The following is a 56061-nucleotide window of genomic DNA, read 5'->3' as shown; positions in this document are numbered from 1 at the left end:
GGCCTCCAGCTGCTCGGTCAAGCGGCCCTTGCTGCCCGGCAGACGCCGGGCGCTCGCCGCGCGCGCCTTTTCATGCAATTCCACGCTCGGCCACCAGAACGAGCCGGACTGGCTGAGCACGCAGCCGAAACGGTCCGGCCAGTTGAGCCCGGCGAACATCGCCGCCAGGCCGCCATAGCTCTGCCCGGCCACCACGGTGCAATCGGCCCGGCCGCTGAACGGCGCGATCAGCGCCGCCTGGGGCAGCAGTTCCTTTTGCAAGGCCCGCCAGAATTCGGCGTTGCAGGGCAGGTCTTCCTCGCGGTGCTTGCCGTCGATGCTGTCCACCAGCAAGTACACCGCGGGCGGCAAACGGCCGCGGCGGGTGTCCTCGTCCAGCGCGGCGAACACCGGCAGGCGCTGCGCCCAATGCTGGCCGTCCAGCAGGATCGCCAGCGGCCTCTCGGCCCATTGTCCGACAGAAACCGCGCCAGTGTGGTAGATCCAGACCCGTCGCGCCTTGCCGAGCATGGCGCTGTCCCAGCGGATCTCCGTCAGGCGGCCCGGGTCGGCCCCCTTCCCGGTTTTGTCCCAGGCAGTCCAGGCGGACTGGTCCGGCGCGTCGGGCAGATGCAGCGGCGACAAGCTGGCGCCCCAGCTGCTGCGGTAGCCGGCGGCGGGGTTGAGCGGATCGGCGATGGCCTGGGCCATGATGCTCAGCCACCATTCGCGGTGCCGCAGCCGGCTTTCGCGGGCATCGTCGCCGGGAACGGGAGGCGTCTGTCCGGCCGCTGCCGGGATATAGGCGTAACTGCCGCGCCAATCAGCCGGCAACACCGCCTGCCACCACCAGACATCGGTATCGCCCAGGCGGGACAACGATTGCGGCTGCGGGCTGTGGTGGTCGGTGACAGAGTTGACGTCGGCGTACACGCGGACGATGGACGAGGCTGCAGGACCGCCGGCCGGATCTCGCCACAAGAAAGTCACGCATACGCGCCCGTCCGGCAGCCGCTCGCGCAGCGGCGCGCCCGCGGAGGCCTGCCGGTCCCACCATTGCGGTTCGCCCGCTTCCGGATGTTGCAGCCAAGCCGCGCTTTCCACTGCCACTTGATTCAATTCCACAACGCTCTCCACCGATCCAGGCCGCGCAATGAATGCGGCCGCTGCCGGCCAATTCAATTCGCGTTAAGTTATTGCATATTGTTAATGATAAATATTATCATTCGTATCTGTTGATCGCAACGATCTCAACGGGTCAGCACCGGCCCCACAGTTCCGTCCGCCGCATTAGCCAACGATTCCTCGCCAGCCAGACGACGCCGCAGAACCGCCCCCGGTCAATCTGACAATAACCACAATGAGGAATCTGGAACGATGGAAAAACTCCCGCACCGCAAGCGCGACACCCTGGCCCACGCCACCCTGCTGGCCCTGGCCTGCCTGGGAGGCATGGCGCTGCCCCACTCCGCGCTGGCGGCTCCGGCCGACCAACAAGACGCCGCCCTGCCCACAGTGACCGTCACCGGCGAGAAGATTAACCGTTCGCTGAAAGACACCACCACCGCAGTTACGGTGCTGCACGACGCCGACACTGGCGAGATCAAATCGGTCTATGACGCGGCGGCCGCAACGCCCAACGCCTCGCTCAACGGCGCCGGCATCGTCAATATCCGCGGCGTGGAAGGCACCGGTCCCGGCACCGGCTACAACACGCTGGTCTCCGGCTCCCGCCCGCGCGTCAGCACCACGGTGGACGGCATGTCGGAAAGCTGGAACGGCCAGCGCTACGTCGACGCCAGCCCATGGGACGTGGAGCAGATTGAAGTGCTGCGCGGCCCGCAGTCCACCACCCAAGGCCGCAACACCATGGCCGGCGCCATCGTGGTCAACACCAAGGACCCGACCTTCGACTGGGAGGGCGCGCTGCGCGCCGGTTATGAGAACAGGGATGGAAAAGTGACGCTGGCTGGCATGATCTCCGGCCCGATCACCGACGAACTGGCCTTCCGCCTGACCGCGGAAGGTCTGAACGGACACGGTTTCATCGACTACCCGGGCCAAATGCCTTGGGATGGATCTCAGATCAATCACAGCAGCTACCGCGGCAAATTGCTGTGGAAGCCCAGCGCGCTGCCAGGCCTCACCGCCAAGCTGACCGTGTCCCATCGCAAGGACAGAGGCGAGTACCTGAACTATGTCGATGGCAACTACTTCGACTACCAATACCATCGCTTATCCACCCAGGCACGCTATCAGGATTCGTTCAATAACACTGTTAGCACCGATCTGCAATACCAGTTCAACGATGCCTGGACCGCCCACCTGCTGCTAGGTCATTCGGACAACGTCAGCACATTCAAGGATACCGACACTCCTCCGCTGAACATGCGTTTGGACGAGAAAAGCAATACCGTCGAGGCACGGTTGGCCTATGCGCCGCAGAACGGCTGGCTTAGCGGGATGATGGGTGTCTACTACTACGATCGTGACCAAAACCTGCACACTTTCCGGTTCCCCAACCTATTGGCCAAGGATCGTCTCAAGACAGCGGCGCTCTACGGCGAAACCACCTTGGCACTCAGCGACAAATGGAGTTTAAATCTGGGCGGCCGCATCGAACGTGAAATGCAGCGCCGCAACACCGCGTTTAACCCGGACGTCGGGGGGCAAAGCCAGGCGAACTACAATATGGGCGAAACTTTGTTCCTGCCCAAGGCAGGCTTAAGCTATCGCTACAGTCAGGACACCACGCTGGGGCTGACAGCTCGTAAGGGCTACAACGCCGGAGGCTCTGGTCTTGACGACAACTATGTGTACTACACCTACAACAAGGAAGAGGTCACAGCCTATGAACTGAGCAGCCGCTCGACCTTCTTGGACAACCGGGTCAGCCTCAACGCCAATGCCTTCTTCAACCAATACACTGGCTACCAGGCGATGCAGCAGACGAACGGCAGCTCTCGCTTTACCAATATCCCCAAGGGCGAAAGCTACGGTCTAGAGCTGGAGGGTAAGGCCCGGGTGACATCAATGCTGACGATCAGCGCCGGTCTTGGTTTGCTCAACACCAAGGTGACCGCAACCGATGCAGCCCACCCCGGCATTCTAGGCAACCAGTTCAACTATGCGCCGCACACGACCATCAATCTAGGCTTCAAACAGCGCCTGCCGCATAACTTCTATGTTGGCGGCAGCCTGAACCGCGTCGGGTCCTATTATTCGGAAATCACCAACGATCCTAACCTGAAAGCCGGCGACTACACCGTGGTCAACCTGAACACAGGCTACGAGGATGCCCGCTGGGGGCTGCGCGCCTACGTCAACAACCTGACCAACCGCGGTGTGCTGTATTCCCAGATCGCGTCCCGCAGCAACAATCTGGGCGTAGTCGGTGCCCCGCGCACGGTCGGCGTGACGGTGGACTACCGATTCAACTGATCCCGCCCTGCCTGTCGCAGACGGTGGAACAAAAAAACAAGGCTGCCAAATGGCAGCCTTGTTTTTTTTTACCGCGTCAGACGGGGATCAGAGCTTGGCCGCCAGTTCCTCCATGCCCTGATGTTGGCTGAGCATGGACTTCATCTCCTGCGTGGACGCGATCGCGCTGGTCTTCACGCATGCGATGCTGCCGCGCAGACGCTCGAGGTCGCCGGAGTTGGGCGGGTTGTTGTAGTTCGGCACGCCGACAAAGCAAGACGACGCCACAGCCCCGGCCGAACCAGGTTGCCACAGGCTGACATCCTTGCGCGCGCCGGTGCCCTTGTCCCACCACACCCGGTTTTGCAGCGTCTGCACATCCGCGCACAGGCTTTGATGCACGCAAACATAGTCGGGCAGATTCGGCGGGTTATAGCCGCTGGTGGCCAACATCATCACGTCGCCCAGCGCGCGGTAGCCCTGCGGCGGAATCGCGCGCCAGCACGCGTAGTCCTTGGACTTGCCGGAGCCGGCGTCGTCCCACACCCGCTGCCAACCCACCGGCGCCTTCAGCACGCCCAGATCGAACAGATCCTTGAAAATCGGCGCATGGCCATCCGCCACGCTGGCATGGTTGCGCTGGCCGAACTGGCCAACCATCTTGTAGCCGTTGGAGGTGCTGGGATTGAATACCGCCAGATCTTCCGACGCGCCGGAGCCGCTGTCCTCCCCAGCCTTCACCATCGGCGGCCGCGCATCCATCAGCAGCACCTTGTCCACCTTGGGGATGGACTGCTGCGACTGCTTCATGAATTCAGGGAAGGCATCCTCAAGCTCGACGCGGCGCTCGGGTTTGTCGGCCAGCGCCCAGATCGGTTGCAGGCTTTCGGTGGAGAAATCCATCAGCGTCGCATAGTCGAGCAGCGATTCCGCCCATTGCGAGAACGCCTGCTGCGAATCCGGGCCGTGCAGTATGCGATCGGTCATGCCCGGTTTGCCGCCGGTGGCGGTGAGACGGATGGTGGAGTTGCTGCGGAAGCTGTTGACCTGCTTTTCCATTTCCGAGCCATGCTCGATCTTGATCTCGCCCACCAGCGCCTTGTAGGACATTTCGGCGGTGGTGGACAGCGACTGGCTGCTGTCCATCTTCAAGGTCTTGCTGGCCGCGCTGTAGTCCAGCCGGCCGCCCACTGCCGCTTCCGATATGTAGTAGGGACCATAGCGCTTGAACAGCTCCATGGCCGGCATCTTGGGATTGTTCAGATCGTCGCGGAAGTCGCGGCGCAGCATCGAACGCAGCGTGGCCGCGCCGGGCAGGCTGATGTACCACAGCACATGGGCTTCGCGGGTGGAGCTGTAGGTGATCTCGGTTAGCTGCTGGTCCGTGGTGGTGAAATCCACGCTCAGCGAAGCGCTGAACAGCTTGTAACGGCCGGACACGCCCACATGCTGGCTCATTTTCTCCCGATATTCTTCGATTTCCTTGCTGACATCCTGTTTGAAGTCGGAGTGGAAATAGGTGTGTACATGCATGCAGCGGGGAAAGGTGTAGCTGCGGCCCTCGATTTCGATGGTGTCCAGCTCGCCGCCGAAATCGAACAAGGGTTGGCCAAGCAGGCTTTCCGGGCTGGCGTACAAACCATTCACGTCATAACCCATGCCCATGGAAGTAACGCCGGGGAGGTTGCCAAGCTGACCTGCATTTGCTGCGGATGCCATGGAATTCCTTTCTTAACGTTATAATCGAATGGCATTTTCACAACGCCGCTAGATATATAGCGCGCATCCCCTGGCACCGCCTCTGGACCTCCGGTCAGTAAAAATACGGAACTCATTTGCGTTGGAACAAGACGCCGCAGCCGCCCTCCAGCTGCCATGCCCCGCCGCGCATCCTCCCGCTAAGTGTTTTGCGCAAGCCCGGCCGCCATCCGCGCCAACTCCGGCGCGCAGGCGCCGCAAACGGTTCCGCAGCCCAGTTCGGCCTTCAGCGCCATCAGATCCTGTCCCCGCTCAAGCCTGTCCAGAATGGCGGCCTCGCCCACCTGTTTGCACTGGCACACGATGCGGTCCCGCTTGGCGGCCCCGGTGCGGCCCGGCGAAAACGCGGCGAGCCGCGGCCCCTGCCACAACTCGCCGTCCAACAGCCGCTGCAGCAAGCGCTCGCCTGCGTCGCGGTCCGCCAGCCCGCCGCCGGCGAAAACCAATCCCGCCAGCTTGTCGGCATCCCAAGCCACATGCTTGAGCACGCCTCGCCCGTCGTCACGGTACTCCAGCACATCCGGCCCCGGGCGCAGCGCCAGCGCGTCCAGCAAGCGCGCCAGCCAATCCGGCCTGGCCGCGGAATCGGCTGCGCGCAGCAGCAAGACATTTCCCGCCGCCAGCGAAATCGCCGCATAGCCCATCTCCCCCAGCAACGGCGTCAATTCCGCCTGCAGCGCCGGCAAATCCGGATGGCGCAGCGCAGCCAGCACCCGCCAGGGCAGATCGGCCCTTTCCACCTTCACCGCCGCGTGCTTCAGTTCCGGCTGGAACGATAGCCCGTCGACTGCCGAAGCGGTCGCCTCGTTGCTGCCGCCGCTGTTGAGGAACTGGCGGCTCCAGTGCATGGCGGCGAACACGCAGCCGCGCGTCAGGTCGCCGTCGGTCTGCAGCGGCAACACCCACTGCCCGCGCTTGCTGGCGACGCGCACCAGATCGCCGTCGCGCAGATTCCGCCGCTCAGCGTCTTCCGGATGCATGCGCAGCTCCGGCTCCGGACTATGGGAGAACAGGCCGGGCACGCGCCCGGTGCGGCTCATGCCGTGCCACTGATCGCGCAGACGGCCGGTGATCAATCGAAACGGATAGTGGGCCGATATCTTGTCGGCCGGCGGCCGGTAGTCGATCGCGTGGAAACGCGCCTTGCCGTCGTCGGTGGCGAAGACGCCGTCGACGTAGCGCCTCGCCTGGCCCTCTGCCTGGCCAGCGAACAGCGGCCATTGCTGCGGCCCCCTCGCTTCCAGCAGAGCGTAATCCAGCCCGCCCATGTCCAGATCCCGGCCCACGGTCAGCGCGCGGTGTTCGTCGAACACCTGCCGGGCATCGGCATAGGCGAAATGGTCGGCTTCATACGGATGCAGGCGCGCCGCCAGCCTCCGGCCGAACTCGGCGGCGATCCAGCCGTCCGGCTTCGCCTCGCCCGGCGGCGGCGCGGCTGCCCGCACCCGGCTGACGCGGCGCTCGGAATTGGTGACCGTGCCCTCTTTCTCGCCCCAGCTGGCCGCCGGCAGCAGGATGTCGGCGAAAGCGGTGGTGTCGGTGGCGGCAAAAGCGTCCTGCACCACCACCAGCTCGGCGCGGCTCAGCGCCTGCCGCGCCATCGACAGGTCCGGCAGCGAGTGGGCCGGATTGGTGCAGACTATCCATACCGCCTTGATCTCGCCACGCGCCAGCGCCTCGAACATCGCCACCGCAGGCAAACCGGGGCGCGAAGACAGCCTCGACTCCGGCACGCCCCAGTGCGCGGCCACTTCGCGCCGATGATCGGGGTTGGCGATGTCGCGGTGCGCGGCCAGCATGGTGGCCATGCCGCCCACCTCGCGCCCGCCCATCGCATTGGGCTGGCCGGTCAGCGAGAACGGCCCGGCGCCGGGCCGGCCGATCTGGCCTGTCGCCAGGTGCAGATTGATCAGCGCCAGGTTCTTGGCCGTGCCCTGGCTGGACTGGTTCAGGCCCATGCAGTACAGCGACAGGCTGGCCGGGCTGCGGCCGAACCATTCCGCCGCGGTGACGATGTCCTCGGCCCGCACGCCGCAGATCTCCGCCGCCATCTTCGGCGTGTAGTCGCGGACCATGCGCTTGAGCGCGTCGAAGCCCTCGGTATGGGCGGCGATGTAGCCGGCATCGATCAGCCCCTCCCAGATCAGGTGGTGCAGCATGCCGTGGAACAACGCCACGTCGGTGCCGGGCTGGATTTGCAGGTGCAGGTCGGCCATCGCGGCGGTGTCGGTGCGGCGCGGATCGACCACGATCCAGCGCGCGTCCGGCCAATCCCGCCTGGCGTCTTCCAGCCGGCGGAACAGCACCGGATGAGCGTAGGCCATATTGCTGCCGGCGAACAGCACGCAGCCGGCGGATTCCAGGTCTTCGTAACAGGTGGGCGGGCCGTCCGCGCCGAAGGCCATCTTGTAGGCGGTGACGGCGCTGGACATGCACAGCCGGGAATTGGTGTCGATGTTATTGGTGCCGGCCACGCCCTTGGCCAGTTTGTTGAACAGATAGTAATCCTCGGTCAGCAGCTGGCCGGAAGCGTAAAACGCCACCGCGTCCGGACCGTGGCGGCGGATGATGTCGGCGAATCGGTCCGACGCCGCGTCCAGCGCCTCATCCCACGCCACCCGCCGGCGCGGCTCGCCCCTGTCCTGCCTCATTTCGGGAAACAAGGCGCGGCCGCTGTCGCTGGCTGCGCTGGCCGCCAGGCTCAGGCCCTTGCCGCACAGCCGGCCGAAATTGGCCGGATGCTCCGGATCGCCGCGCACGCCGGTGATGCGGCCATTCTCGCTTTCTATCAACACGCCGCAGCCGACGCCGCAATAGCAGCAGGTGGATCGGGTTTCCGTCTTGTCCATCGCCTCGCCCTCCCCGCTACAGCGCCAGCCACACCGCGCCGCTTTCCAGCCGGGCGGCAAAACGGCGGGCGCAGCCGGCGTCCGGCGCCAGCGCCTCGCCGCTGGCCAGGTCTATGTTCCAGCCGTGCAGCGGACAGGCCACCGCGCGGCCATGCACCATGCCTTGGCTGAGCGGGCCGCCCTTGTGCGGACAACGGTCCAGCAGCGCGAACACCTGGTCGTCGTGGGTGCGGAACAGCGCGATGTCGCCGTCCTCCCGCGCCAGCACGCGGCTGCCTTGCCGCGGGATGTCGTCCAGCGCGCAGACTCTGGTCCAGTTTTCCATGCTCATCTCGATTCTCCTCAGGCCTCGACCGCGATGGGAATGAACTCGCGCGTCTGCGCGCCGGCGACGCGCGCCGCCCAAGGATCGGGCAGGCCCTGCAGGGAAAACAGCAGCCGCTGATGCAGCGCGCGGCGGTTGTCGGCGTCGTCCACCACGCGGGCCTTGATGTAATCCAGGCCGACGCGGGCGATGTAGTGGACGGTGCGATCCAGGTAGTAAGCCTCCTCGCGGTACAACTGCAGGAAGGCGCCGCCGTATTCCTTCACCTCCTCCGCCGTCTTCACCTTGCACAGGAACTGCGCCACCTCGGTCTTGATGCCGCCGTTGCCGCCCACGTACAGCTCCCAGCCGGACTCCACCGCGATCACGCCCACGTCCTTGATGCCGGCCTCGGCGCAGTTGCGCGGGCAGCCGGACACCGCCAGCTTCACCTTGTGCGGGCTCCACATATTGGCCAGCATGGTTTCCAGATCTATGCCCATCTGGGTGCTGTTCTGGGTGCCGAAGCGGCAAAACTCGCTGCCGACGCAGGTTTTCACCGTGCGGATGGATTTGCCGTAGCCGTGGCCGGAATTCATGCCCAGATCGCGCCAGACATCGACCAGGTCTTCCTTCTTGATCCCCAATAGATCGATGCGCTGGCCGCCGGTGACCTTCAGCATCTTCACCCGATATTTGTCGGCGACGTCGGCGATGCGGCGCAGCTCGTCGGCGGTGGTGACGCCGCCCTTCATTTGCGGAATCACCGAGAAGGTGCCGTCCTTCTGGATGTTGGCGTGCGCCCGCTCGTTGATGAAGCGGCTCTGCGGGTCGTCCACCGCCTCGTGTGGCCAGGTGGACAGCAGATAGTAGTTGATCGCCGGCCGGCAGCTGGCGCAGCCGTTTGGCGTCCGCCACTCCAGGAAATGGAACACCTCGGCATGGGTCAGCAGATGGTGCTCCCGTATCGCCTGGCGAAGCTCGGCGTGGCTGTGGCCGGTGCAGCCGCATACCGCCTTGGTCTTGGGCGTTTCCTGGAAGCCGGAGCCGACCACGCTCATCAGCACTTGTTCGACCAGCCCCGAGCAGGAGCCGCAGGAGCTGGCGGCCTTGGTGTGCTTCTTCACCTCGTCCAGCGTGAACAAGCCCTTGTCCTGGATCGCCTTGACGATGGCGCCCTTGCACACGCCGTTGCAGCCGCAGACCTCGTCTTCGTCCTTCATCGCCGCCGCGCGGCTCTGGCCCTGCACGCCGGCATCGCCTATCGCCGTCTCGCCGAACATCAGCGTGTCGCGCAGATCGGCCACGCTGCGGCCCTCGCGCAGCAGCTTGAAATACCAGGCGCCGTCGCTGGTGTCGCCGTACAGGCAGACGCCGGCCAGCTTGTCGCCGCGCAGCACCAGCTTCTTGTAGACGCCGCCGGCCGGGTCGGACAGCACGATCTCCTCGCAGCCGTCGCCGCCCATGAAGTCGCCGGCGGAGAACAGGTCGATTCCCGTCACCTTCAGCTTGGTGGACGGCACCGAGCCGCCATAGCGGGCCACGCCCAGCCGCGCCAAGTGGTTGGCGCACACCTTGGCCTGCTCGAACAGCGGCGCCACCAGCCCATAGGCCACGCCGCGGTGGCTGGCGCACTCGCCGACGGCGTAGATGCGCGGGTCCGAGGTTTGCAAGGTGTCGTCCACCACCACGCCGCGGCTGCAATGCAGGCCAGCGGCCTCGGCCAATGCGGCGTTGGGGCGGATGCCCACCGCCATCACCACCAGCTCGGCCGGAATCTCCTCGCCGTCGCTGAAGCGGACGCCGCGCACCCGGCCCTGGCCATCGTCCAGCAACGCGGCGGTCTGCCGCCCCATCAGGAAACGGATGCCTCGCGCCTCCAGCGCCCGGCGCAGCAGCTCGCCCGCCTGGCGGTCCAGCTGGCGCTCCAGCAGCCAGTCGGCCAGATGGACGACGGCGACGTCCATTCCGCGCAGCCTCAGGCCGTTGGCGGCCTCCAGCCCCAGCAGGCCGCCGCCGATCACCACCGCGCCGCGCCTCTGGCCCGCGGCCTCCATCATGTACTCTGTGTCCGCGATGTCGCGGTAACCGATCACCCCATCCAGCTCGCGCCCCGGAATCGGCAGCATCACCGGCGAGGAGCCGGTGGCCAGCAGCAGCCTGTCGTAGCCGGCGACGGCGCCGTCTTCCGCCATCACCTCGCGCCGAGCCCGGTCGATGGCGCTGACGCGCTTGCCCATATGCAACGCGATGCTCCGCTCCGCGTACCACTCCGGCGGATTCAGCACGATGTCGCCGAACGCCTGCTCTCCCGCCAGCACCGGCGACAACAGGATGCGGTTGTAGTTAGGGTGCGGTTCTGCGCCGAACACCGTGATGTCGTAGAGATCCGGCGCCAGCGCCAGCAGCTCCTCTACCGCGCGGATGCCGGCCATGCCGTTGCCCACCACCACCAGCCGCTGCCGGGCCCGGTCTTTCAGTTCGGCCATGTCCATGTCCGTCTCCTCACACGCGGGCGGCAGCGGCCGCCCAGTTGTCGCGCCAGTGCCGCTGCACCCCGGCCAGGCTGAGCCAGGCCAGCAGGCACAGGCCGGCGAACAGCCACAAGCCGGGCGCGTAGTCGCCGCTGGCCTGCTTGACCGCGCCCAGGCCCGCCGCCAGGGTGAAGCCGCCCACGCCGCCGGCCATGCCCACCAGGCCGGTCATCACGCCCAGTTCCCGGCCGAAACGCTGCGGCACCAGCTGGAACACCGCGCCGTTGCCCGCGCCCAGGCACAGCATGGCCAGCACGAACAGGGCCAGCGCCGCGCCCGCGCCGCCGGCATTGAGCGCGGCCGCGGCCATCAGCAAGGCGCAAGCCAGATAAACCGCCAGCAGCGAGCGGGTGCCGCCCAGCCTGTCAGCCAGCATGCCGCCCAAGGGCCGCATCACCGAGCCTGCAAACACGCAGGCGGCGGTATAGAGGCCGGCGGTTTTGGCGTCGAAACCGAATTGATCGTGGAAATAGCCGGGCAAAGCGCCGGCGAAACCGGAAAAGCCGCCGAAAGTCATCGAGTAGAAGAACATGAACCACCAGGCGTCCTTTTCCTTCAGCACGGCCAGGTAATCAGCCAACCGTTTCGGCGCCGCGACGGCGGGCGCCTCCCTGGCGCACAGGGCGAAAACCACTAGCGTCAGCAACAGCGGCAGACAGGCCAGGCCGAACACGCTCTGCCAGCCGTAAGCCATGGCCAGAGCCGGCGCGAACAAGGCCGCCAGCACGGTGCCGGAATTGCCCGCCCCGGCGATGCCCATCGCTGCCCCCTGATGCTGCGGCGGATACCAGCGCGAGGCCAACGGCAGCGCGGCGGCGAACGAAGCCCCAGCCACGCCCAGCAGCGCGCCCAGCGCCAGCATCGCGCCTAAGCTGGACAGATCGGCGAGCCAGCCGCCGAACAACGCGGCGATCACGACGATCTGGCCAAGCAAGCCGGCGCGCTTGGCGCCGATGCGGTCCGCCAGCGCGCCCATCAGCGGCCGCAACAAGGCGCCGGCCAGGATGGGCGTGGCCACCATCAGGCCGCGTTGCTGGGTGGAAAGCCCGAGCGCGGCGGCGATGGGCACCTGCAACGGCCCCAGCAGATACCAGGCCATGAAGCTCAAGTCGAAGTACAGAAAGGCGCAAGCCAGCGTAGGCCGGTGCCCGGACTGCCAGAAGCTACGGTCCATGATCGCTCCCAGCGCGCGGCCCGCCCTCGCCCCCGGCCGGCTTGCGGCCAGGCCATCGGCAGGAACGGCGGATTCAGTCCGCGCGCAGATAGTCAAAACAAAACGGCGTCCTCTCCGTATCTGAACAGGAGAGGACGCCGTTGTCCCTAGTGGCAATCACCTACGTTGGCGTTTGCCCGAATGTGTCCGGCGGCGCGCCGTTGCGCCGTCCGGGATCAAGAACGCAAATCGCGTGCCAGCCTGAAAACCCCGGCTTTAGCGGATTTCGCCGTTTTTGCTGCACCGCATCAGTGCGTTTCCGCCAAATCCGCACCGGTTTTGGGCGGCGGCCACGCCTGCCCGTCCATCAACAGGGCGGGACGCCGGCCGGATTCTGGCAAGGCGACGCCGCAGCGCTCCGCCGCCTGGCGGTACAGCGCCGTCCCGCAAAGCGCCTGGGCGATATCCCGGTCGCCATCGCCCCGCCACAGCCCCCAGCGACGGTATTGGCGCAGAAACCACAGCGTATCGGCCGGATCGGGGAAGTTGACCCGCCCCTCGTCGAAGAAGCGCAGCGGCGCGGCCTGCAAGGGATGCGCGCGCCAATGCCGCAGGATGGTTTCCGCCGGCACGCCCAGCCAGGCATCCTCCGCCAGCCAGGCCGCCGCCTGCTCCTGATTGTCCGGCTGGTCCAGCCAATGGCAGGCCAGCAGCAGCGTCTCGATCAGCGCCGAAGCCAGCTGGGGCTGCCGGTCGGCCAGCTCGCGGCGGCAGATCAGCGCCTTTTCCGGATGCTCCGGCCAGATGGCCGCGCTGTCGGCCACCAGGCAGGCGCTGCCCTGCTCTTCCGTAACCGCGTGCCAGGGCTGGCCCGCGCAATAGCCGTCCAGCGCGCCCGTCCGCATCGCCGCGCCCATCTGGGCCGGCGGGATGACCACGCAACGCGCGTCGCGCAAGGGATGCACATCCTGGGCCGCCAGCCAGTAATACAGCCACATCGCGTGGGTGCCGGCGGGAAAAGTGTGCGCCAAACGCAAGGGGCGGCCCAACCGGCGGGCGATGTCGGCCAGGCTGGCGCCGTCGCGCCGCTGCGCCGCCAGGCCCGGGCTCAGGCTGATGCCCTGGCCGTTGCGGTTCAGCGTCATCAGCGCCGTCATATCGCATTGCGGTCCGCCCAGGCCCAGCTGCATGCCGCAGGCCAGGCCGTGCAGCGCGTGGGCGGCGTCCAGCTGCCCGGCCAGCAGGCGGTCGCGCAATGCCGCCCAGGATGGCTGCCGCAGCGGCTGCAGCGCCAGGCCGTTCATGCGGTCCAGCCCCAGCCGGCAGGCGACCGCCAGCGGCGCGCAATCGGTCAGCGGCAGGAAGCCGACGCGGACCCGCGCCAGGCTATTGTCTTCGGGATAATCTGCATGCATCGCGGCCTCTCAATCCAGCAGTTCGCTGGCGTGGATCAGTTGAAGAGCCAGGTCGGCCAGGCGCAGACCCGACCTCATCGCCTGGCCGCGCAGCAGCGCGTAAGCCTCTTCTTCGCCAAGCTGCCGCCGGCGCATCAGGATGCCCTTGGCCCGCTCGATCAGCTTGCGCTCCGCCAGCTGCCGCTCCATGTCGGCCAGCTTGCGCTTCAGCGCGGCGTCTTCCTCGAACTTGACCCTAGCCATGTCGATGATGGGCGCCAGCCGCTCGGCGGAGACGTGATCGACGATGTAGGCGGTGACCCCGGCGCGCACCGCGGCCTGGATGGCGGCCATCCCGCCGTGTTCGGCGAACATCACCACCGGGCGCGGCGCGGACCGCTCCATCAGCGCGAGCTGCTCCAGTGTGTCGCGCGTCGGCGATTCGGTATCGACGATGATGATGTCCGGCCGCTCCGACTCCGCCAGCCGCAGCAGCTCGGCCGCGCCGTCGGCCTGGGCGATGACCAGGTAGCCGGCGTCGGCGAAGGCGTCGCGCAGCTGCCGCATCGGCCGGTCGGTATCGTTGACCAGCAACAGCCTCAAGGGAGCGGACGGATCCATGGTCTCATTCAAAGAATGGGTCTGCGGGAAGTAAAAGCAAACCCCATGCCCGATTGCCGGAACGATGCAAAAACGCCCGCGTGAGCGGGCGTCGCGTGAATCAACCGGCTTTGGCCGGTTCCGGCTTGCCGCCTGGCGGCGGGCCGCTCGACTCCTCGTCCAGATTGCTCTCGGCGCGGCGGCCTGCCCAGTAGGCGGCGTTGACGATGCCCAGCTTTTCCGGGTGGAACACCGGGTCCACGCCTTGCGCCTTCTGCGCCTCGTAATCGCGCAGGCAGGCCAGCGCCGGCTTCTGCATCAGGATGATGGCGACAATGTTCAGCCAGGCCATCAGGCCGACGCCGATATCACCCAGGCCCCAGGCCAGATCGGCGGTCTTCACCGTGCCGTAGACGGTGGCCGCCATCAGGCCCACCTTCAGCGCGAACACCAGCCACGGCCGCCGCGCCTTGCGGTTGATGAAGGCGATGTTGGTCTCGGCGATGTAGTAGTAGGCGATGATGGTGGTGAAGGCGAAGAAGAACAGCGCCAGCGCGACAAACACCGAGCCGAAGCCGGGCATGATGCTTTCCATCGCGGTCTGCACATAGCCCGGCCCCGCCGCGACCCCGGCGATGCCGGTGTACAAGGCCTCGCCGTCCGGCCCCTGCACATTGTACTGGCCGGTGATCAGCAGCATGAAAGCCGTGGCGGAGCAGACGAACAGGGTGTCGATGTAAACCGAGAACGCCTGCACCAGGCCCTGCTTGGCCGGATGGCTGACCACCGCGGCGCTGGACGCGTGCGGACCGGTGCCCTGGCCGGCCTCGTTGGAATAGATGCCGCGCTTCACGCCCCACTGGATGGCGAAGCCCAGCACCGCGCCCATGCCGGCCTCCATGCCGAAGGCGCTCTTGAAGATCAGCGCCAGCACGCCCGGCAGCTGCTCGATATTCAGCGCGATCACCACGCAGGCGACGATGATGTAACCCAAGGCCATGAAGGGCACCACCGCGCCGGCGAACACCGCGATGCGCTTGACGCCGCCGAAGATGATGAAGCCCAGCATGATGGCCAGCACGGCGGCTGTCACCGTGGGCGCGACGCCGAAGGCCGACTGCATCGAATTGGCGATGGAATTGGCCTGGATGCCGGGCAGCAGCACGCCGGTGGCCACCACCGTGGTGATGGCGAACAGCCAAGCATACCACTTCATGCCCAGCCCCTTCTCGATGTAGAACGCCGGGCCGCCGCGGTACTGGCCGTCTATCTTCTCCTTGTACACCTGGCCCAGCGTGGACTCGACGAAGGCGGAGCTGGCGCCGAGAAAGGCCACCAGCCACATCCAGAACATCGCGCCCGGCCCGCCGAAGGTGATGGCGGTGGCCACCCCGGCGATATTGCCGGTGCCCACCCGCCCCGCCAGCGTCATCGCCAGCGCCTGGAACGACGACACGCCGGCGCTGCTGCTCTGGCGGTTGAACATCAGGCGCAGCATTTCCTTGAAATGCCTCAATTGCAGAAAACGGGTGCGCAGCGAGAAATACAGGCCCACGCCCAGGCACAGGTAAATCAGCGCCGGGCTCCAGACCACGCCATTGATGGCGTTGACCAACTCCTCCATGGGTTCTCCTTTGTAAGCGAAGGTATGCAATCGGCGTGTTTTTATATTCCTGCTGCCGATTGTCCGACCGGAACCCGCAAGATAATGGTCAAAGCCTGAATGTTTCCAGATGGTTTACTGTAAAAATAAAGTAAATACCCTAAATAAATAACATCACGCCCGCTCAGGCAATCCACCAGCAAGGCTGGCGGCCGCGCGGCGGCCCCAGGCCGGAACGCCATGCCCGCGCATGGTATAGTGTGCCCCCGGTTCTCCCTGTAGAAAGTTTCAAGCCATGCCCACCCTCTTCCGTCTGTCCGCCGCCTGCCTGCTGCTGGCCGCGCTGAGCGGCTGCCAGCCGCCGCAACGCATCCAGGCCAGCTACCACTGCGACGATCAGATTCGGTTCAGCTTCGACCGCCGCACCCAGACGGTGGAAGTGTTCCGCGGCGGCGAGAGCTTCAAGGGTTATATGGACGAGAAAGGCCTGCTGACCTGGCCCAAGCCGCTGGCCGGCAAATCGCTGCCGGACAGTTTCTTCATTTCCCGCAAGACGCCGGACCAGATGAAGCTGTACGGCGGCTTCGCCGGCACCGGCAAGGCCTGCCGGCTGGACCCGGGCTGAGAATGGCAGACGGGCTTCACGCCTGTCCGTAGCGGCCGTACCTATCGGCATGCTGGCGCGGCTCCCGCGCCGGAACGCTCGCAGGAGGCTGCCATGCCGCTCGCTCTGAACAACTGCCCGATCACCAACAACACCGCCGTCACCATTCGCGTCGTCCCCGACGCGCCTGGCCACGCCTTCGACGTGCCGCCCGGCCAGACCGTCAACTCCGGCGTGATCGTCTTCGACACCATACAGGTTCCCGGCGACGTGCTGGACACCGACGCGGACCAGGCCGCTAACCAGCTGAACTGTTATTTCGTCCTGGCGGATGGAGAGTACCGGCTGAACATCCCCGACGACTTCACCGCGGTATTCAGCTAGATCGAGAAGCCGCTGTCGAAGAAGACCTTGTCGCCGAAACGCAGCCGGCCGCCTGAAAAGATCAAGTCCAGGTGATGGCTGCCCAGCTCGCCGCCGCCCAGGCCCAGATGCAGCCCTGGGTGGCGCTCCTCGAAGCCGGCGTTCAAACCATACAGTCCCTTCACACCGCAATTGGTGCCGATGCCGAACTCCGCCACCGCGGCGTTGCCGGCGTTGGCGCTCAGGTACTTGTCGAAATCCGCCGAGAAGCGCGCGTCGCCGCAACTGAAGCCCGCCACCCGGCTATCGCGAATGCGCAGCGTGGCGAAATCGCGGACCACGCCGTATTTCACGGCGAACGGTATCGTGCTGAGGAAGGCGCCGCTGAAGCGCACCTCGCCCTGCAGATCAGCGATGGAAGTGGCGATCTCTCCTGGAACGAGGTCGACATTGCCGTCGCCGTCTATCGAGGTCCAGGCTTGATCGGGCCGGATCGAGCCGCGTAGCCATCCGCCGCCCTCCTGCTCGAACGCCACGGATCCGGCTTGCTCCGCCAGCGCGATCAGGCGGCGGTTGCGCTCGGCCATCCGTTCGCGCGGCTCGGAGAACGCCTCGTAAAAATGCGGCCCGTAGTCCTTGAACAGGATGGATTTCTTCCAATGGGACTGCATCGCTTGCTTGATCGGCAACAGGAAGGCCGGACCGCGCGGATCGACAGACGGCAACGTGGACGAGCGGTACAGGAAAATGAAGACATCGCATTGTTCGATCTCAGAGGCCAGCGCATCCGCGCTCTCGTTCTCCAGCTCCGCCAAACGGATGTCCGCGGCGATGTCCTCGCCTGCGCCCTCGGCGATGCTCGCGGCAACCTCGCCGTGAAATGCGTCGAATCCCAGCAATAAGCGGATGGCCTCTCCCGAAGCCGCCTTGTTCCTGGCCGCCGGATGCAAGGCCAGGCAAGCATACATATTGCGGACGCTACGCGCCTGCTCATCGGTGATGCGCATTCAGCTTTCTCCCAGGAGCCGCCAATAAAACTTCAGGCCAAGGCGCGCCGGCGCAAGCAGTGCCGCTCGCGCGGCCAGGAAGCGCGACGCCAGATCGGGAGTTTTGTTAGCGGCTCTAAAAAACGGGGCGGCCAGGGCCCCGTTGTCAGACACGGATTCGGCTAATACCCTATTAGACCGGCCACAGCGCGGTGCCGAACGGCACGACGGCCTTGTCCTGCATCATTTCCACCGCTTCGGCGAAGGTTTCTTCCTGGAACCAGGCATCCAGCTCGATATCCGCGGCTTGGATTTGATCGTTCATCTGCATCTCCTTTGTCGTTGGGAAACTCGCGATGCTAGAGCAAACGCCCTAACAAAATTACAGACGCATGAAATCCATGTAAGTTCTAATCCCACTTAGTATTAATTATGCTATAGACATTAAAAGCGACGCCGTAAATGGCATTAGCAGCCTGATGGCGCGGACTATAATAAAAATCATTCCTCATCCCACGAGGCCGCCATGCACCCCCCCGGCATTCCCACCAATGAGGCCGAACGCATCCGGGTGCTGCAGGAGTTGCTGATTCTGGATACCGATCCGGAAGAACGCTACGACGCGATCACCGCCTACTGCCGCTCCCGCTTCGCAGTCAAGATCGCGCTGATCAGCTTGGTGGACAGCAATCGCCAGTGGTTCAAGTCGCACAGCGGGCTGGACACCAGCGAAACCTCGCGCGACATCAGTTTTTGCGGGCATGCCATCCTCGGCGACGACATATTGGAGATCCCCAATGCCTGCGACGACTGCCGCTTCGCGGACAATCCGCTGGTTACCGGCGATCCCAACATCCGCTTCTACGCCGGCGCGCCGCTGCAGCTGTCGTCCGGCCACACCATCGGCACGCTATGCCTGATCGACTCCAAACCCAAGCGCCTGGCCGGGGAGGAGAAAAGGCATCTGAAAACGCTGGCCCATACCGTGGTGCTGGAAATAGAAGGCAGCCGCGCCGTCAGCGAGCCCGGCTGACCCGCTCGCCGGCTAATGCTCGGGCCACCTCTGGTAGCCGTTTTCGTCGTAGAAGGTTTCCGTCAGCGCGTCGCCATTCAACTCCAGTCTCACGAAACCGTTCAGCACCCGCTCCGGATACTGGCTGTCGTCGGCTGAACGCGTCTCCGCCCACGCCACCTGCGGTTTGCCGTCCAGCGCCTTGGCCGGCCCGTACGGAATAGCGCCGTGGCCGACGCAGCGGGCCAGCAGCCTGCCCTGCGGCTGGTAACAGATAACGTTGTGCAAATGCCCCCAGTACCAGTAATCCGGATCGCGGCCCAGCGCGGCCGCCACCTCCTGGTACAGCGGCGTTTTGGTCGAGCCATCCATGGCATAACCCTGATGGTGGGACAGCAGCATGATCTTCTTGTCCCATCCGGCGGCGAGCTGCTTCAGCCACGCCGCCTGCAGGTCTCCCAGCGCGCCGTCCATGTACAGATTCATTTTGTCCGAGTGGTAGGCGCTGTCCAGGCCGACAATCAACCAGTTCTGGTTGTGCAGGCTGAAATAGCTGGTGCCCTGCTGCATCGGAAATTTATTCGACAGCTCGCCGAAGTAACCAAGCGCGCCGTTGTACATTTCATGATTGGAATTGAGGGTGAACTGCCCCTTGGCACCGGCGGGCCAGTCGGCAAGATCATTGCTTTCGTCGGAGCCGACGCCGGCGTAATAGACGTCGCCCAAATGAATGGTGTAATCGGCGCCCTGCTTGCCCATCGCAGCAGCCACCTTGGCCGCGATGTAATCGCCAGTTCCCCAGTCGCCGGCGATGACGAAACTGGTCTGGTCCGGAATCGCGATCCGGCTGGGCTGGCCGCCCCATGGCGCGAAGTCCCACAGGTGCGCGATCCACTGCACCAGCGCCTCGCCCCATAGCGGGTCCAGCAGTTCCCACTTGCGGCAGCCCAGCAGGGTGCCGTCGTCCATCACCCGGGTGGGCAGCTCGTCCTCGGTGGTCGGTAATGGCTTGCCGTCCAGCACGTCGTCCAGGATGGACAAGCCCCGCGCCAGCTCCCACGGAATGCCGTTGGCGGAGGTGCTGCCTGAGTCGATCACGTCCCGCACCTGCTGGTGCACCTGCTGCAGCCGATCCATGATCTGCTTCTTCTGCTCAAGCGTCTGCCTGGCGTCGGCCAGACTAGACTCAACTCGGTTCTTCCAATCGCTGAAATCCATCTCGCACCTCCGCTCTGCGGACGGCTGCCGCCGCCTACAGGTTTTTCATGTACTCGATCAAGTCCCACTTTTCGCTGTCGGACAGATTGGTTCCATACTCGTGGCCGGTGTTGTGGTTGCCCGGCAGGCGGGTGTCGAACTTGAAGTAGCCTCCGCCTTTGACCTCCGGCCCGGCGGCGATGAAGCCGACGTTGCGGGTGTCGAACACGCTGGAGCCCCGATAGAACGTCTTGGGCCGCTTGTCGGGCTTCTGCAGCAGATCCCACAGCGTAGGCACCGAGCCGTTGTGCAGATACGGCGCGCGCAGCCAGATGCCATCGGTCGGCGTGTTGCTGTAGCTCTGCGTCTTACGGTAGGCGCCGAAATCGAACGGCGGCTTCTTGAATTCGTGGAACTTGTCCACCAGGCCCACGGTGAAGGAGTTGACGCGATAGGGGTCGGTGCCCAGTTCGTCCAGCCCCACGGTCACCTGGCCGGTATCAGCCTTGCCGAAATCGTGGCAGCTGGCGCAATTCTTCTCCCACAGCGCCTGGCCGCGATGCGCGCGCACCTGGTCCAGTCCGCCGAACGGCCACTTGGGCGGCTGATGCGTCAACAACCAGTCGGTCACGCGCTTGAACTCGGCCGGCAGCACCGACTGCGGGGTCGCGCCCACCGCCATCGCCGCCGCGTAGTTGCGCTCCTTGATGTCGTTGTTGTTGCCGTCCCAGTGCAGGTACAGCGACTCGCGCGGCTTCTGGTTCCAGATCTGCGGCAGGTCTACCGTGCCGATGGTGGAGTCATCCGGGAAACCGAACACCACCACCTTGGTGGGATTGAAGGTGTCGGTGCGCCCCGGCCCCTGCTGCGGCCGCAGCTTCTGCCACGCGTACTGCTGCTTCTGCTTCAGGAAGGCCTGGCGCGTGGCCGGCACGATCAAAAAGCGGTAGAACAGCTTTTCTATCGGCCCCAGCTCGTAATGCTGCTCGATAGCGTTCATCACTTTGGCGTTGAAGTCCGGATCGCCGGCGCAGTCGTACAGGAACCACTGGAACGACTCCAGATCCAGCAGCGCCGCCGGCGCGGTGGGCACCGGCACCGGCACGTCGTCGGCGCTCTTGCGGTACATGCCGGTATGACACAACGCGCAATTGGGCTCCACCGACGGATAGCCAATCTGACGCTTGGCCAAGCCGATCGGCAGATCATGCCCGCCCTCGTAGATGAAGCCGAAGGCTTGCCAGCCAGTGCCAAGCTTGGGCATGCGCTGCGCGCACACCTGAGGCAGCACCGAGAACACGTACAAGGGGATGCGCGCGTCCGGCCCCAGGCCTATCGCCGCGTATTTGAAGTGGTCCACGTCGGACGCCAGCGGCGGCTGCGGCACCTCGCGCAGCAGATTGGCCCAGGCCTCATAGCCGACAAAGGCCAACACCAGCACCACGACGATGGCGATCTTGCGGCGGACGCCGGAAAAGCACTTGGCCAGGCAACGCCACAAGCCGCACAGGCCGGCGCGGATCAATGGCCACGGCCGCTGCTCCGCCGGCAGGCCGACATACAGCAGCGCGCCCAGGATCGCGAACATCGCGGCGTCGGAGTACAGCAAGGGTTTGAAGGCGTCCGGATAGCCGGAGGTCTGGATCAGGTAGATCCAGAACACCACCGCGATCAGCCGGGACAGCACGCACAGCCAGGAATACACCGGATAGCGCGCGGCGTTGACGCCGGCCGGCGCGTAAAACAGGCTGACGCCCACCAGCAGCATGCCGGCGTTCTGCAGCCACGGGTACACCGCCTGGCTGGGCAGGCCGAAGCTGCTGTTCAGGAAGTCCGGCCAGAACAACGCCGGGATGGCGAACACCATATTGATGGCGATGCCGATCCAGATGAAGCGCTGGAACCAGCGCAAGCCACATTCCGCGCAACGAGTCTTGTCCATGGGGAGGTCCTTGTGAAGACGGCGTCGAATGGCCAGGCGCGGCCGGGACCGGACAGCGGCCCCGGCGCTTTCGCCTCAGCCGCCTGCGGTCTTGTCCAGATGGGCGACGATGGCCGGGTAGACGTCGGCCGCCGCGTTCTTGCCGAACATGCAGTCGATGTGCCCGTAGCCCGGCACCACCAGCCGGCTGTAGCGCTCCGGCCCGAAACGCGCCACCAGCTTGTCGAAGGTGCGCTCGGTGCTTTCCGGCAGATAGCACTCGTTCTGGCCGCCGCTGATGAACAGGATGGGCATGTGCAGCCGGTCGAAGTGCGGCATGTAGATGTCGTCGCCGTCGAAGGACACCAGCCGTCCCTCGCGGCACATCCGCGCCAGATGCTCCATGGTGCGCATGTTCGCCACTCCGAACAGCTCGTGCAGATTGTCGTGCAGCGTCTCGTTCAGGGTTTCGTGACGGTACAGCGGCGCGTACATGAAGGTGATGCGGTGGCAGACCGGGTTGTTGCAATAGCCCTGCGCCTCCGCCAGCGCATAACCCTTCAGCGCGGTGTCGTACAGCTTCTCGAACCAGTTGGAATCGGACGCGGTATAGGCAGTCAACGATTGCACGCCCAGCTTGTCCAGCACCGTCGGCAGATGCAGACCTGTCTTCACCTGGGTGGCGGCCGGCACCACGATGTCGGCGGCGATCTGCGAGCACACCACCGACCTCACCCCCTCCAGCCCGGCCAGCATGGACATGAAGAAGGTGGTGGCTCCATAGCAGTGCACCACGCACTGCACGTCGGCCGCGCCGGTGGCTTCGCGTATCGTCCGGATCGCCGCCGGATAGTCGTAGCGCGCCACTTGGTCGCCGTCCCACTGCTGCTGGCTGGCCGGCAGCAGAATGCTGACGCGGAAGTCCAGCAGCCACACGTCGTAGCCGTGCTGGTACAGATACTCCAGCAGATTGGTGGAGATGGTGTCGGTGGAGAAGATGTTCGACCCCACGCCCAGGCCGTGCACCAGCATCACCGGTCCCTTGCCGCCGCCGTTGTAGCGAGTGAGCCGCAGATTGACGCCGTCGTCGGTCGGGAAGAACGCCACCTCGGGCGCGCCGGCATTGAGCGGACGCTTCTTGCGCGGCGGCGCGTCCGGATTGAAGTAGACATTGGGCGCCAGCACCCCGCCGTAGCTCTCCCACAGCACGCCGGCGAAATACTCGCCGAAGCGGGCAAGCTGCTTCAGCCGCTCCGCCTCGCTGGAGACGTTGAGCACCTTCATCGTGGTCATCTGCCGCGCGAAGTCCGCCGGCTCGATGTGCAGCACTCCGCTGCCGGCTACCTCGCCGCCATCGTCCACGCCCTTGTATACCGTCACGTACAAGGTGCTGGTATCGGCCCAAATCTTGAGCGGGCCGTGATCGCTGGGCACCGACTTGAACGCGCTGAAGAAGTACTCAGACCCATCCTCGGCGCTCAAGCGCATCTTGTAATTCATGTGGCGCTCGCCCACCTGCTGCGGATATTCCTCGAACAGGTTGAACACGCCATGGCTGACTGTCAGCGGCAGCGCCGACAAGGCCGGCGCGTTCAGCGTGCCGACGATGGTGGCCGGATGGCTGGGGTCGGAAATCAACCGGTCCAGATCATCCGACGCCACCGTGACGGTGAAACCCATCGTCGAGCCGGCGTCCTTGCCGGCCTGGGCCGCCGCCTGGTAGACCGCCAGATCGGTGCCCGCCGGCTGGCGATGGGCGGTGGAGAAAAAGCCCTTCATCGTCTCGGTGAATTCGATGCCGGGCTTGTCCGACCGAGGCTGCGGCGCACGGCTCGGCGCCGACGGCAGCGTGTAGTCGATCTTCCAGCCGCGGTCCGCGGCCAGCAGGGCCATCGCCCGTTCGCTGACCGCAGAGATGGTGAACAAGGGATTGACCGCCAGCGAGGTGGGAATCACCGAACCGTCAGTCACGTACAAGCCGGGATAGACATCGCGCCCGCTCGTTCCGCAAAACGCCTGGCCCTTGTGATTGACCACGCCCTGGCCGGCGTCCTCGCCCATCACGCAACCGCCCAGCGGATGCACGGTGATCAGGCTGTGCTTGAACAGGTCGGTCCAGATCGGATTGCGCACATAGATGCCGCCCAACGCCCGAGTGGCCTCCTGCAGCCTGTCGTTGCCGATCTTGAAGTTGGGTTGCTCGCCCACGTCCGGCCAGTCCAGCCGCAGCTGGTCGTGGTCATCCAGAAGCATCCGGCCGGCGCCGTCGTCGTGGCTCATGATCAGATAGGTCTGCAGCCGGTTCATCGCGCCGTGGTAAGGCCCGCGCAGCGCGCTCTCCACCTCTCGCGCCGCATACTTGATCCTGGCCAGCGCGCCGGTTTCCGAAGGCTGGCCCAGCTCGGCCGACGCCGCGGCCATCGCCGGCACCATCACCCCGCCGATGGCGCCGGGAATGGAGCCTTCTTCTATCACCATGCGCCGGCGCCAGCCGCTCTCGTCGCGCATGTCGATGATGGAGGTGATACAGGGGCCGACCGGGCCGATCTCCTTGGCAGAGTGCGTGCCGAAGCCGATGCCGTTGATCTTGTCGCCGTTGTTGTAGCCAAAGCCGAGGATGTCGCCGTTGCCGCTCATGTGCATGCCCAACTGGTCGGACAGGGCCAGTCCTTCGGCGCGGGAACGCAGCAGGATCTCGGTGGAGCCGAGCGTGCCCGCGGACAGGATGACGATGTCCGCCTTGACGAACAGCGTCGGCGCGTCGAATTTTTCGCGCCCGGTGCCGACATACTGAAAATGAACGATCCAGCCGTCGCCGTCCCGCTCCAGATAGCGCACCGACGCCTGGCAGAAAATCTCCGCGCCATGATTACAGGCGTCCGGCAGATAGTTCATCAGCGTGGTGTTCTTGGCGTGGTTGTTGCAGCCGGACACGCAGTCGCCGCAATAATTACAGGGTTTCTGCTCGACGCCGACGTGGTTGAGATCATTCGGCAGCTTTTCGAAAGTCACGTTGATCGGCGGCCGGTAGAACGTGTGCTTGGCCTGGATGCGTTCGCCGGACTTCTGGTTGGCCTGCAGCTTGGGCAGCGCTGGCGCGGCTTCCGGATAAGGCGTGGGCTTCAGCATCTGCTGCGCCCGCGCGTAGCCCTCTTTCAACAACGTGTCCACATGATCGCGCACGCCCTCCGGCCAGCGCGGGTCCTCGAACACCTGCGGCTCAGGCTGCAGCGACACATTGGCGTTGATCAGCGAAGTGCCGCCCAGGCCGCAGCCGACGATCACGTTCTGCTGCGCGTTGACGTGCAAATCGTAAAGACCGGTGCGGGAGCCGAGGTGGCCATCCGGATGGTGGACCTGGAACTCCTCGGTCGCCTCCGCCAGCGTGTCGGGGTACTCGCCGGGAATGATCTCCCGGCCCCGCTCCAGCAGGCAGACGGAACGGCCGGCCCGCGCCATCCGCGACGCGGCGATGCCGCCGCCGTAGCCGGAGCCGATCACCACAACCTCGTAACGTTCCTTGATTTCACTGATGGGGGACGCGATTCGCACCATTGACTTTCTCCCGGACAGGATCGAACAGTCAGGCCACGAATACCATTGCAGAAAGCGCGGCGCAGGCATCGCTGCGGACGCGGATGCCGGTTATCGATGAAAGTGAAACCGGCGGTATTGTCATTGTGACATCATGATTTTATCTAGATCAGAACAATGCCCCTGTCAATGTCGCCATTAAGCTTTGCTTGCCGAGGCATATCGTTAAGGTATGGCCGCCGGCGAGAACGCGCCGGCGGCTCCTGCGCTGATCAGGCCGGCGGCAACTCCTGCGAGAACAGGGTCTGCCCGGCCACATCCTTCAGCCTCACCGTCATCGCCCGGCTGCGGGCATCGATGTCCACCTGGCCGAAAAACTGCATCCCGGCCAGCGGCGAGGCGTTCTGCGCGGGCGGGGCTTTCTGGTATACGACCTTGGGGCCGAAACTCATGTCCAGCGCGTTCGGCCCGAAGGTGCCGGCATTGAGCGGACCGGACACAAACTCCCAGAACGGATTGAAGTCGGCGAACGCCGCCCGCTCCGGATGGTAATGGTGGGCTGCGGTGTAATGGACGTCGGCGGTGAACCAGACCACGTTGCGGACATCATGCCGCTTGATCTCGCGCAGCAGCCAGGCCAGCTCCAGCTCGCGCCCGCGCGGCTGTCCATGGTCGCCATTGGCCATCGCTTCCCAGCGCGGGCTGCCGTCGGCGTTCTTGCCGTCGCCCACCTGCAGCGCCAGCGGCATGTCCGCCATCACCGCCTTCCAGACCGCGCGCGACGACTTCAGCCCCTCCAGCAGCCATTGCAGCTGCTCCCGCCCCATGAAGCTGCCGCCCGGCTCGCCCTCGGCCTGCAGGTTGGCGCCGTTGGCGTCGCGGTAGCTGCGCATGTCCACCACGAACACGTCCAGCAGCGGCCCCTGCGGCAAATGGCGGTACACCCGCTCGCTTTCGCGGTCGCCGTTATGGCGCAGCGGCGCGTACTCCATGAAGGCGCGCGTGGCGCGGGCCTGCAGCACGCCTATGCTCTTTTCGCGGTAGCGGGCATCGTCGGCCAGATTCTTGCTGTCAGACCAGTTATTGACCACCTCGTGGTCGTCCCACTGCCAGATCTGCGGCACCTCGGCGGCAAAGCGCCGCACATTGTGGTCCATCAGGTTGTAGCGGTAGCGGCCGCGGTATTCGTCCAGCGTCTCCGCCACCTTGCTTACCTCAGGCGTCACCAGGTTGCGCCATATTTTCCCCTCTTCCACCGTCATCTCGGCAGCCATCGGACCGTCGGCGTAGATGGTATCGCCGCAGTGGACGAAGAAATCCGGCTGCTGCCGGCGCATGGTTTCATAGATGCGCATGCCGCCACAATCCGGATTGATGCCGAAGCCCTGGCCGGCGGTGTCGCCGGACCAGACGAAGCGCAAGTCGCGCGGCTGCCTCGATGCCGTGCGGAAACGGCCCAGCAGCGGCTCGGACAGCGCCCGCGGCGAAGCGGCGTCTTCATAGCACACGCGGACGAAAAGCTGCTCGCCGGCCGGCAGGCCGCTCAGATCGATGCGGGTGGTGAAGTCGGCGGCTTCGGTGGCCCAGGGGCCGCGCAGCTTCCTGGGATTGGCAAAGCGCTCGCTGACATCCCACTCCACCAGCATGCGCGCCGCGCGGTCGGCGCGCGCCCAGACTATCGCCCGGTCAGCGCCCACATCGCCGATCTGGATGCCGGAGCTTGCCTGCGGACGCAGCCGGTCCGGCGTGATCAGCGCCGGCGCGGCCTGGGCGGCCGGCCCCAACAGCAGGCCGCCGCTGCCCGCCAGCGCGGTCTTGATGAAATTCCGTCTATCCATTTTGTTCTCCCGAGCGAAACCGGCATCCTGCCAAAACCGGATGCCAGGCGTTTGACGCCGAGATGAACATTCTGTGGATGCGCAAATAAAAAACCGCCGCGGCTGACGGGCCGCGGCGGCTCATGAACGATAAACGTCTTATCGGCCCAGCATGGCCTTGGCCACAGCCTCTGCCACCTTGATGCCGTCCACGCCCGCCGACAGAATGCCGCCAGCGTAGCCCGCACCCTCGCCCGCCGGGAACAGGCCCTTGACGTTCAGGCTCTGGCCATCATCGCCGCGGGTGATGCGCAGCGGCGAACTGGTACGGGTTTCCAGCCCGGTCAGCACCGCGTCGTGCAGATCGTAGCCGCGGATCTGGCGGGCGAAATGCGGAATCGCCTCGCGCATCGCCTCCACGCAGAAGTCGGGCAGGATGCGCGCGAGATCGGTCATGGTCACGCCCGGCTTGTACGACGGCTCCACCTCGCCCAGCTGGGTGGATGCCTTGCCGGCCATGAAATCGCCCAACAACTGCGCCGGCGCGAAGTAATCGCCGCCGCCCAATTCATATGCCTTGCTTTCCAGCTCGCGCTGGAAGTCCAGGCCGGCCAGCGGGCCGCCCGGGTAGTCGACCTCGGGCGAAATGCTGACCACGAAGCCGGAGTTGGCGTTGCGCTCGTTGCGCGAATACTGGCTCATGCCGTTGGTGACCACGCGCTTCTCTTCCGAAGTGGCCGCCACCACGGTGCCGCCCGGGCACATGCAGAAGCTGTACACCGCGCGGCCATTGCCGGCGTGGTGCACCAGCTTGTAGTCCGCCGCGCCCAATAGCGGATGGCCGGCGTACTTGCCCCAGCGCGCCGCGTCGATCAGCGACTGCGGGTGCTCGATGCGGACGCCTACCGAGAACGGCTTGGCCTCCATGTACACGCCGCGCTTCTCCAGCATCTGAAAGGTGTCGCGCGCGCTGTGGCCCAGCGCCAACACCACGTGGTCGCTCAGCACTTCGCCGCCGTCAGCCAGCTTGACGCCGCGCACGCGGTCGCCGTCCAGAATCAGGTCATCCACGCGCTGTTCGAAACGGATTTCGCCGCCCAGCTCGATGATTTCGGCGCGCATGTTCTCCACCATGGAGACTAGGCGGAAAGTGCCGATGTGCGGGCGGGCCAGGTAAAGGATTTCCTCCGGCGCGCCGGCCTTGACGAACTCGGTCAGCACCTTGCGGCCCAAATGGCGCGGGTCCTTGATCTGGCTGTACAGCTTGCCGTCGGAGAAGGTGCCGGCGCCGCCCTCGCCGTACTGCACATTGGACTCGGTATTCAGCTCGCTCTTGCGCCACAGGCCCCAGGTGTCCTTGGTGCGCTGGCGCACTTCCTTGCCGCGCTCCAGCACGATGGGCCTGAAACCCATCTGGGCCAGGATCAGCGCCGCGAAAATGCCGCAGGGGCCAAAGCCCACCACCACCGGACGCTGCTTCAGCTCTGCCGGCGCCTGGCCGACATAGTAATAATTGGTGTCCGGAGTGGGCATCACCCGGCGGTCGCCCTTGAAACGGGCGAACAGCTTGTCCTCATTGGCCACATCCACGTCGATGATGTAGACCAAGCTCATCACGCCCTTGCGGGCGTCGTAACTGCGTTTGAACACGGTGAAGCCGCGAACGTCGTCCGCCGGCGCTTTCAAAAAGCCGGCGACGGCATCGGCCAGCGCCTCAGGAGTATGGTCCAGCGGCAGCTTGAGTTCGGAAATGCGCAACATAAAAATCCAGTAACAGGTTGGTGTCTATTCAACGAGGCGCCATTGTAGCGGCAAACCACCCGCCCGGGCACGACAATGGTCAAGCCGCTGATTGCAATCCCCCCGCGCGTTGGCTATAGCGTACTGTGGCATTCGCCACCAGCATGGCCTTTCTCGCCACGCCTGCCGTCCTCCACCATCAGGCTGACGGAACCTTCTGCCGCGCCGTTCCAGACAGCGCGAGCAGGGCTTTAACGTTGCAAGTTATCGGGACTGCTCCTGTTTTCGACTCTTCCGCCGCGATGACAACAAGGCGATATCGCCATGCGCGCGGCCTTTGCCAGGAAGATCGAGACGAGCGGGAAGCATTGCACCAAGGAGAACCCTCATGAATCTGGACATACTCACCCAGCCGGCTGTGCGACTGGCGATAGAGGCATTGCAACATGGCGACCACGCCAACTGGATGGCGCAGTTCAACACCGACGCGACACTGACGGATGATGGACTGCCAGCCAATTTCCACAAATTCAGCGAACACGCGATGGGGCACGAGCACTTCACCAGCATAGACCGGGTGGAAAACCAGGGTCTGGACGTGTACGGCGGCTTTCACAGCGACCGTTGGGGCAATTTCAACACCTACTTCAAATTCCATCTGGACGCGAACGGCAAGATCCGCCAGCTGGACATCGGCCAGGATAGTTGATCCCCCGCCGGGCGGCCTCTTACCCGCCCGGAAACCCATCACTATAATTGCAGCATCCACACCGTATGGCGGTCTGGCGCCATGGGAGAGGCGATGCACCAGATACTGGTCATAGACGACGATACCGTATCGCAGCAATTTCTCGTGATGGTGTTGCAACGCCTCGGCTACGAAAACGTGGTGGTGGCCAGCGACGGCCTGGATGCGCTGATCCAGCTGGATGCTGGCGATCGGCATTTCGACGTGATCTTCTGCGACCTCGACATGCCGCGCATGGACGGCATCGAGTTCGTCCGCCATCTGGGCGAGCGCGCCTTCCAGGGCATGCTGCTGATTTCCAGCAGCTTCGATGAAAGAGTGATGGAGTCGGTGGCGGAACTGGCCCGCATGTACGATCTATGGCTGGCGGGCGTACTGCCCAAACCCATCAACCACCAGACACTGCAAAGCCTGATCAATCAGCCCCCCCCTGCCAGCCGCCACATCCCAAGCGTCGTGTCTCCGCCCACGGAGGAGGAGCTGCGCGCCGCCATCGGCAAGGGCGAGCTCCGTCCGTTCCTACAGCCCCAGGTCGCGATGGAAGGCGGCCAGATACGTTCGGCGGAAGTCCTGGCGCGATGGCAGCATCCCCGGCTCGGATTGATAGGCCCCCAGCAGTTCATCCAGTTGGCGGAAAACTCCAGCCTGATCACCGAACTGACTCTGCAGATGCTGCGGCAGGCGGCTGTCATCATGGACAGACTACCCAGCGAGACGCCGCTGGCGATGTCTCTGAACCTATCGGTGGAGTCGCTGAACGAAATCGCGCTGGTATCCCGCTTCGAGCGCATACTCAACGATTGCGGCTTTCCCTTCAGCCGCCTGATCGTGGAAGTGACGGAAACCGGCCTGATGGCCAATCCGACGCGCGCGCTGGAATTGCTCACCCGCCTGCGGCTGAAAGGCGCGCGGCTATCCATAGACGATTTCGGCACCGGCTTCGCCAGCATGGACCGCCTATCCCGCATTCCTTTCACCGAACTGAAGATAGACAAGGGCTTCGTCATCGACGCCGCGCTCAATCCGACCAATTTCTCCATCGTCCGCGCCAGCGCCGAGCTCGGCCGGCAGCTGGGCCTGGATGTGGTGGCGGAAGGCGTGGCGACGGAGTCGGAATGGCAGCTTTGCCGGCAACTGGGCGTGGAAATCGCCCAGGGCTCCTTCATCTCCCCGCCGGTGGACGCGGAAAGCTTCCGCCGCTGGCTGCTGAAACACCGCGGCGTTTTCCTTCATGCCGCGCCCAACCTTTCCGATACCGCTTGAATCCGGAATATATTAGGAGCCTAGCCATGCCCGCCGTCGGTCGCGCCATCCTGATCCTGCTGCTCCTGGCCATCCAGCCGAGCCACGCGGAAAACCCACCGCTACCCAGCCCCGCCGGCAAGGTGGTGTTGACCATCAGCGGCCAGATCAGCAACAAGAATCACGACAACGACGCGGTGTTCGACATGAACATGCTCGCGGCGCTGCCGCAGCACACCATATCCACCCGCACCCCGTGGCTGCCGGGTGTCAGCCGCTTCACCGGCCCCTATCTGCAGGACGTGCTCAATCTAGTCGGCGCGAAAGGCCGAATGCTGAAAGCCATCGCGCTGAACGATTACAAGACCGACATCCCGCTGGACGACGTCGCACGCTACCAGGTAGTGCTGGCCCGCTTGCTCAACGGCAAGCCGATGCCGGTGCGGGACAAGGGTCCGCTGTTCATCGTCTACCCCTACGACAGCCAACCCGCGCTCCGTTCGGAAATCTACTACGGCCGCTCCGCCTGGCAATTGAAGTCGCTGCAGGTGGAATGAGGCCATGACCCAGGGCAAAGAGCAATCCACTTCCTGGCGGATGTTGGCGGCCATCGGCATCACCCTGCTATGCGTGTTCGCCGGAGCCGCCTATGTCCAGCACCGGCAATCCCAAACGCTCACCAGCGCGGTGCTCTACCAGGACGACAACACCATCTGGGCCTACTTCCAGCTGGAGGCGGAGAATCTCCATCTCCGCGCCATGCTGCACGCGGCGCAACACAACCAGATCACATCGGACCAGCTGCAACAGCGCTACGACATCTTCGTCAGCCGCATCGGCATCATACGCGGCGGCCAATATCGGCTGCTGCTGCAGGATCAGCCGCAGTACTTGCTGATGCAAAGCCGGCTGGACGCCTTCGTCCGCCAGGGCGACGCCTATTTCAGCGCAGAGCCTGCAGCCCACAGCCCTGCCCGCCTGGCGCGGTTGGAACAGCTGTCCGCCTCCCTGTCAGACGGCCTGCACGACTTGTCCCTGCTGGCCAACCAGGCAGCGGCCCTGCAGGTGGATAATCGAAACCGCACCATGCAGCAATACATCACGGTCAGCAATTGGCTGATGGGCTTTGAATGGGTGCTGATCTTCGGTTTCGGTTTCACAGTTATCCGGCAATTGCGGCAACTGGAGAAACGCCGCCGGGCGTTGGAAACGCTGACCGACAGCCTGGAGGGTGCCCGCCGCCAGGCGGAGGCCGGCAGCCTCGCCAAAAGCGTCTTCCTCGCCAATATGAGCCACGAAATACGCACGCCGCTCAACGGCGTGCTAGGCATGCTGGCGCTGCTGACTGACACCCACCCCAGCGTCAACCAGGCCAACTACATCCGCATGGCCGAGGAATCGGCGCGCCATCTGCTGCTGCTGCTGAACGATGTTCTGGACGCCAGCAAGCTGGAGTCGGGCAAGCTTGAACTGGCGCCGGTCACCTGCAACCTGGCCTATCTTCTGCGCGAGGTGGCCAATCTGATGAACGCCCAAGCGCAGGCCAAGGGCCTGATGCTGAACCTGGACATGGCGTCGGAAATTCCGGAATGGGTAGAACTGGACCCGACTCGTCTGCGACAGATATTGCTCAACCTGCTGAGCAACGCCGTCAAGTTCACCGAGCGGGGAGGCGTCACTGTTCACGCTTCTGCGCCGCCGGGAGAGCAGCCGGGCACGGCCCAGCTGCTGTTAGTGGTAACCGATACCGGCATCGGCATGGACCAAGCTACTCAGACGAAACTGTTCAAGCGCTTTTCCCAAGGCGACGGCTCCACCGCCCGCCAGTACGGCGGCAGCGGCCTGGGCTTGGAGATTTCGCAAAACCTGGCCCGGTTGATGGGCGGCGAGATCTCGGTCAACAGCGTCCCCGCCCAAGGCAGTTGCTTTCAACTGACGTTGCCGCTGAGAGTGATCGACGCGCCGGACATCCCGCCCGAAGCCATCGAGTCCTTCTCCAGCCACGATACGCTAAGCAGGCCGCTGAGAATCCTGGTGGTGGACGACAACGCGGTGAACCGCAAGTATCTGCAAGCGCTGCTGGAAAGGCTGAACCAGCAGCCAACGCTGGCGTCGGACGGTCCCGAAGCGCTGCGTCTGGCCGCCTCACAACCCTTCGACCTGGTGCTGATGGACCTGCATATGCCGGGTATGGACGGCGTCAAAACCGCGCGCGGACTTAGAGAGAGGGCTCTGACGCCCAGAATGCCTATCGTCGCGCTGACCGCGGACGCCTTCCCGGAAACCCGCCAGCAGATGCTGGAACAGGGGCTGGACGACTTTCTGACCAAGCCGCTGAGCCGCGATCAGCTGCTGGCGGTGCTGCAGAAACAGTTTCCGCCGGCGCCCAGCGCCGCGCCGCAGCCGAGGGAAGAACCCGTCCTAGACGCGCGCACCATCACTGATTTCGTCGAACTACTGTCCGATCAGCAATACCGACAGCTGGTAGAGCAATACTTCGCCAGCCACCAGGAATCGGTCCGGCAATTGCGGCTCAACCAGCGGCAACCGGATCGGGAAAACCTGTTTCATCTGGCCCATGGCATGAAAGGAGGGGCGGTGACGCTGGGCTTCGCCAGCCTGGCCCAACGCTGCCAGGAGCTGGAAAGCCAGTCGCTGCAATCCAATTGCGCGCCGGCGCCGCAGATCGCGCAGGTAATCGCCCAGTTCCAAGCCACCCGGCAAGCATGCGTCGAGCAGGGACACCTGGACAGTTCTGCGGATTAGTCTCGCCGCCAGTCCCTCCAGGCGCGGGTTCGCGGCATGAAGGCCGTTAGGAAAACGATCAGGCCACCCGCACCAGCCGGCCGCCATCCTGCTCCGGCGTTTCGAAGCGCTTCCAGTCCACGATCATCACCTGGCTGAGACCGCACTCCCCGGCCAGCTGCCCCTCGATTTCCTCCAGCACCTGATGACTGTGGATCACACCATTGATGGCGACTTCCGCGCGACGCATCACGCTGTCGTCCGTGGTGACAAACCAGATGCAATAACGGTTCATCGGCAACCCTCCGGCTGGGTGCGAAATTACGCTGACAAGTCTAAATATCGTTCCAACTGCCGCCAGACCGCAAGTTTTGCCTCGTAGGCCAGCGTATGCGCCGGGCTGGACGAGGGCAAACGCGCAACGGCGAGGCCCAGCCCGGCCAGCTGCGCTTCCGCCTTCGCGGCGGTCGCGCCGTTGAAAGCCACCGCCCGCAAGGCGGGCAGGCTGGCGGCGAAATCGCTCAGATCGTTATGCCGGATTTCCCTCAGATCGGCGTCGAGGCTACCCTTGCGGCTGGCCTGGGCCACCACGTCCCACAGGCCCACGCCCGACTCGCGCAAGGCCATCAGGCGTTCTTCGTAGGGCAGGGAAACCAGATCCCGTCCCAGCACTTCGCCCAGCAGGCGCCAAAATTGGTTGCGTGGGTGGGCATAGTACTGGCTGGCCGCCAGAGAAGCGTCGCCGGGCAACGAGCCCAGGATCAGCAACCGGGTATCGGCGTCCGCCACAGGCGGAAAACAGCGCTTGCCGCCCTGCTCCGCCATGCTAGAACAACGCTCCCTGGTGGCTGGCCAGCCAAGCCCTGACCGGGCCGAAGGTTTTCCGGTGCGCCGGCAGGACGCCGTAGGCTTCGATGGCGGCCAGATGCTCGGCGGTGGGATAGCCCTTGTGGCGGGCGAAACCGTATTGCGGATGCAAAGCGTCCAGCGCCACCAGCTCGGCGTCGCGCGCGGTCTTGGCCAGGATGGACGCGGCGGAGATGGCCGCCACCTTGGCGTCGCCCTTGACGATGGCCTCGCCCGGCACCGGCAGATGCTTGGGCACGCGGTTGCCGTCTATCTGCGCCAGGTCCGGACGCACCGGCAGTCCCTCCACCGCGCGCGTCATGGCCAGCATGGTGGCGTGCAGAATGTTGAGCTTGTCGATCTCCTCGACGCTGGCGCTGGCGATGCACCAGGCCAGCGCGTCGCGCTTGATCAACTCCGCCAGCGCGTCGCGCTTCGCTTCGCTCAACACCTTGGAGTCGGCTAAACCGGCGATGGGCTTGGCGGGGTCGAGAATGACCGCCGCGGTGAAGACCGCGCCGGCCAACGGCCCGCGGCCGGCCTCGTCGACGCCGCAAATCAATGGCATCGCGCCACCTCCAGCACCGCGCGCGCGGCGCGGGTGGCGGTATCCTGCTTCAACGCCAGATGCAGCTCGGTGAAGGCCTTTTCCATTTCAATTCGGGCCGCAGGATCGGTGTATAGCCGCTGCATCTCTTCCGCCAGCTTTTGCGGCGTGGCTTGCTTCTGCAACAGCTCCGGCACCACGAACCGGCCGCACAGGATATTGGGCAAGCCGACGTACGGCAGCCGGATCTTGCGCTTGACCAGCCGGTAGGTGAAGGCGGACAGCTTGTAGCTGATCACCATCGGCCGCTTGGTCAAAGCCACCTCCAGCGTCGCCGTGCCGCTGGTGACCAGCACCACGTCGCTGGCGATGGTCGCCATCTGCGCATGGCCGAACAGCCTGCGGATGGGCAGGTCGCGCGCCTTGAAGCGGTACAGCATCTGTTCGAACTGGTCCATGGTGGCGCGGGTGGCCAGCGGCACCAGGAACTGGGCGTCCGGATACTGGCGCAGCAACAGGCGCGCGGTGTCCAGATAGATGGGCGCCATGTATTCCAGCTCGCTCCGGCGGCTGCCCGGCATCAGCGTGAACACCGGCACGCCCTGCGGCAGTCCCAGTTGGTCGCGCATCGCCTCCTTGTCCGGCTCCAGCGGTATCTCGCTGGCCAGCGGATGGCCGACATAGGTGACCGGCACTCCGGCCTGGCGGTACAGCGGCGGCTCCATCGGGAACAGGCAGAGCACATGATTGACCGCGCGGCCTATCTTCTGGATGCGCTCCGGCCGCCACGCCCACACCGACGGGCTGACATAGTGCACGGTGGGAATGCCGGCCTTCTTCAATCCGGCCTCCAGCCCCAGATTGAAATCCGGCGCGTCCACGCCGATGAACACGTCCGGCCTCTCCGCCAGCAACTGCTCGCGCAGCCGGCGGCGAATCTTCAGCAGCTCGGGCAGGCTCTTCAGCACTTCGGAATAGCCGCGCACCGCCAGCTTTTCCTGCGGCACCATGCTGTGAAAGCCGCGGGCCTCCATGCGCGGACCGCCGATGCCGGCGAATTCGATATCGCTGCGGTGCGCGCGCAGCGCGTCCATCAGGTGGGCGGCCAGCAGATCGCCGGAAGCCTCCCCGGCCACCATGGCAACCTTCAAGGCCCCCTTGCGCTTGAAAAGTTGATCGCTCATAAGCTCAGCGGATGATGCCTCGCGCCGATTGTTCAAAGAAACGTACGAACGGCGCCAGCTCGGCATGCCCCTCGCCAGCTTCCGCCAGAATGGCGGCCTTGGCCTCCTCGTAGCTCAAACCCTGGCGATACAGCGTCTTGTAGGCGTTGCGGACGCGGCGGATCTGCTCCGGCGTGAAGCCGCGGCGCTTCATGCCCTCGGCGTTGATGCCGGAAGGCACCGCGCGGTTGCCGTGCGCCGTCACAAAGGCCGGAATATCCTGAGCCACCGCGCTGGCGAAGGCCGTCATCGCGTGCTCGCCGACGATGACGAACTGATGCACGCTGGTAAAGCCGCCCAGGAACACCCAATCGCCGAGGTGGACATGGCCAGCCAAGGTGGCGTTATTGGCCAGAATGATGTGGTTGCCGACCTGGCAGTCATGCGCGATGTGCACATAGGCCATGATCCAGTTGTCGCTACCGATTCGGGTGACGCCGCCGTCTTGCACCGTACCGGTGTTGAAGGTGCAGAATTCGCGGATGGTGTTGTTGTCGCCGATCTCCAGCCGCGTCGGCTCGCCGGCGTACTTCAGATCCTGCGGAATGGCGCCCAGCGAGCAGAACTGGAAGATTCGGTTGTTCTTGCCGATGGAGGTATGGCCTTCGATCACCACGTGCGGGCCGATCCAGCTGCCGGCCCCGATGCTGACATGGGGGCCGATGATGGAATAGGCGCCGATTTCGACGTCGTCGGCGATCTGCGCCTTGGGATCTACGATTGCTGTCGGATGGATGGCCATGTTCACACCTCGCGGCGGGCGCACATGATCTCGGCCTCGCAAGCCACCTGGCCGTCCACCAGCGCGCGGGCGACGTACTTGCCGATGCCGCGCTTGACGGTCTTCTGCGTCACTTCGAATACCAGCTGGTCGCCCGGCACCACCTGGCGCTTGAAGCGGGCGTTGTCTATGCCGACGAAGAAGTACAGCTCGTTGTCGGCGCGCTCGCCCTGGCTCTTAATCGCCAGGATGCCGGCGGCCTGCGCCAGCGCTTCGATGATCAGCACGCCCGGCATCACCGGATATTGTTCGAAATGGCCGACGAAGAACGGCTCATTGATGGTGACGTTCTTCAGCGCCTTGATGCGCACGTCGGGCTCCAGCTCGGTGACGCGGTCAACCAGCAGGAACGGGTAACGATGCGGCAGGCAGCGCATGATCTCGCGGACATCGATCGAGACAGCGTGTTCACTCATGAGGTTCTTCCTTCGATTTTTTCAGTGTTTCCAGTTCTCGCTCAAGCTGCTTCACGCGCTTGGCGAAATCGTCCAGATGGCGCACGTGGACGGCGTTCGACAGCCAGTCCTTCATGCTTTGCAACGGGTAGGAGGACGCGTAGTTGCCGGCCTCCTTGATCGACTTCGACACCAGGGTGCCGCCGCCGATGTGGGTGCGGTCCGCCACTTCGATGTGGCCGACGAACATCGCCGCGCCGCCCACGGTGCAGCGCGCGCCTATCTTGGTGCTGCCGGCGATGCCGACGCAGCCGGCGATAGCGGTATGCTCGCCGATTTCGACGTTATGGGCAATCTGCACCAGATTATCTATCTTGGCGCCCTTGCGGATCACCGTGTCGGCCAGCGCGCCGCGGTCCACCGTGGTGTTGGCGCCGATCTCGACGTCATCCTCCAGCACCACGCGGCCGGTTTGCGGAATCTTGAACCAATGGTCCTTGTCCCAGGCCAAGCCGAAGCCGTCGCCGCCGATCACGCTGCCCGAATGCACGCCGACGCGATCGCCGATCACGCAGCCATGATAGACGGTGACGTTGGGGTAAAGCGTGACGTCGTCGCCGATCTGGCAACCGTCGCCGACCACCACGCCCGGCATGATGCGGCAGCGTTCGCCGATGACGACATTGTCGCCGACGGTGGCGTTGGCCGCGATCTCGCTGCTCTCGCCTATCCGGCAGCCCTCGCCCACCACCGCGCGCGGATGAATGCCTGCGCGCGGCGTCTTCGGCGGATGGAACAGCGTGGCCAGGCGCGCGAAATACAGATAGGGATCGGCGGCCACAATCAGCGAACGATCCGGAAGCTCGGCCGCCAGGGCTTCGGTGACGATCAGCGCGCCCGCCGCGCTGTCCAGCATCTGGCGGCGGAATTTGGCGCTGGCGACAAAAGCGATTTCATCGGCGCCCGCCAGATCCAGCGGAGCCAGCCGGGACACGTCCCGGTTCTGACCGCGCAGCTCTCCGCCCAGTTGCGCTACGATATGTTCGAGTGTGTAGGACATCAAAAACAAAGCCGACTCGGGGTCGGCTTGCTCCGGTAACGGTTTAAACGACTACTTGTCGAGTTCTTTCAGCACTTGCGGCGTCAGATCGAACTTGGGGTTGATGTACACCGCTTCCTGCAAGATCAGATCATAGTTCTCGCGCTGGGCGATTTCCTTGACCGCGCGGTTGGCCCGCTCGGTCACCCCGGCGAATTCCTCGTTGCGGCGCTGGTTGTAATCCTCGGCCAACTCGCGGGATTTTGCGCGGTAATCCCGATCCAAGCCCGCGTACTCCCGCTCGAAACGCTTGCGGTCGTCCGGCGACAGGCTGTTCTTCGCCAGCATGGATTCCAGATCCTTGGCGCGCGTCTCCATCTTCTTCAACTCGTCGCGGCGGCTGGAGAATTCCTTGTCCAGCTTCTTGTAGATGGCGACAGACACGCCGGCTTCGCGATAAATACGCTCGATACTGATGAAGCCCAGCTTGAAGTCGGCGGCATGAACCGGCAGCGCCGCCACGCTCAGCACTGCCAGCCACCATTTCAATGCTTTCATGATCTCATCCTGATAACGGTTAGAACGACGTGCCCAGCTGGAATTGGAAGCGCTGGACCTTGTCTCCCTGCTCTTTCTTCAGCGGGTTGGCGATACTGAACTTCATCGGCCCCATCGGCGACAGCCAAGTCAATGCCAGACCCACGGAATAGCGGAAGCCATCGCTCGGCGAGCTGGTGATGCCCAACGCCTTTTCCGATGCCGTCAGGTTGGTGTTCCACAAGGTGCCCGCATCGAAGAACAGGCTGGTGCGCAGCGACTTGTTGTCCTTCATGCCCGGGAAGGGGAACAGGATTTCCGCATTGGCCACTACCTTGCGGTTGCCGCCAAGGTAGGAGTTCGCCTGCGAATCGTACGGACCGATGCTGCTGCTGTCGTAGCCGCGGACCGATCCCAGGCCGCCCATGTAGTAGTTCTTGAAGAACGGCAACTGCCTGGTTTTGCCGTAGCCGTCAGCATAGCCCAATTCGCCGTTCAGCATCAGCGTGAAGTCCTTCGACAGCGGGAAGAACCAGGTCTGCTGGTGGGTCAGGCTGTAGTACTGCAAAGAGCCGCCCGGCAGACCGAAGTCGGCGTTGACGCGGATGCTGGCGCCGCGAGTCGGCCACAGCGCGCTGTCGCGGGTATCCCGGCCCCAGCCTACGGTGCCCAGGAAAGTATAGTTGCTGCTGCCGTACTGATTGACGAAATCGATGTACTGCTGCGGGCTGTTGCTATACGTGGTGATGTCGGTCTTTTCCGCGCCAATCGTGAAATTGATGCGGTCGTACTCGGTAATCGGCACGCCGAAACGCATGTCGGCGCCGACGGTGCTGGTCTTGTACGCGGAGATCGACGTGGCGTCAGGGTTGTAGACGCGGTTGTACAGGTCATAGCCCAGGCTGACGCCGTCCGGCGTGAAATACGGATCGGTGAACGACAGCGAGTAATTCTTGTTCACTTTGCCGGTGGACATGCCCAGCGACATGTATTTGCCGGAGCCGAAGATGTTGCTCTGGGAAATGTTGGCGCCCAGCACCAGGCCCTCGCCCTGCACATAACCCAGGCTGCCGGAAATGCTGCCGGTGGAGCGTTCCTTCAGGCCGATATTCATGTCTACCTGGTCCGGCGCATCCGTAACCGCCGGCGTTTCGACGTTGACATCCTCGAAGTAGCCGAGCAACTCCAGACGCTCCTTGCTGCGCTTAACGTTGGCGGCGTTGTACGGCGCGCCCTCCAGTTGGCGCAGCTCGCGGCGGATCACTTCGTCGCGGGTCTTGCTGTTGCCTGCCACGTTGACGCGGCGGACATAGGTCTTGCGGCCCGGATCGACGAAGAAAGTGAAGGCGGCGGTTTGCTTCTCGCGATCTATGTCCGGCAGCACGTTGACGTTGGCGAAAGCGTAGCCCTCGTTGCCCAGACGGTCGCTCAACGCCTTCACCGACTCGGTCACCTTCTCATTGTTGAAGGTGTCGCCGCGCTTCACCTGCACCAGGCTCAGCAATTCGGCTTCCGGCACCTTTAGGTCGCCAGCTAGGCGCACGTCGGACACGGTGTACTTCTTGCCCTCGTGCACATTGATGACCAGATACATGTCCTTCTTGTCGGCGCTGATCGAAACCTGGGAGGAATCGATGCCGAATTCCATATAGCCCTGGTTCTGGTAGAAAGCCTTCAGCTTCTCCAGATCGCCAGTCAGCTTCTGCTTGGAATACTGGTCGTCCTTGGTGGCCCAGGACAGCCAGCCGCCGGTGGTCAGGCTGAACTCGTCCAGCAGCTTGGACTGAGCGAAAGCATTGGCGCCGACGATGCGGATTTCCTTGATCCGCGCGGTCACGCCTTCATTGATGTCCAGCGTCACGGCGACGCGGTTGCGCTCCAGCTTGGTGACGCCGGGGGTGATTTCCACCGAATACTTGCCGCGGCTGTAATACTGGCGCTTCAGTTCCTGCACCGCGCCATCCAGCAAGGCCTGGTCAAAAATCAAAGACTCGGCGAAGCCGTTGTCCTTCAGCGCCTTCTTCAGCTGGTCCTTGCTGAATTCCTTGGCGCCGTTGATGTTCAGTTGGGTGATCACCGGGCGCTCCGCCACGGTGACGATCAGCGTGCCGCCGCGGCTTTCCACGCGCACGTCGTTGAAGAAGCCGGTGCCGAACAGCGCCTTGATCGCTTCTTTGGCCTTGGCATCGGTAAAGGTGTCGCCCACCTTGACCGGCAGATAGTTGAAGACCGTGCCCGGCTCGGTACGCTGCAGGCCTTCAACGCGGATATCTTTGATCACAAACGGATCTGCAGCCATGGCAACGGTGGCCATGGTCAGGCCCATTACGGCCACTGCGAGTCGCTTCAATTTCATAAATGTGTTTTAACCCCCAAATAGGCGGCTGAAATCGTTCAGCATGGCAAATGCCATCAAAGACGCCAGCAATATGAAACCAATCTTTTGTCCGAGCAATTGCACCCGTTCGCTGACGGGCTTACCTCTGACCAGCTCCGCGACATAATACATTAAGTGGCCCCCATCCAGAACCGGTATGGGAAGCAGATTCAACACCCCGATGCTGACGCTGATCAGCGCCAGAAATTCCAGATACGGCGTCAAGCCCTCGCGGGCGGTCTGGCCCGCGACATTTGCGATAGTCAGCGGACCCGATAGATTGTTCAAAGAGGCTCGGCCGATCAACATGTTGCCGAGAAATTTGACGCTCATCCAGGCGGTTTCGCCGGTCTTGCTCCAGGCGGCGGCAAAGGCCCCTACGGCGTCGTAATGCCGGGTGAAGGCCAACTGGTCGCTCCAGGCGCGATCCGGCGACGGCCCCACGCCGATGCGGCCGACCACCTCATCGTCCTGCGCGACCGCCTGCGGACGCAGCTTGATCTCCAGCGGCTTGCCGGCCCGCTCGACGCGCACCGACAACTCCTTGCCCGGGCTGTTGCGCACCACGTGCACCCACTCTTCCCAGTTCCTGAGCATCACACCGTTTACCGCCTGCAGCTTGTCGCCCACCTTGAGGCCAGCCTTGGCTGCGACGCCCTTCTCCTCCAGCACGCCCACCTGCGCAAGGAAACGCGCCGGAGACACGCCAGGATCGCCCTGCTGCAAGGCCTGCTCGGCCTTCTCGCCGAAACGGCGGGCATCGATATCGCGCCGCTTCCTGGCTCCTGACGCGTCCTGCACCTCGACCCGCACCACGGCGGAAGACATCGCGGCCTCGACGATGCCCAGCCTAACCTCCTGCCAGCTGGCGACAGGCCGGCCTGCCACGCTGAGGATGCGATCGCCCTCCTTGAAACCCGCCGCCGCGGCCGGCGTCTGCTCGACCACGGTGCCCACCAGCGGATGCAGCTGCGGCACGCCCTGGGCGATCACAGCCCAGTACAGCAGCGCCGCCAGCAACAGATTGGCCAGCGGCCCCGCGGAGACGATGGCCATGCGCTTGAGCACATGCTGATTGTTGAAAGCCCGCGGACGATCCGCCTCGTCGACCAGGCCCTCGCGCTCGTCCAGCATTTTCACATAGCCGCCCAAGGGAATCGGGCACACCACCCACTCCGTCTCGCGCGGACGGAAGCGCAACAACGGCGAACCGAAACCGATGGAGAAACGCAGCACCTTGACGCCGCACAGCTTGGCCACCCAGTAGTGGCCCAGCTCGTGAAAAGTCACCAGCAGACCGATGGCCACCAGAAACGCCAGCAGCGTCAGCATGCAGCCACCCTGCCCTCGGCGAAACGACGCGCCTCCTGGTCACGGGCCAGCAAGCCTTCCAGGCTGTCGCTGGCCGCGCAGGACACGCCGGCCAGCGCTGCGGACACCACGCGCGGGATGTCGACGAAACGCAGCTGCCCCTCCAGGAACGCCGCCACCGCCACTTCATTGGCGGCATTCAATACCGCCGGCGCATCGCCGCCCATCTCCAGCGCGTCGAACGCCAGTTGCAGGCAAGGGAAGCGCTCAAGATCCGGCTTCTCGAACGTGAGGTCGGATAGAGCGAAAAAGTCCATGGGCTCCACGCCGGCGTCGATGCGCTCCGGCCAGGCCAGCGCGCAGGCGATCGGCGTGCGCATGTCGGGCGACCCCAGCTGCGCCATCACCGAGCCGTCACGGTACTGGACCATGGAGTGGATCACGCTTTGCGGATGCACCGCCACCTCGATGCGGCTGGGCGGCACATTGAACAGCCAGCGCGCCTCGATCACTTCCAAGCCCTTATTCATCAGCGTGGCGGAATCGACGGAAATCTTGCGGCCCATGCTCCAGTTGGGATGGCGGCAGGCATCGTCCGGCGTGACGTGGAGCAGATCGGCGGCCGGGCGGCCGCGGAACGGACCGCCCGACGCGGTAAGAATGATCTTGCTCACGCCCGCGGCGTCGGGATTGGCGGCGTAATCGGCGGGCAGCGATTGAAAGATGGCGCTGTGCTCGCTATCCACGGGCAGCAACGCCGAACCGCTGGCGCGCACCGCATCCATAAACAGGCGGCCAGCCACCACCAGCGACTCCTTGTTGGCCAGCAGAATGCGCTTGCCGGCCCGCGCCGCGGCCAGCGCCGACGGCAAGCCGGCCGCGCCGACGATGGCGGCCATCACCGCGTCCACCTCCGGCAACGAAGCCACCTGGACCAGCGCGTCCGCGCCATGCAGTACTTCCGCGCGCAGGCCGGCGTCCGTCAGCCGCGCGCGCAGATCCGACGCCGCCGAAGCATCTGCTGCCACCAGATAGTCAGGACGAAAACGGAGAGCCTGCTCGAACAGCTTGTCGAGCTGGCGATGGGCGGTCAGCGCCACCACGCGGTAGCGCTCCGGATGACGGGCGATCACATCCAGCGTATTGCAGCCTACGCTGCCGGTCGCCCCCAGTACGGCAATGCCCTGAGGTTTGGTCATTGATATGTTTCCAGAATTACATGCCGCCCAGCGCGCGCAGGGCGTTGCTGACCGCCAGCACGGCGATCAAGCTGTCGATGCGGTCGTAGACGCCGCCATGACCCGGCAGCAGCCTGCTGCTGTCCTTGATGCCCGCGGAGCGCTTGAACCAGGACTCCAACAAATCGCCGCACACGCTGACCGCGGTCAGCGGCAGCGCCAGCAACAACAAGCCCCACAAGGGCAGCTTGATGTCCAGCCAGCCGAAATGATCGACCAACGCGACGTAGACCGCTACGCAGACCACCGCGCCGTAAACGCCCTCCCAGCTTTTGCCCGGACTGATGGCTGGCGCCAGCTTGCGTCGGCCGAAGGCCTTGCCGGAGAAATAGGCAGCGATGTCGGCCACCCATACCAGGCCCATCACGGCCAGCAGAGCCAGCGCGTCATGCGCCGTGGCATTCGGGCGCCACTCGAGGAAGGCAAACCAAGCCGGCAGCATCAAGGCCCAACCCAGCAGCCAGGCCGGCAGGCCGGACGGCATCCGCCAGCGCTTGGCCAACCAAGCCGGAACCAACAGCAGCCACAGCGCCAACACCGCGCCGTGCTCGAAGCCCTGCATTCGCCAGTGGCCCAGCCAGGCCGCGGCAGCAAACAGCGTGGACAGCGCAAGATAGCACGCCTGCCGGGGGACGGACATCCCGACCATCCGGGCGTACTCCCACAGCGCCAAAACGACGATCAACCAGGAAAACCCCGCCCAGGCCGCGGCGGGAAACAGAAACAACGCCGCCAGCATCAGCGGCAGCAATACGAGCGCGGTGAGAATTCGCGTTATCAGCATGAAGTCAGAGCTTGTCTCGGCGCAGGTGCTCGGGCAATTGCTCGCTAGTGCGGCCAAAGCGGCGCTCCCGCTGCCAGTAGGAGTGGATCGCCTCCTGCAGCGCCGCCTTGTCGAAATCGGGCCACAGCAGGTCGGTGAAGTACAACTCGGAATACGCCAGCTGCCACAGCAGGAAGTTGCTGATGCGCTGCTCGCCGCCGGTGCGGATGAACAGATCCGGCTCCGGCGCCCACGCCATGCCGAGACGCTCCGTCACCATCGATTCGGTGATCGCGGACTGCCCCTCGGCGATCAGCTGGTTCACCGCGTGAACGATATCCCAGCGGCCGCCGTAATCGGCGGCGATGGTTAGCACCAAGCCGTCATTGCCGGCGGTCTTGGCTTCGGCGCGGTCTATGCGTTCAGACAGATCCGCGCTGAAGCGCTCGCGAGAACCCAGCACCTTCAAGCGGATATTGTTGTTGTGGAGTTTGGAGACTTCATGCTCGAGGGCGCGCAGAAACAAATCCATCAGGAAAGACACTTCCTCCTGAGGACGCCGCCAATTCTCGGTGGAGAAAGCGAACAGCGTCAGATAACCGACGCCCATTTCCTTGCAGGCCTTGACCACCTCGCGCACGGCATCGAGGCCGCGCTTGTGGCCGGCCACGCGCGGCAGGAAGCGTTTCTTGGCCCAACGGCCATTGCCATCCATGATGATGGCCACATGCCGGGGCGGCTCGCACCCCTCCGGCACGGTTTTCGAAGAACCGGAAAACAAGATCCGCCCCTTATACCGCCAGCAGGTCGGCTTCTTTGGCAGCCAGCATCTTATCGACTTCGGCGGTGTACTTGTCAGTCAGCTTCTGGATTTCGTCCTGGCCGCGGCGCTCGTCGTCCTCGGTAATGGCCTTGTCCTTCAGCAGATTCTTGAATTCGGTGTTGGAGTCGCGGCGGATGTTGCGCACGGCCACCCGGGCGCCTTCGGCTTCGCCGCGCACCACCTTGATCAGGTCCTTGCGACGCTCTTCGGTCAGCATCGGCATCGGCACGCGGATGATCTCGCCCATCGAGGCCGGATTCAAGCCCAGATCGCAATCGCGGATAGCCTTTTCGATCTTGGCCAGCATCGGCTTTTCCCATGGCTGCACACCGATAGTGCGGGCGTCGATCAGGGTGACGTTGGCCACTTGATTGACCGGCACGTCGCTGCCGTAATAGTCAACCATGACATGATCCAGAATGCCGGTGTGGGCGCGTCCGGTACGAACCTTGGCCAGGTCGTTCTTGAACGCTTCCAGCGTCTTCTGCATTTTTTGTTCGGCCGATTTTTTGATTTCGTTAATCATGTCGCACTCCCGGAATACTTCAAATGACAAGGCGAAAACGGCCATTGCCGCTTTCGCCCTCAGCAATTTTCAAACTCAGCAGTGTACCAGCGTGCCTTCGTCTTCGCCAAGCACGACGCGGCGCAGCGCGCCATCCTTGAAGATGCTGAACACCTTGATATTGAGGTGCTGATCGCGGCACAGGGCGAAGGCAGTAGCATCCATCACCTTCAGATTGCGCGAGATCGCCTCATCGAAAGTCACGCTCTGATAGCGGACCGCATCGGGATTCTTTTTCGGATCATCGGTATACACGCCATCCACCTTGGTGGCCTTCAGCATGATGTCGACGTTCATTTCCATGCCGCGCAGCGCTGCGGCGGTATCGGTGGTGAAGAAAGGGTTGCCTGTGCCGGCGGCGAAAATCACCACCTTCCCCTCCTCCAGATACTGCATCGCCTTGCCGCGAACATAGGGCTCGGCAATCTGCTGCATGGTCAGAGCGGACTGCACGCGCGCGATCAGGCCAACCTTGGTCATCGCATCCTTCAACGCCAGCGCATTCATCACCGTGGCCATCATGCCCATGTAATCCGCCGTCGCGCGATCCATGCCCGCCGCCGCCGGAGCCACGCCGCGGAAAATATTGCCGCCGCCGATCACGATGCCCACTTCAACGCCCAGAGCCACCACTTCTTTGATCTGGCCCACGATCTGCTCGATGGTCGAGCGGTTGATGCCGTAGTTGTCATCCCCCATCAGGGCTTCGCCGGAAAGTTTCAACAGGATGCGTTTATAGGCGGGAACTTGGCTCATGATGTCCTCGGATTGGCGGTTATGGTGTGTTCAGTTTGCAAAACGGCACCCTGCAAGCAGGGTGCCGTTGGTAAAGCGGTAAGCCGAAACTTACAGCTTGGCAGCCGCAGCCACTTCAGCTGCGTAGTCTACTACTTTCTTCTCGATGCCTTCGCCCACTACGAACATGGCGAACGCCTTGACCGAGGCTTTTTGCTCGACCAGCAGCTTCTCGACGGTCACATCCGGGTTCTTGACGAAAGGCTGACCCAGCAGGGTCACTTCGGCCAGGAACTTGTTGATGCGGCCTTCAACCATCTTGGCGACGATATCGGCCGGCTTGCCGGATTCGGCAGCCTGGGCGCTGTAGATCTTGCGCTCTTGATCCAGGGTTTCGGAAGAAACCTGATCCTTGGACACGCAGATCGGCTTGGAGGCGGCGATGTGCATGGCCACGTCCTTGCCCACTTGCTCGGCGCCGGCGTAGTCGACGATCACGCCGATCTTGGCACCGTGCAGGTAGGTGGCGATCGCGCCTTCGGTCTGGTAGCGAACGAAGCGACGGATGGTCATGTTCTCGCCCAGCTTGGCGATGGCAGCCTTGCGGATATCCTCCACGGACACGCCGTCGACTTCCACTGCGGACAGCGCTTCGACATCGGCCGGATTGGCGATGACGGCAGCCTTGGCGGCGGCGGCGGCCAGAGCCAGGAAGGTCGGATCCTTGGCGACGAAGTCGGTTTCGCAGTTCACTTCGACCAGGGCGCCTACGCCGGCTTCCACGTGGGAGCCGATGATGCCTTCGGCGGCCAGGCGGCCAGCCATCTTGGAAGCCTTGTTGCCGGACTTGATGCGCAGAATTTCTTCAGCCTTGGCCGCGTCGCCGTCAGCTTCAACCAGAGCCTTCTTGCACTCCATCATGCCGAGGCCGGTGGCCACGCGCAGATCCGAAACCATTTTTGCGGTGATTTCCGCCATCTTGCTACTCCTGAATGATTTAGATTACGTGAATGTTCGGGTCCAAAAAAAGGGGCTTTCGCCCCTTTTCCGCTTACTCGGCCTGGGCCGTTTCAGCAGCTGCGACGATCTCTTGCAGAGAGTTCGCGCGACCTTCCAGTACCGCGTCGGCGATGCCGCGAGCGTACAGGCGGATAGCGCGGGAGGAGTCGTCGTTGCCCGGAACCACGTAATCGATGCCGTCCGGGGAGTTGTTGGTATCAACAACGCCGATAACCGGGATACCCAGTTTCTTGGCTTCGACAATGGTGCCCTTCTGGTAGCCAGTATCGATAACGAAGATGGCGTCCGGCAGGCCCTTCATATCCTTGATACCACCCAGCGAGCGTTCCAGCTTGTCAACTTCGCGTTGCAGGTCCAACAGTTCTTTCTTGTTGTAACCGGTGTCAGCGCCTTCCAGGATGGCACGCTTTTCTTCAAGACGCTTGATGGACTGCTTCACGGTCTTGTAGTTGGTCAGCATGCCGCCGAGCCAGCGGTGATCAACAAACGGCATGCCAGCGCGGGCAGCTTCTTCACGGACGATCTCACGCGCCTGACGCTTGGTGCCAACAAACATTACGGTACCCTTGTTGGCGGCCAGACGACGCACATATTCCTGGGCGCTGATGAACAGCGGCAGAGTCTTTTCCAGGTTGATGATGTGAATCTTGTTGCGGCTGCCAAAGATGTACTGAGCCATCTTCGGGTTCCAGAAACGGGTTTGGTGGCCGAAGTGAACGCCGGCCTCAAGCATTTGACGCATGGTAACGTTGGTGGACATGCAAAAACTCCTAAAAGGGTTAAGCCTCCATCCGCGCAGACAACCCTGAAGGCTTCAGCCTGCGGGCACCCTTTGGCGCGGATGTGCGTAGTTTTGGATTAACAATTCCCCGCCAACACAGTGGGGAACACGAGATTGTAGCATTCCGGGACAGCCGGACTCAAGCCTTTCCCTCGTCCTCCGCGGCCCGCCGCCGCTTGCGGAGCCTGTTGCGTGCCGCCCACGCGACAAACCAGACCGGCAGCACGCCCAGAAAGAAGAACACCGCCGCGCCGGCAGCCACGCTGCGCTGCCCCGCCGCCAGCATCAACACCGCGTACAACCACCCCATCAAAACTATGATCAGCGCCATGGATTAAAACATTCGTTTGAAATTCAGGACAAATACATCAACAATGAAGCGTCATTGTAAACCACCCGCCCCCACCTCCATGCAAACCGCCATCACCCGCCTGCTCGGCATCCAGCTCCCCCTGCTCTGCCCCGGCATGAGTTATATCGCCACTCCGGAACTGGTCGCGGCGGTCAGCAACGCCGGCGGTCTGGGCATACTCGCCACCGGCCCGCTGTCAGCGGACGCCACCCGCGCCGCCATCCGCCGCATACGCGAGCTCACCGACAAACCCTTCGGCATCGGCTGCACGCTGATGATGCCCGGCGCGGCCGACAACGCCAAAGTCGCGCTGGAGGAGCATGTGCCGGTGATCAACTACTCGCTGGGCAAAGGCGACTGGATCGCCGAGGCCGCGCATCGTTACGGCGGCAAAGTGCTGGCCACCGTGGTGACGGAAAAGCACGCGCAATCAGCCGAAAGATGCGGCGCGGACGCGCTGCTGGTCACCGGCCACGAGGCTGCGGCCCACGGCGGCAGCGTGACCTCGCTGGTGCTGATTCCGGCCATCCGCCGCGCAAGCTCGCTGCCCATCGTCGCGGCAGGGGGCTTCGCCGACGGCGCCGGCCTGGTGGCGGCGCTGGCCCTGGGAGCCGACGCCGTGGCCATGGGCTCCCGGCTGGCCATGACCCGGGAAAGCCCGGTCCACGCCGCCACCAAGGACATGGTGCTGCAGCGGGGCGTCGGCGATACGCTTTACTCGAAGAATTTCGACGGCCTGTGGTGCCGGATGATGGACACCCCCGCCGCTCGCCGCGCCTGCCGCAAGCCGCTGGGGCTGATCCCCGCCGCCTTCCGCGCCAGCCAGATGGCGCGCCGGATGGGCATGCCGGTGATGAAGGTGGCGATAGGCGGCATGCTCAGCCAGCCGCAAGCGCTGCGCCAGTTGGCGCTGTTCGGCGCCGCTACCGAATCCATCCGCCTGGCGATACAGGAGGGAAACCATGAAAAAGGCGTGCAATTGATCGGCCAGGCGCAAGGATTGATCGACGACCTGCCCAGCGTGGCCGAACTGTTCGCCAGAATCATGTCCGAGGCGCGGACCTGCCGTGATCGCATCGCAAACTTCTGAGCCCCCTGCGGCAAAACAGCCCGCCGATTTCTCGACGGGCTGTTTGATTTCAACATGCCGAGAGGCTTACTTCCACAGCTTCCACCACGGCATTTCCTCGACCGTCCACGACTTGCTCAGATACTGGCTCTGCGGATAGTTGAGCGCCAGCACGCGGCGCGCGTCGTCCCGCAGCTTCGGCAGCTGCAGCTTGTCGTAGGCCGACACCATGATGGCCAGCGCCTCTTCCGGATACTTGGTATTGGAGTAGTCCTTGACCACGCCCTGGGCGCGGTTGGCCGCGGCCAGGTAGGCGCCGCGCTTCATGTAGTAGCGCGCCACGTGCATCTCGTTGCCGCCCAGCGCGTCCACCAGGCGGATCATCTTCGCCTTGGCGTCCGGCGCGTAGGTGCTATTGGGAAAACGGGTGGTCAGCTCGCGGAAAGCGGAGAAGGCCTCGCGGGCGGCGCGCGGATCGCGTTCGCTCATGTCCTGGCCGGCCCATTTGGCGAGCAGGCCCGAATCATCGTTGTAATACACCAAACCCTTCAGATAATAGATGTAGTCGAGGTTCGGATGCGTGGGATGCAGCTTGATGAAGCGATCGGCGGAAGCGATGGCCAGTTCAGGCTCGCCGTCCTTGTAATGGGTATAGGCGAGGTCCATTTGGGCCTGCTGCGCGTAGCGTCCGTAGGGAAAGCGCGCTTCCAGCGTTTCGTACAGCTTGACTGCGCGGGTATAATTGCCGCTGTTCAACTCATCGTGGGCTTCCGAATAGAGCTTCTCCACGGTCCAACCGCGCGTTTCGTCGTAGGTTTCCGTGGTTGCACACCCGGCAAGCCCCACCATCACCAACATAGCTGCAACAACGTATCTTTTCATGACTGATCCTTACATTGACCCGGACGATTATAGCGACATCTCGGAAAACGAGGTATCCGCCACGCAACTTCTTGAGGTGCCGCTCTCGCTGTGCGGCGAACGGCTTGACGCCGCGCTCGCCAAATTGCTGCCCGATTACTCCCGCAGCCGGCTGACTCAATGGATCAAAGACGGACTGGTGAAGGTGGACGGCCAGGTCGTCGCGCCCAAGACCAAGATGCTCGGCGGCGAGAAGCTGGAAGTGACGCTGCAGCTCACCAATGAAGAAATGGCCTTCCAGCCCGAGCCGATGGATCTGCCCATCGTGTTCGAGGACGATCACATCCTGGTGATCAACAAGCCCGCCGGCCTGGTCGTGCATCCCGCCTCCGGCAACTGGAGCGGCACCCTGCTCAACGGCCTGCTGCACCACTGCCCGTCGCTGGCCAACGTGCCGCGCGCCGGCATCGTCCACCGCCTGGACAAGGACACCTCCGGGCTTATGGTGGTGGCCAAGACCGTGCCGGCCCAAACCGAGCTGGTGCGCCAGATGCAGGCCCGCACCGTGAAGCGCGTCTACCGCGCCATCGCCGACGGCGTGGTGCCCTTCGACGGCACCATCGACGCCAACATCGGCCGCGACCCTCACAACCGGCTGAAAATGGCGGTGCTGAAATTCGGCGGCAAACCAGCCATCACCCATCTGCGGGTGCTGGAGCGCTTCGCCAGCCATTCCTACGTGGAATGCAAGCTTGAGACAGGCCGCACCCACCAGATCCGCGTCCACATGCGCGAAGCGGGCCACCCGCTGGCAGGCGACCCGGTGTACGGCAATCCGCGCCACAAGATGGACGAGGACGCCGCCGCCGCGGTAAAAGCCCTGGGCCGCCAGGCGCTGCACGCTTTCGCGCTGGCGCTGATCCACCCGGCCACCGGCGAAGAGCGCAGCTGGAAAGCGCCGTTGCCCGACGACTTCCGCGCATTGCTGGACCTGTTGCGCGGCGACGGCGCGGTGGCGGACGACGAAACCTTCGCCCACGGCGATGGCGAGGACGATGAAGACTGGGACGATGACGACGATGATGACAGCGACGTCGAGGTGATCTATGCCCGATAAGGACTGGATCGAGGCCGACTGGCCCGCCCCCGCCCGGGTCCGCACGCTGGCCACCACGCGCAACGGCGGCGCCAGCCAGCCTCCCTACGCCAGCCTGAACCTGGGCGCGCATGTCGGCGACGATCCGGAGGCCGTGGCGGCCAACCGCGCGCGGCTGCGAGACGAGCTGCCCGCCGAGCCGGCATGGCTCACTCAGGTGCACGGCATCGTTGTGGCCGATGCGGCCACCGTCGGCGATGCCGCGCCCAATGCCGACGCCAGCTTCGCCCGCGCACCGGGCGTCGTCTGCGCGGTTATGACCGCCGACTGCCTGCCGGTGCTGCTGTGCGACGAGCAAGGCCGGGCAGTGGCCGCGGCCCACGCCGGCTGGCGCGGGCTGTGCGACGGCGTGATCGAGGCGACCGTGGCCTCGATGGCGCTGCCGCCGTCGGAATTGATGGCTTGGCTCGGCCCGGCCATCGGCCCCGACGCCTTCGAAGTGGGCACGGAAGTGCGCCAGGCCTTTGTCGAGAAAGACGCCGAGGCGGACCATGCCTTCGTAGACATCGGCGACGGAAAATACCTCGCCGACATCTACGCGCTGGCGCGGCTGCGGCTGGAAAAGCTGGGCGTCTCGCGCGTCTACGGCGGCGACTTCTGCACCGTGATCGACCGCGACCGCTTCTTCTCCTACCGCCGCGACCGCGAGACCGGCCGCATGGCTTCGCTGATCTGGCTGGAAGACTGATCCCGCCCGCCCCGCCGCTCGGCGGGGCCTTCCCTCCCCGCAATTGACCCCGCAGCCCAATGCGAACAACATAGGCCGATGCATCAACGCAACGGAATCGCCCCTATGGATATCGCCATCGTCACGCTGGACTGTTTCAACGAGCTGGACTCCATGATCGCCGCCGGCATCTTGGGCCGGATGAGCCCGGAGGGCTGGAACGTGCGCATCTGCTCGCCTGCCCCGGTCATCCAGTCCCGCAGCGGCACGCGCGTGGAGCGCCAGGAAGACCTGTCCTACGCCAATCGCGCCGACGCGGTGTTGATAGGCAGCGGTTGGCGCACCCGCGACTGGGTGGCCGACGACGCGATCATGAGCCAGCTGAGGCTGGACCCGTCCCGCCAGTTGATAGGCTCCCAGTGCTCGGGCGCGCTGGTGCTACACCAGCTGGGCCTGCTCCCTGACGGCGTCGCCTGTACCGACGGCATGACCCGGCCGATGCTGGAACAGCTTGGCATCCGCGTGCCGTCCGCCGCCTTCCGGGTTGTCGACAATGTCGCCACCGCCGGCGGCTGCCTGTCCTCGCAATACCTCGCGGCCTGGGTGTTGCTGCGCCTAGCCGGCGAGGCGAAAACCCGCGAGATTCTGTTCTACATCGCGCCGGTCGGAGAAGAAGACGCCTTCGTTCAGCGCGCGCTATCCATCGTCGCCACCGCGTCCGAGCCCGCCCTCCGATGAAGATCGCATCGCTGGCGGGGCTGGCGCCGGAAGACCTCCACCTCTGTTTTCTCGACGCTTTCAGCGACTACCTGGTGCCCGCCCAGCCTAGCCTGCCGCAACTGGCCGCCATGTTGCGTCGGCGCGGCTGGGCGCCCGAGCTGAGCGCCGGCGCCTGGCTGGATGGCAGCTTGGCCGGGTTCTGGCTATGCGCGACGCCGGAAATCGACGGCGAACGGGAAGGCTATTGCATCGCCGCCGGCGTCGCGCCCGCCGCGCGGCGGCGCCACGCGCTGACCGATATGGCGGGGCTGGTCAGCCGCCTGCTGGCCGCCCACGGCATCCGCCGCCAGCGCCTGGAAGTGATAGACGGCAACCAGCTGGCGCGCGAAGCCTACGCCTCCCTGGGCTTCGCGCCGCTGCGCAAGCTGGACTGCTACCAGATGACGGCGCAGGTCCAGACCCGCCGCGCATGGCCGGTGACCATTCACTCGGCCCACGATCCGGCGCGATGGCCGGCTCCCGACGACCTCTCCTACCCCCAGGCCGTACCCAATCGGCGCGAATCGTTGCTGCGCGCCGATCCGCCGTTGCGCTGGCTGAGCGTGGACCGGGACGGACAGACCCTGGGCTCGCTGCTGATGTCGCCGGACGGCGAGGTCGCCGAACTGCAGGTCAGCCCGCCCTGCCGCCGCCAGGGCATCGCCAGCCAGCTGCTGCAAGCCGCGCAAAGCCTGAGCGTATGCGGCCGCCTGGGCTTCAACAACGTCGACAGCCGCGACCTGCCCCTGCTCTCCCTGTTGCTGCGCCACCAGGCCGTCTACCGCCTGTCCCAGTGGGAAATGACGCTTTCCGCTGCGCGCTAGCCGGCGATTCCGCCTGCGGGTGTTAAAATGACAATACGGATTGTTTTCAATCAGTCATTTTCGCCGCTCCCCAGCGGACGGCGCGTGCAACCCGCCACGCCGGCGCACCGCCGGCGCGCGCAAACATCAGGACCTGCCGCATGACCCCGCAGCAACAGACCGAATGGCAGCAACGCCTGATCGCCTTGCTGGAAAGCCAGCCGCCGGACGACGACGGCGCCCATGACCTCAGCCATCTCCACCGCGTCTGGGCCGTCGCGCGCAAGCTGCTGGCCCACTATCCCGAGGCTGACCCCATCGTCGTCATGGCCGGCAGCTACCTGCACGATCTGGTCAACCTGCCCAAAAACCATCCGCAACGCCAGCTCGCCTCGCACCGGTCGGCCGAGCGCGCGCGGCAGTTGCTGGCCGACAGCGGCCTGTCCGGCGCCCAACTGGACAATCTGGCCCACGCCATCGAGGCGCACAGCTACTCCGCCGCCATCCCGCCCCGCACGCTGGAGGCCAAGATCGTGCAGGACGCCGACCGCATGGACGCGCTGGGACCAGTTGGCCTGGCCCGCATGTTCTACGTATCCGGCCGCATGGGGCGCGCGCTGGCCCACCCGATCGACCCGATGGCCGAGCAGCGCGGCCTGGACGATCAGGCCTGGGCGATCGACCATATCGACGTCAAGCTAGCCAGACTACCCGGCATGATGCAGACCAAGGCCGGACGCGACATGGCCCAGCGCAAGCTAGAGTGGCTGATCCACTTCCGCGACGAGTTCTGCCGGGACTGGATGGCCCGCTGAGAAAACCGCCCGGAGCGCGCCGCGATGCTGATCGAAAAACTGCCTCGCAACACCCAAGGCCGGGACTGGGCAGTCGGCGACGTGCACGGCTGCTTCGCCCAGCTGTCCCGCCTGCTCAAGATCGTCGCCTTCGATCCCGCTCGCGACCGGCTGCTGTCGGTGGGCGACCTGGTGGATAGAGGGCCGGACAGCCCGATGGTGACGAAATGGCTGGCCCAGCCCTGGTTTCACGCGGTGCGCGGCAATCATGAGCAGATGGCGCTGGACGCGGTGCGCAACCCGCAGGAGGACCTGGAGCGCCATCTGCGCAATGGCGGCCGCTGGCTAGCCGAACTGAGCCCGGCCGAGCTGGACGCCTGCGCCGCCGCCCTGTCCCGGCTGCCGCTGGCGCTGGAAGTGGAAGTGGAGAGCGGCAAAATCGGCGTGCTCCACGCCGATTGCCCCGGCAACGACTGGACCGCGCTGGCCGCCCGCCTGGAAGCCGGCCGTCCCGATGAGCAGGACCGCGATACGCTGCTGTGGTCGCGCGAGCGCGCTCGGAACGGCGGCGCGGGCATCGTGGCCGGCATCGATCTGGTCCTGGCGGGACATACCCCCCAGCCTGACGCCGTTCTCTACGACAATGTGATGCATCTGGACACCGGCGCCGTCTACGGCGGCAAGCTCACGCTGTTCTGCCTTCAGGATTTCGTCGAGGTGTCGCTGCCCTCCGGCTTCGACCATCTGGCCCGCTTCGAACTGCATGAATTAGACGCCAGCCTCCCTCGCCGCTAGAATGCGCGCTCAGCAGACCAAGGACACGACAATGGCCGAGCGCAACAAGAAAACCGCCGCCCCCAAACCGGGCCAACAACAACGCCGCGTACAAGATCAGCGCAACACCCAGGCCGAGGCCGCCTGCCGCCAGTTGGTCGGGTTGCTGGAAGCGATGGCGGAGGAAGGCCGGCTGGATGGCCAGGAAACCGCCGCCCAGTATCTGAACTCCACCCGCGCCTACTACCGCCGCATCCGCAACGGCAAGGTGATGGGGCCCGCCGACTTCGCCGCCGCCGCCGACGTCTGCGCCAGCGTCCGCCGCGCGCTGGCCGCGCTGGA

Annotated in this window: 51 protein-coding genes (1 of these 51 only partly in view); 16 read left to right on the top strand and 35 right to left on the bottom strand. The window is 64.5% G+C overall.

Annotation, left to right across the window (positions count from 1 at the left end; genetic code table 11):
- A protein-coding gene (gene fes / locus LQR33_RS10715) for an enterochelin esterase (RefSeq protein WP_231468872.1) crosses the window boundary here: on the bottom strand, nucleotides 1-1104 show its 5' portion. Its footprint begins 216 nt before the window's first position; only the first 1104 of its 1320 coding nucleotides appear in the window; the start codon lies at nucleotides 1102-1104; its stop codon lies off the left edge, out of view.
- A 252-nt stretch (nucleotides 1105-1356) separates the two neighbouring features.
- On the opposite strand from fes, the gene LQR33_RS10710 reads away from it, so the two are divergent.
- Nucleotides 1357-3420 (top strand): TonB-dependent receptor, encoded by a 2064-nt coding sequence (locus LQR33_RS10710; protein ID WP_231468870.1) that lies wholly within the window; start codon nucleotides 1357-1359, stop codon nucleotides 3418-3420.
- An 87-nt stretch (nucleotides 3421-3507) separates the two neighbouring features.
- Here the strand turns inward: LQR33_RS10710 and LQR33_RS10705 are convergent, their stop codons facing one another.
- The 8 genes from LQR33_RS10705 to LQR33_RS10670 all read right to left on the bottom strand — a co-directional run bounded on the left by LQR33_RS10705 (nucleotide 3508) and on the right by LQR33_RS10670 (nucleotide 15615).
- The gene (locus tag LQR33_RS10705) at nucleotides 3508-5064 is read right to left on the bottom strand and encodes an MAC/perforin domain-containing protein (RefSeq protein WP_231468868.1); all 1557 of its coding nucleotides are present in this window, start codon (nucleotides 5062-5064) and stop codon (nucleotides 3508-3510) included.
- Between the two features lie 233 nt (nucleotides 5065-5297).
- The gene (locus LQR33_RS10700; protein ID WP_231468866.1) at nucleotides 5298-8006 is read right to left on the bottom strand and encodes a nitrate reductase; all 2709 of its coding nucleotides are present in this window, start codon (nucleotides 8004-8006) and stop codon (nucleotides 5298-5300) included.
- A gap of 16 nt (nucleotides 8007-8022) precedes the next feature.
- Nucleotides 8023-8337, bottom strand: a complete 315-nt coding sequence (gene nirD, locus LQR33_RS10695; protein ID WP_166440600.1) for a nitrite reductase small subunit NirD — start codon at nucleotides 8335-8337, stop codon at nucleotides 8023-8025.
- A gap of 11 nt (nucleotides 8338-8348) precedes the next feature.
- On the bottom strand, nucleotides 8349-10805 hold the full coding sequence (gene nirB / locus LQR33_RS10690) for a nitrite reductase large subunit NirB (RefSeq protein ID WP_231468864.1): 2457 nt from the start codon (nucleotides 10803-10805) through the stop codon (nucleotides 8349-8351).
- Between the two features lie 10 nt (nucleotides 10806-10815).
- Nucleotides 10816-12018 carry a nitrate/nitrite transporter gene (locus tag LQR33_RS10685; protein WP_231468862.1) on the bottom strand — a complete coding sequence of 401 codons (1203 nt, stop codon included), beginning with the start codon at nucleotides 12016-12018 and terminating at the stop codon, nucleotides 10816-10818.
- A gap of 287 nt (nucleotides 12019-12305) precedes the next feature.
- Nucleotides 12306-13412, bottom strand: coding sequence for a CmpA/NrtA family ABC transporter substrate-binding protein (locus LQR33_RS10680; RefSeq protein ID WP_166440602.1), 1107 nt, complete (start codon nucleotides 13410-13412; stop codon nucleotides 12306-12308).
- Nucleotides 13413-13421: 9 nt separating this feature from the next.
- Nucleotides 13422-14012: an ANTAR domain-containing response regulator gene (locus tag LQR33_RS10675; RefSeq protein ID WP_221667637.1), complete on the bottom strand. Its 591-nt coding sequence runs from the start codon at nucleotides 14010-14012 to the stop codon at nucleotides 13422-13424.
- Between the two features lie 100 nt (nucleotides 14013-14112).
- Nucleotides 14113-15615, bottom strand: coding sequence for an alanine/glycine:cation symporter family protein (locus LQR33_RS10670; protein ID WP_231468861.1), 1503 nt, complete (start codon nucleotides 15613-15615; stop codon nucleotides 14113-14115).
- Nucleotides 15616-15889: 274 nt separating this feature from the next.
- On the opposite strand from LQR33_RS10670, the gene LQR33_RS10665 reads away from it, so the two are divergent.
- Both LQR33_RS10665 and LQR33_RS10660 read left to right on the top strand, forming a co-directional pair.
- The gene (locus LQR33_RS10665; RefSeq protein ID WP_070978225.1) at nucleotides 15890-16219 is read left to right on the top strand and encodes a hypothetical protein; all 330 of its coding nucleotides are present in this window, start codon (nucleotides 15890-15892) and stop codon (nucleotides 16217-16219) included.
- A 93-nt stretch (nucleotides 16220-16312) separates the two neighbouring features.
- Complete coding sequence (locus LQR33_RS10660; protein WP_231468859.1) at nucleotides 16313-16582, top strand: hypothetical protein; 270 nt, start codon at nucleotides 16313-16315, stop codon at nucleotides 16580-16582.
- Here LQR33_RS10660 and LQR33_RS10655 read toward each other — a convergent pair.
- On the bottom strand, nucleotides 16579-17568 hold the full coding sequence (locus LQR33_RS10655; protein WP_221665015.1) for a hypothetical protein: 990 nt from the start codon (nucleotides 17566-17568) through the stop codon (nucleotides 16579-16581). The two genes, LQR33_RS10660 and LQR33_RS10655, sit on opposite strands and share 4 nt — an antisense overlap.
- Nucleotides 17569-17740: 172 nt before the next feature.
- Complete coding sequence (locus LQR33_RS24215) at nucleotides 17741-17872, bottom strand: hypothetical protein (RefSeq protein ID WP_260454806.1); 132 nt, start codon at nucleotides 17870-17872, stop codon at nucleotides 17741-17743.
- Nucleotides 17873-18073: 201 nt separating this feature from the next.
- Here LQR33_RS24215 and LQR33_RS10650 point away from each other — a divergent pair, with 201 nt between their 5' ends.
- Nucleotides 18074-18580: a GAF domain-containing protein gene (locus LQR33_RS10650; RefSeq protein WP_231468857.1), complete on the top strand. Its 507-nt coding sequence runs from the start codon at nucleotides 18074-18076 to the stop codon at nucleotides 18578-18580.
- A gap of 12 nt (nucleotides 18581-18592) precedes the next feature.
- Here LQR33_RS10650 and LQR33_RS10645 read toward each other — a convergent pair whose 3' ends face one another.
- The 5 genes from LQR33_RS10645 to LQR33_RS10625 form a co-directional block, all read right to left on the bottom strand.
- Nucleotides 18593-19777 carry a metallophosphoesterase family protein gene (locus LQR33_RS10645; protein ID WP_231468855.1) on the bottom strand — a complete coding sequence of 395 codons (1185 nt, stop codon included), beginning with the start codon at nucleotides 19775-19777 and terminating at the stop codon, nucleotides 18593-18595.
- Nucleotides 19778-19811: 34 nt separating this feature from the next.
- Entirely contained in the window at nucleotides 19812-21698 is a 1887-nt protein-coding gene (locus LQR33_RS10640; RefSeq protein ID WP_166440609.1) for a c-type cytochrome, read from the bottom strand.
- A 75-nt stretch (nucleotides 21699-21773) separates the two neighbouring features.
- Nucleotides 21774-25232: a GMC family oxidoreductase N-terminal domain-containing protein gene (locus tag LQR33_RS10635; protein WP_231468853.1), complete on the bottom strand. Its 3459-nt coding sequence runs from the start codon at nucleotides 25230-25232 to the stop codon at nucleotides 21774-21776.
- Between the two features lie 251 nt (nucleotides 25233-25483).
- Entirely contained in the window at nucleotides 25484-27049 is a 1566-nt protein-coding gene (locus LQR33_RS10630; protein ID WP_231468852.1) for an alkaline phosphatase D family protein, read from the bottom strand.
- A 138-nt stretch (nucleotides 27050-27187) separates the two neighbouring features.
- A complete protein-coding gene (locus LQR33_RS10625) occupies nucleotides 27188-28789 on the bottom strand; it encodes an NAD(P)/FAD-dependent oxidoreductase (protein ID WP_231468850.1) in 1602 nt (533 codons plus the stop codon).
- Nucleotides 28790-29156: 367 nt separating this feature from the next.
- Here LQR33_RS10625 and LQR33_RS10620 point away from each other — a divergent pair, with 367 nt between their 5' ends.
- From LQR33_RS10620 to LQR33_RS10605, 4 genes are all read left to right on the top strand, one after another.
- Nucleotides 29157-29477: a hypothetical protein gene (locus tag LQR33_RS10620; RefSeq protein WP_021477840.1), complete on the top strand. Its 321-nt coding sequence runs from the start codon at nucleotides 29157-29159 to the stop codon at nucleotides 29475-29477.
- A 93-nt stretch (nucleotides 29478-29570) separates the two neighbouring features.
- Nucleotides 29571-30779: an EAL domain-containing response regulator gene (locus LQR33_RS10615; RefSeq protein WP_166440613.1), complete on the top strand. Its 1209-nt coding sequence runs from the start codon at nucleotides 29571-29573 to the stop codon at nucleotides 30777-30779.
- 26 nt (nucleotides 30780-30805) lie between these two features.
- Complete coding sequence (locus LQR33_RS10610; RefSeq protein WP_166440614.1) at nucleotides 30806-31315, top strand: putative pterin-binding protein; 510 nt, start codon at nucleotides 30806-30808, stop codon at nucleotides 31313-31315.
- A 4-nt stretch (nucleotides 31316-31319) separates the two neighbouring features.
- A complete protein-coding gene (locus LQR33_RS10605) occupies nucleotides 31320-33524 on the top strand; it encodes an ATP-binding protein (protein ID WP_166440615.1) in 2205 nt (734 codons plus the stop codon).
- A 58-nt stretch (nucleotides 33525-33582) separates the two neighbouring features.
- Here the strand turns inward: LQR33_RS10605 and LQR33_RS10600 are convergent, their stop codons facing one another.
- The 18 genes from LQR33_RS10600 to LQR33_RS10515 all read right to left on the bottom strand — a co-directional run bounded on the left by LQR33_RS10600 (nucleotide 33583) and on the right by LQR33_RS10515 (nucleotide 48815).
- On the bottom strand, nucleotides 33583-33798 hold the full coding sequence (locus LQR33_RS10600; protein ID WP_021477844.1) for a hypothetical protein: 216 nt from the start codon (nucleotides 33796-33798) through the stop codon (nucleotides 33583-33585).
- Nucleotides 33799-33824: 26 nt separating this feature from the next.
- Entirely contained in the window at nucleotides 33825-34328 is a 504-nt protein-coding gene (locus LQR33_RS10595) for a DNA-deoxyinosine glycosylase (RefSeq protein WP_166440616.1), read from the bottom strand.
- Between the two features lies 1 nt (nucleotide 34329).
- Nucleotides 34330-34917, bottom strand: a complete 588-nt coding sequence (rnhB, locus tag LQR33_RS10590) for a ribonuclease HII (RefSeq protein ID WP_205692601.1) — start codon at nucleotides 34915-34917, stop codon at nucleotides 34330-34332.
- Nucleotides 34908-36080, bottom strand: coding sequence for a lipid-A-disaccharide synthase (gene lpxB, locus LQR33_RS10585; RefSeq protein ID WP_166440617.1), 1173 nt, complete (start codon nucleotides 36078-36080; stop codon nucleotides 34908-34910). The genes rnhB and lpxB overlap by 10 nt, the downstream gene beginning before the upstream one ends.
- Nucleotides 36081-36084: 4 nt before the next feature.
- Nucleotides 36085-36861 (bottom strand): acyl-ACP--UDP-N-acetylglucosamine O-acyltransferase, encoded by a 777-nt coding sequence (lpxA, locus tag LQR33_RS10580; RefSeq protein ID WP_166440618.1) that lies wholly within the window; start codon nucleotides 36859-36861, stop codon nucleotides 36085-36087.
- Between the two features lie 2 nt (nucleotides 36862-36863).
- Nucleotides 36864-37316 carry a 3-hydroxyacyl-ACP dehydratase FabZ gene (fabZ, locus tag LQR33_RS10575; protein ID WP_166440619.1) on the bottom strand — a complete coding sequence of 151 codons (453 nt, stop codon included), beginning with the start codon at nucleotides 37314-37316 and terminating at the stop codon, nucleotides 36864-36866.
- Nucleotides 37309-38355 carry a UDP-3-O-(3-hydroxymyristoyl)glucosamine N-acyltransferase gene (gene lpxD / locus LQR33_RS10570; protein ID WP_231468848.1) on the bottom strand — a complete coding sequence of 349 codons (1047 nt, stop codon included), beginning with the start codon at nucleotides 38353-38355 and terminating at the stop codon, nucleotides 37309-37311. Before lpxD ends, fabZ begins: the two co-directional genes overlap by 8 nt.
- 51 nt (nucleotides 38356-38406) lie before the next feature.
- Entirely contained in the window at nucleotides 38407-38892 is a 486-nt protein-coding gene (locus LQR33_RS10565; RefSeq protein WP_166440621.1) for an OmpH/Skp family outer membrane protein, read from the bottom strand.
- 19 nt (nucleotides 38893-38911) lie between these two features.
- Entirely contained in the window at nucleotides 38912-41227 is a 2316-nt protein-coding gene (gene bamA, locus LQR33_RS10560) for an outer membrane protein assembly factor BamA (protein ID WP_166440622.1), read from the bottom strand.
- A 9-nt stretch (nucleotides 41228-41236) separates the two neighbouring features.
- On the bottom strand, nucleotides 41237-42580 hold the full coding sequence (gene rseP / locus LQR33_RS10555) for an RIP metalloprotease RseP (protein ID WP_166440623.1): 1344 nt from the start codon (nucleotides 42578-42580) through the stop codon (nucleotides 41237-41239).
- Nucleotides 42574-43758, bottom strand: coding sequence for a 1-deoxy-D-xylulose-5-phosphate reductoisomerase (gene ispC, locus LQR33_RS10550; RefSeq protein WP_231468846.1), 1185 nt, complete (start codon nucleotides 43756-43758; stop codon nucleotides 42574-42576). Before ispC ends, rseP begins: the two co-directional genes overlap by 7 nt.
- A gap of 16 nt (nucleotides 43759-43774) precedes the next feature.
- Nucleotides 43775-44581, bottom strand: coding sequence for a phosphatidate cytidylyltransferase (locus tag LQR33_RS10545; RefSeq protein WP_231468844.1), 807 nt, complete (start codon nucleotides 44579-44581; stop codon nucleotides 43775-43777).
- A gap of 4 nt (nucleotides 44582-44585) precedes the next feature.
- Nucleotides 44586-45275, bottom strand: a complete 690-nt coding sequence (gene uppS / locus LQR33_RS10540; protein WP_231468889.1) for a polyprenyl diphosphate synthase — start codon at nucleotides 45273-45275, stop codon at nucleotides 44586-44588.
- Between the two features lie 76 nt (nucleotides 45276-45351).
- On the bottom strand, nucleotides 45352-45909 hold the full coding sequence (gene frr / locus LQR33_RS10535) for a ribosome recycling factor (protein WP_166440627.1): 558 nt from the start codon (nucleotides 45907-45909) through the stop codon (nucleotides 45352-45354).
- A 75-nt stretch (nucleotides 45910-45984) separates the two neighbouring features.
- Nucleotides 45985-46704, bottom strand: coding sequence for a UMP kinase (gene pyrH, locus LQR33_RS10530; protein WP_166440628.1), 720 nt, complete (start codon nucleotides 46702-46704; stop codon nucleotides 45985-45987).
- A 90-nt stretch (nucleotides 46705-46794) separates the two neighbouring features.
- Nucleotides 46795-47661, bottom strand: a complete 867-nt coding sequence (gene tsf, locus LQR33_RS10525) for a translation elongation factor Ts (protein WP_231468842.1) — start codon at nucleotides 47659-47661, stop codon at nucleotides 46795-46797.
- A 73-nt stretch (nucleotides 47662-47734) separates the two neighbouring features.
- On the bottom strand, nucleotides 47735-48463 hold the full coding sequence (rpsB, locus tag LQR33_RS10520) for a 30S ribosomal protein S2 (protein WP_021477860.1): 729 nt from the start codon (nucleotides 48461-48463) through the stop codon (nucleotides 47735-47737).
- 160 nt (nucleotides 48464-48623) lie between these two features.
- The gene (locus tag LQR33_RS10515; protein WP_166440629.1) at nucleotides 48624-48815 is read right to left on the bottom strand and encodes a hypothetical protein; all 192 of its coding nucleotides are present in this window, start codon (nucleotides 48813-48815) and stop codon (nucleotides 48624-48626) included.
- A gap of 43 nt (nucleotides 48816-48858) precedes the next feature.
- Between LQR33_RS10515 and LQR33_RS10510 the strand changes: the two genes are divergently transcribed.
- The gene (locus LQR33_RS10510) at nucleotides 48859-49926 is read left to right on the top strand and encodes an NAD(P)H-dependent flavin oxidoreductase (protein WP_269326240.1); all 1068 of its coding nucleotides are present in this window, start codon (nucleotides 48859-48861) and stop codon (nucleotides 49924-49926) included.
- Nucleotides 49927-49992: 66 nt separating this feature from the next.
- On the opposite strand, the gene LQR33_RS10505 is transcribed toward LQR33_RS10510, so the two are convergent.
- Nucleotides 49993-50787 (bottom strand): outer membrane protein assembly factor BamD, encoded by a 795-nt coding sequence (locus LQR33_RS10505; protein WP_166440631.1) that lies wholly within the window; start codon nucleotides 50785-50787, stop codon nucleotides 49993-49995.
- Here LQR33_RS10505 and rluD point away from each other — a divergent pair.
- From rluD to LQR33_RS10470, 7 genes are all read left to right on the top strand, one after another.
- Complete coding sequence (gene rluD / locus LQR33_RS10500) at nucleotides 50786-51883, top strand: 23S rRNA pseudouridine(1911/1915/1917) synthase RluD (protein ID WP_221665029.1); 1098 nt, start codon at nucleotides 50786-50788, stop codon at nucleotides 51881-51883. The genes LQR33_RS10505 and rluD overlap by 2 nt on opposite strands.
- Nucleotides 51873-52610, top strand: coding sequence for a peptidoglycan editing factor PgeF (pgeF, locus tag LQR33_RS10495; protein WP_231468838.1), 738 nt, complete (start codon nucleotides 51873-51875; stop codon nucleotides 52608-52610). The genes rluD and pgeF overlap by 11 nt, the downstream gene beginning before the upstream one ends.
- A gap of 105 nt (nucleotides 52611-52715) precedes the next feature.
- Nucleotides 52716-53327 carry a type 1 glutamine amidotransferase family protein gene (locus LQR33_RS10490; RefSeq protein WP_221666296.1) on the top strand — a complete coding sequence of 204 codons (612 nt, stop codon included), beginning with the start codon at nucleotides 52716-52718 and terminating at the stop codon, nucleotides 53325-53327.
- Nucleotides 53324-54172: a GNAT family N-acetyltransferase gene (locus LQR33_RS10485; RefSeq protein WP_221667236.1), complete on the top strand. Its 849-nt coding sequence runs from the start codon at nucleotides 53324-53326 to the stop codon at nucleotides 54170-54172. The genes LQR33_RS10490 and LQR33_RS10485 overlap by 4 nt, the downstream gene beginning before the upstream one ends.
- A 140-nt stretch (nucleotides 54173-54312) precedes the next feature.
- Nucleotides 54313-54966 (top strand): HD domain-containing protein, encoded by a 654-nt coding sequence (locus tag LQR33_RS10480; protein ID WP_231468836.1) that lies wholly within the window; start codon nucleotides 54313-54315, stop codon nucleotides 54964-54966.
- A 24-nt stretch (nucleotides 54967-54990) separates the two neighbouring features.
- Nucleotides 54991-55740 carry a metallophosphoesterase gene (locus LQR33_RS10475; protein WP_231468834.1) on the top strand — a complete coding sequence of 250 codons (750 nt, stop codon included), beginning with the start codon at nucleotides 54991-54993 and terminating at the stop codon, nucleotides 55738-55740.
- A 31-nt stretch (nucleotides 55741-55771) separates the two neighbouring features.
- Nucleotides 55772-56061 (top strand): hypothetical protein (locus tag LQR33_RS10470; protein ID WP_231468832.1); only part of this gene is annotated, 290 nt, incomplete at its 3' end.

Source organism: Chromobacterium piscinae (assembly GCF_021129175.1).
GTDB classification, from domain to species: Bacteria; Pseudomonadota; Gammaproteobacteria; order Burkholderiales; family Chromobacteriaceae; genus Chromobacterium; species Chromobacterium piscinae.
This window is presented reverse-complemented; position numbering and strand designations above follow the sequence as displayed.

What these genes read in the sequence shown, in the direction of transcription:
- LQR33_RS10710 (WP_231468870.1), top strand. Translation starts at nt 1,357, where the DNA reads ATGGAAAAACTCCCGCACCGCAAGCGCGACACCCTGGCCCACGCCACC.
- LQR33_RS10705 (WP_231468868.1), bottom strand. Translation starts at nt 5,064, where the DNA reads ATGGGCATGGGTTATGACGTGAATGGTTTGTACGCCAGCCCGGAAAGC.
- LQR33_RS10700 (WP_231468866.1), bottom strand. Translation starts at nt 8,006, where the DNA reads ATGGACAAGACGGAAACCCGATCCACCTGCTGCTATTGCGGCGTCGGC.
- nirD (WP_166440600.1), bottom strand. Translation starts at nt 8,337, where the DNA reads ATGAGCATGGAAAACTGGACCAGAGTCTGCGCGCTGGACGACATCCCG.
- nirB (WP_231468864.1), bottom strand. Translation starts at nt 10,805, where the DNA reads ATGGACATGGCCGAACTGAAAGACCGGGCCCGGCAGCGGCTGGTGGTG.
- LQR33_RS10685 (WP_231468862.1), bottom strand. Translation starts at nt 12,018, where the DNA reads ATGGACCGTAGCTTCTGGCAGTCCGGGCACCGGCCTACGCTGGCTTGC.
- LQR33_RS10680 (WP_166440602.1), bottom strand. Translation starts at nt 13,412, where the DNA reads ATGCATGCAGATTATCCCGAAGACAATAGCCTGGCGCGGGTCCGCGTC.
- LQR33_RS10675 (WP_221667637.1), bottom strand. Translation starts at nt 14,012, where the DNA reads ATGGATCCGTCCGCTCCCTTGAGGCTGTTGCTGGTCAACGATACCGAC.
- LQR33_RS10670 (WP_231468861.1), bottom strand. Translation starts at nt 15,615, where the DNA reads ATGGAGGAGTTGGTCAACGCCATCAATGGCGTGGTCTGGAGCCCGGCG.
- LQR33_RS10665 (WP_070978225.1), top strand. Translation starts at nt 15,890, where the DNA reads ATGCCCACCCTCTTCCGTCTGTCCGCCGCCTGCCTGCTGCTGGCCGCG.
- LQR33_RS10660 (WP_231468859.1), top strand. Translation starts at nt 16,313, where the DNA reads ATGCCGCTCGCTCTGAACAACTGCCCGATCACCAACAACACCGCCGTC.
- LQR33_RS10655 (WP_221665015.1), bottom strand. Translation starts at nt 17,568, where the DNA reads ATGCGCATCACCGATGAGCAGGCGCGTAGCGTCCGCAATATGTATGCT.
- LQR33_RS24215 (WP_260454806.1), bottom strand. Translation starts at nt 17,872, where the DNA reads ATGAACGATCAAATCCAAGCCGCGGATATCGAGCTGGATGCCTGGTTC.
- LQR33_RS10650 (WP_231468857.1), top strand. Translation starts at nt 18,074, where the DNA reads ATGCACCCCCCCGGCATTCCCACCAATGAGGCCGAACGCATCCGGGTG.
- LQR33_RS10645 (WP_231468855.1), bottom strand. Translation starts at nt 19,777, where the DNA reads ATGGATTTCAGCGATTGGAAGAACCGAGTTGAGTCTAGTCTGGCCGAC.
- LQR33_RS10640 (WP_166440609.1), bottom strand. Translation starts at nt 21,698, where the DNA reads ATGGACAAGACTCGTTGCGCGGAATGTGGCTTGCGCTGGTTCCAGCGC.
- LQR33_RS10635 (WP_231468853.1), bottom strand. Translation starts at nt 25,232, where the DNA reads ATGGTGCGAATCGCGTCCCCCATCAGTGAAATCAAGGAACGTTACGAG.
- LQR33_RS10630 (WP_231468852.1), bottom strand. Translation starts at nt 27,049, where the DNA reads ATGGATAGACGGAATTTCATCAAGACCGCGCTGGCGGGCAGCGGCGGC.
- LQR33_RS10625 (WP_231468850.1), bottom strand. Translation starts at nt 28,789, where the DNA reads ATGTTGCGCATTTCCGAACTCAAGCTGCCGCTGGACCATACTCCTGAG.
- LQR33_RS10620 (WP_021477840.1), top strand. Translation starts at nt 29,157, where the DNA reads ATGAATCTGGACATACTCACCCAGCCGGCTGTGCGACTGGCGATAGAG.
- LQR33_RS10615 (WP_166440613.1), top strand. Translation starts at nt 29,571, where the DNA reads ATGCACCAGATACTGGTCATAGACGACGATACCGTATCGCAGCAATTT.
- LQR33_RS10610 (WP_166440614.1), top strand. Translation starts at nt 30,806, where the DNA reads ATGCCCGCCGTCGGTCGCGCCATCCTGATCCTGCTGCTCCTGGCCATC.
- LQR33_RS10605 (WP_166440615.1), top strand. Translation starts at nt 31,320, where the DNA reads ATGACCCAGGGCAAAGAGCAATCCACTTCCTGGCGGATGTTGGCGGCC.
- LQR33_RS10600 (WP_021477844.1), bottom strand. Translation starts at nt 33,798, where the DNA reads ATGAACCGTTATTGCATCTGGTTTGTCACCACGGACGACAGCGTGATG.
- LQR33_RS10595 (WP_166440616.1), bottom strand. Translation starts at nt 34,328, where the DNA reads ATGGCGGAGCAGGGCGGCAAGCGCTGTTTTCCGCCTGTGGCGGACGCC.
- rnhB (WP_205692601.1), bottom strand. Translation starts at nt 34,917, where the DNA reads ATGCCATTGATTTGCGGCGTCGACGAGGCCGGCCGCGGGCCGTTGGCC.
- lpxB (WP_166440617.1), bottom strand. Translation starts at nt 36,080, where the DNA reads ATGAGCGATCAACTTTTCAAGCGCAAGGGGGCCTTGAAGGTTGCCATG.
- lpxA (WP_166440618.1), bottom strand. Translation starts at nt 36,861, where the DNA reads ATGGCCATCCATCCGACAGCAATCGTAGATCCCAAGGCGCAGATCGCC.
- fabZ (WP_166440619.1), bottom strand. Translation starts at nt 37,316, where the DNA reads ATGAGTGAACACGCTGTCTCGATCGATGTCCGCGAGATCATGCGCTGC.
- lpxD (WP_231468848.1), bottom strand. Translation starts at nt 38,355, where the DNA reads ATGTCCTACACACTCGAACATATCGTAGCGCAACTGGGCGGAGAGCTG.
- LQR33_RS10565 (WP_166440621.1), bottom strand. Translation starts at nt 38,892, where the DNA reads ATGAAAGCATTGAAATGGTGGCTGGCAGTGCTGAGCGTGGCGGCGCTG.
- bamA (WP_166440622.1), bottom strand. Translation starts at nt 41,227, where the DNA reads ATGAAATTGAAGCGACTCGCAGTGGCCGTAATGGGCCTGACCATGGCC.
- rseP (WP_166440623.1), bottom strand. Translation starts at nt 42,580, where the DNA reads ATGCTGACGCTGCTGGCGTTTCTGGTGGCCATCGGTCTGCTGGTGACT.
- ispC (WP_231468846.1), bottom strand. Translation starts at nt 43,758, where the DNA reads ATGACCAAACCTCAGGGCATTGCCGTACTGGGGGCGACCGGCAGCGTA.
- LQR33_RS10545 (WP_231468844.1), bottom strand. Translation starts at nt 44,581, where the DNA reads ATGCTGATAACGCGAATTCTCACCGCGCTCGTATTGCTGCCGCTGATG.
- uppS (WP_231468889.1), bottom strand. Translation starts at nt 45,275, where the DNA reads ATGGATGGCAATGGCCGTTGGGCCAAGAAACGCTTCCTGCCGCGCGTG.
- frr (WP_166440627.1), bottom strand. Translation starts at nt 45,909, where the DNA reads ATGATTAACGAAATCAAAAAATCGGCCGAACAAAAAATGCAGAAGACG.
- pyrH (WP_166440628.1), bottom strand. Translation starts at nt 46,704, where the DNA reads ATGAGCCAAGTTCCCGCCTATAAACGCATCCTGTTGAAACTTTCCGGC.
- tsf (WP_231468842.1), bottom strand. Translation starts at nt 47,661, where the DNA reads ATGGCGGAAATCACCGCAAAAATGGTTTCGGATCTGCGCGTGGCCACC.
- rpsB (WP_021477860.1), bottom strand. Translation starts at nt 48,463, where the DNA reads ATGTCCACCAACGTTACCATGCGTCAAATGCTTGAGGCCGGCGTTCAC.
- LQR33_RS10515 (WP_166440629.1), bottom strand. Translation starts at nt 48,815, where the DNA reads ATGGCGCTGATCATAGTTTTGATGGGGTGGTTGTACGCGGTGTTGATG.
- LQR33_RS10510 (WP_269326240.1), top strand. Translation starts at nt 48,859, where the DNA reads ATGAAGCGTCATTGTAAACCACCCGCCCCCACCTCCATGCAAACCGCC.
- rluD (WP_221665029.1), top strand. Translation starts at nt 50,786, where the DNA reads ATGACTGATCCTTACATTGACCCGGACGATTATAGCGACATCTCGGAA.
- LQR33_RS10505 (WP_166440631.1), bottom strand. Translation starts at nt 50,787, where the DNA reads ATGAAAAGATACGTTGTTGCAGCTATGTTGGTGATGGTGGGGCTTGCC.
- pgeF (WP_231468838.1), top strand. Translation starts at nt 51,873, where the DNA reads ATGCCCGATAAGGACTGGATCGAGGCCGACTGGCCCGCCCCCGCCCGG.
- LQR33_RS10490 (WP_221666296.1), top strand. Translation starts at nt 52,716, where the DNA reads ATGGATATCGCCATCGTCACGCTGGACTGTTTCAACGAGCTGGACTCC.
- LQR33_RS10485 (WP_221667236.1), top strand. Translation starts at nt 53,324, where the DNA reads ATGAAGATCGCATCGCTGGCGGGGCTGGCGCCGGAAGACCTCCACCTC.
- LQR33_RS10480 (WP_231468836.1), top strand. Translation starts at nt 54,313, where the DNA reads ATGACCCCGCAGCAACAGACCGAATGGCAGCAACGCCTGATCGCCTTG.
- LQR33_RS10475 (WP_231468834.1), top strand. Translation starts at nt 54,991, where the DNA reads ATGCTGATCGAAAAACTGCCTCGCAACACCCAAGGCCGGGACTGGGCA.